Origin of the sequence: Streptomyces sp. NPDC048255, assembly GCF_040652415.1 — a bacterium.
In the GTDB taxonomy this organism is placed as follows: Bacteria; Actinomycetota; Actinomycetes; order Streptomycetales; family Streptomycetaceae; genus Streptomyces.
The window spans coordinates 1-54074 of record NZ_JBEZMA010000031.1; the positions used below are offsets into that span (position 1 = coordinate 1).

67 protein-coding genes (1 of these 67 running past the window's edge) are annotated in these 54074 nt (G+C 69.7%); 9 read left to right on the plus strand and 58 right to left on the minus strand.

What is annotated here, in order from left to right; genetic code table 11:
- Nucleotides 1–314 precede the first annotated feature (314 nt).
- From AB0D94_RS23165 to AB0D94_RS23180, 4 genes are read left to right on the plus strand one after another with little or no spacing between them, the layout of a single operon-like run.
- On the plus strand, nt 315–995 hold the full coding sequence (locus tag AB0D94_RS23165) for a response regulator transcription factor (RefSeq protein WP_362055055.1): 681 nt from the start codon (nt 315–317) through the stop codon (nt 993–995).
- Nucleotides 988–2367: a HAMP domain-containing sensor histidine kinase gene (locus AB0D94_RS23170; protein WP_362055057.1), complete on the plus strand. Its 1380-nt coding sequence runs from the start codon at nt 988–990 to the stop codon at nt 2365–2367. The genes AB0D94_RS23165 and AB0D94_RS23170 overlap by 8 nt, the downstream gene beginning before the upstream one ends.
- A gap of 57 nt (nt 2368–2424) precedes the next feature.
- Nucleotides 2425–3669, plus strand: a complete 1245-nt coding sequence (locus AB0D94_RS23175; protein ID WP_362055059.1) for an LCP family protein — start codon at nt 2425–2427, stop codon at nt 3667–3669.
- Nucleotides 3657–5072, plus strand: coding sequence for an FtsW/RodA/SpoVE family cell cycle protein (locus AB0D94_RS23180; protein ID WP_362055061.1), 1416 nt, complete (start codon nt 3657–3659; stop codon nt 5070–5072). The genes AB0D94_RS23175 and AB0D94_RS23180 overlap by 13 nt, the downstream gene beginning before the upstream one ends.
- Before the next feature lie 185 nt (nt 5073–5257).
- Here the strand turns inward: AB0D94_RS23180 and AB0D94_RS23185 are convergent, their stop codons facing one another.
- The gene (locus tag AB0D94_RS23185; protein ID WP_362055063.1) at nt 5258–5497 is read right to left on the minus strand and encodes a hypothetical protein; all 240 of its coding nucleotides are present in this window, start codon (nt 5495–5497) and stop codon (nt 5258–5260) included.
- A complete protein-coding gene (locus AB0D94_RS23190; protein ID WP_362055065.1) occupies nt 5490–5645 on the minus strand; it encodes a hypothetical protein in 156 nt (51 codons plus the stop codon). The genes AB0D94_RS23185 and AB0D94_RS23190 overlap by 8 nt, the downstream gene beginning before the upstream one ends.
- A gap of 190 nt (nt 5646–5835) precedes the next feature.
- Here AB0D94_RS23190 and AB0D94_RS23195 point away from each other — a divergent pair, with 190 nt between their 5' ends.
- Complete coding sequence (locus tag AB0D94_RS23195; protein ID WP_362055067.1) at nt 5836–6594, plus strand: GntR family transcriptional regulator; 759 nt, start codon at nt 5836–5838, stop codon at nt 6592–6594.
- Nucleotides 6595–6871: 277 nt separating this feature from the next.
- Here AB0D94_RS23195 and AB0D94_RS23200 read toward each other — a convergent pair whose 3' ends face one another.
- Together AB0D94_RS23200 and AB0D94_RS23205 are read right to left on the minus strand one after the other, a co-directional pair.
- Nucleotides 6872–7759 (minus strand): polysaccharide deacetylase family protein, encoded by an 888-nt coding sequence (locus AB0D94_RS23200; protein ID WP_362055069.1) that lies wholly within the window; start codon nt 7757–7759, stop codon nt 6872–6874.
- The gene (locus AB0D94_RS23205) at nt 7759–8643 is read right to left on the minus strand and encodes a polysaccharide deacetylase family protein (RefSeq protein ID WP_362055071.1); all 885 of its coding nucleotides are present in this window, start codon (nt 8641–8643) and stop codon (nt 7759–7761) included. The genes AB0D94_RS23200 and AB0D94_RS23205 overlap by 1 nt, the downstream gene beginning before the upstream one ends.
- 249 nt (nt 8644–8892) lie before the next feature.
- Here AB0D94_RS23205 and AB0D94_RS23210 point away from each other — a divergent pair, with 249 nt between their 5' ends.
- Entirely contained in the window at nt 8893–10089 is a 1197-nt protein-coding gene (locus AB0D94_RS23210) for a methyltransferase domain-containing protein (RefSeq protein ID WP_362055073.1), read from the plus strand.
- 64 nt (nt 10090–10153) lie between these two features.
- Here the strand turns inward: AB0D94_RS23210 and AB0D94_RS23215 are convergent, their stop codons facing one another.
- The 5 genes from AB0D94_RS23215 to tsaB all read right to left on the minus strand — a co-directional run bounded on the left by AB0D94_RS23215 (nt 10154) and on the right by tsaB (nt 13486).
- Nucleotides 10154–10789, minus strand: coding sequence for a hypothetical protein (locus AB0D94_RS23215; RefSeq protein ID WP_362055075.1), 636 nt, complete (start codon nt 10787–10789; stop codon nt 10154–10156).
- A 73-nt stretch (nt 10790–10862) separates the two neighbouring features.
- Nucleotides 10863–11135, minus strand: coding sequence for a hypothetical protein (locus AB0D94_RS23220; protein WP_362055077.1), 273 nt, complete (start codon nt 11133–11135; stop codon nt 10863–10865).
- A complete protein-coding gene (gene tsaD, locus AB0D94_RS23225; protein WP_362055079.1) occupies nt 11132–12301 on the minus strand; it encodes a tRNA (adenosine(37)-N6)-threonylcarbamoyltransferase complex transferase subunit TsaD in 1170 nt (389 codons plus the stop codon). Before tsaD ends, AB0D94_RS23220 begins: the two co-directional genes overlap by 4 nt.
- Entirely contained in the window at nt 12294–12797 is a 504-nt protein-coding gene (gene rimI / locus AB0D94_RS23230) for a ribosomal protein S18-alanine N-acetyltransferase (RefSeq protein ID WP_362055179.1), read from the minus strand. Before rimI ends, tsaD begins: the two co-directional genes overlap by 8 nt.
- A 26-nt stretch (nt 12798–12823) precedes the next feature.
- Complete coding sequence (gene tsaB / locus AB0D94_RS23235; protein WP_362055081.1) at nt 12824–13486, minus strand: tRNA (adenosine(37)-N6)-threonylcarbamoyltransferase complex dimerization subunit type 1 TsaB; 663 nt, start codon at nt 13484–13486, stop codon at nt 12824–12826.
- Nucleotides 13487–13603: 117 nt separating this feature from the next.
- Here tsaB and AB0D94_RS23240 point away from each other — a divergent pair, with 117 nt between their 5' ends.
- Nucleotides 13604–14161, plus strand: a complete 558-nt coding sequence (locus AB0D94_RS23240) for a hypothetical protein (RefSeq protein ID WP_362055083.1) — start codon at nt 13604–13606, stop codon at nt 14159–14161.
- A gap of 87 nt (nt 14162–14248) precedes the next feature.
- Here the strand turns inward: AB0D94_RS23240 and AB0D94_RS23245 are convergent, their stop codons facing one another.
- From AB0D94_RS23245 to AB0D94_RS23280, 8 genes are all read right to left on the minus strand, one after another.
- A complete protein-coding gene (locus AB0D94_RS23245; protein WP_362055085.1) occupies nt 14249–14464 on the minus strand; it encodes a hypothetical protein in 216 nt (71 codons plus the stop codon).
- 115 nt (nt 14465–14579) lie between these two features.
- A complete protein-coding gene (gene tsaE, locus AB0D94_RS23250; protein WP_362055087.1) occupies nt 14580–15146 on the minus strand; it encodes a tRNA (adenosine(37)-N6)-threonylcarbamoyltransferase complex ATPase subunit type 1 TsaE in 567 nt (188 codons plus the stop codon).
- The gene (locus AB0D94_RS23255; RefSeq protein ID WP_362055089.1) at nt 15097–16278 is read right to left on the minus strand and encodes an alpha/beta hydrolase; all 1182 of its coding nucleotides are present in this window, start codon (nt 16276–16278) and stop codon (nt 15097–15099) included. Before AB0D94_RS23255 ends, tsaE begins: the two co-directional genes overlap by 50 nt.
- A gap of 20 nt (nt 16279–16298) precedes the next feature.
- A complete protein-coding gene (gene alr, locus AB0D94_RS23260; protein ID WP_362055091.1) occupies nt 16299–17435 on the minus strand; it encodes an alanine racemase in 1137 nt (378 codons plus the stop codon).
- A 268-nt stretch (nt 17436–17703) separates the two neighbouring features.
- Nucleotides 17704–19146 carry an NAD(P)H-hydrate dehydratase gene (locus tag AB0D94_RS23265; protein ID WP_362055093.1) on the minus strand — a complete coding sequence of 481 codons (1443 nt, stop codon included), beginning with the start codon at nt 19144–19146 and terminating at the stop codon, nt 17704–17706.
- Nucleotides 19147–19172: 26 nt separating this feature from the next.
- Nucleotides 19173–19544 carry a holo-ACP synthase gene (locus AB0D94_RS23270; RefSeq protein WP_362055181.1) on the minus strand — a complete coding sequence of 124 codons (372 nt, stop codon included), beginning with the start codon at nt 19542–19544 and terminating at the stop codon, nt 19173–19175.
- Nucleotides 19545–19561: 17 nt separating this feature from the next.
- Complete coding sequence (gene glmS, locus AB0D94_RS23275; RefSeq protein ID WP_362055095.1) at nt 19562–21409, minus strand: glutamine--fructose-6-phosphate transaminase (isomerizing); 1848 nt, start codon at nt 21407–21409, stop codon at nt 19562–19564.
- A 107-nt stretch (nt 21410–21516) separates the two neighbouring features.
- Nucleotides 21517–22281 carry a hypothetical protein gene (locus AB0D94_RS23280; RefSeq protein WP_362055097.1) on the minus strand — a complete coding sequence of 255 codons (765 nt, stop codon included), beginning with the start codon at nt 22279–22281 and terminating at the stop codon, nt 21517–21519.
- Between the two features lie 312 nt (nt 22282–22593).
- Here AB0D94_RS23280 and coaA point away from each other — a divergent pair, with 312 nt between their 5' ends.
- Nucleotides 22594–23643: a type I pantothenate kinase gene (gene coaA, locus AB0D94_RS23285; RefSeq protein ID WP_362055099.1), complete on the plus strand. Its 1050-nt coding sequence runs from the start codon at nt 22594–22596 to the stop codon at nt 23641–23643.
- A gap of 15 nt (nt 23644–23658) precedes the next feature.
- Complete coding sequence (locus AB0D94_RS23290) at nt 23659–24621, plus strand: TIGR00341 family protein (RefSeq protein WP_362055101.1); 963 nt, start codon at nt 23659–23661, stop codon at nt 24619–24621.
- 12 nt (nt 24622–24633) lie between these two features.
- Here AB0D94_RS23290 and glmM read toward each other — a convergent pair whose 3' ends face one another.
- The 41 genes from glmM to fusA all read right to left on the minus strand — a co-directional run.
- Nucleotides 24634–25992 (minus strand): phosphoglucosamine mutase, encoded by a 1359-nt coding sequence (gene glmM / locus AB0D94_RS23295; RefSeq protein WP_362055103.1) that lies wholly within the window; start codon nt 25990–25992, stop codon nt 24634–24636.
- Nucleotides 25993–26137: 145 nt separating this feature from the next.
- Nucleotides 26138–26659: a 30S ribosomal protein S9 gene (gene rpsI / locus AB0D94_RS23300; RefSeq protein ID WP_362055105.1), complete on the minus strand. Its 522-nt coding sequence runs from the start codon at nt 26657–26659 to the stop codon at nt 26138–26140.
- A 42-nt stretch (nt 26660–26701) separates the two neighbouring features.
- Nucleotides 26702–27145 (minus strand): 50S ribosomal protein L13, encoded by a 444-nt coding sequence (gene rplM, locus AB0D94_RS23305; RefSeq protein WP_008739660.1) that lies wholly within the window; start codon nt 27143–27145, stop codon nt 26702–26704.
- Between the two features lie 235 nt (nt 27146–27380).
- Nucleotides 27381–28640 (minus strand): glycosyltransferase family 87 protein, encoded by a 1260-nt coding sequence (locus tag AB0D94_RS23310; RefSeq protein WP_362055108.1) that lies wholly within the window; start codon nt 28638–28640, stop codon nt 27381–27383.
- Nucleotides 28641–28707: 67 nt separating this feature from the next.
- Nucleotides 28708–30336 carry an ATP-binding cassette domain-containing protein gene (locus tag AB0D94_RS23315; RefSeq protein WP_362055110.1) on the minus strand — a complete coding sequence of 543 codons (1629 nt, stop codon included), beginning with the start codon at nt 30334–30336 and terminating at the stop codon, nt 28708–28710.
- A gap of 33 nt (nt 30337–30369) precedes the next feature.
- Complete coding sequence (truA, locus tag AB0D94_RS23320) at nt 30370–31221, minus strand: tRNA pseudouridine(38-40) synthase TruA (RefSeq protein WP_362055112.1); 852 nt, start codon at nt 31219–31221, stop codon at nt 30370–30372.
- 103 nt (nt 31222–31324) lie between these two features.
- Entirely contained in the window at nt 31325–31789 is a 465-nt protein-coding gene (gene rplQ, locus AB0D94_RS23325; protein WP_250751467.1) for a 50S ribosomal protein L17, read from the minus strand.
- A gap of 163 nt (nt 31790–31952) precedes the next feature.
- A complete protein-coding gene (locus AB0D94_RS23330; protein ID WP_007265920.1) occupies nt 31953–32975 on the minus strand; it encodes a DNA-directed RNA polymerase subunit alpha in 1023 nt (340 codons plus the stop codon).
- A 139-nt stretch (nt 32976–33114) separates the two neighbouring features.
- Nucleotides 33115–33519: a 30S ribosomal protein S11 gene (gene rpsK, locus AB0D94_RS23335; RefSeq protein ID WP_003956432.1), complete on the minus strand. Its 405-nt coding sequence runs from the start codon at nt 33517–33519 to the stop codon at nt 33115–33117.
- Nucleotides 33520–33573: 54 nt separating this feature from the next.
- Nucleotides 33574–33954, minus strand: a complete 381-nt coding sequence (rpsM, locus tag AB0D94_RS23340) for a 30S ribosomal protein S13 (protein WP_030710357.1) — start codon at nt 33952–33954, stop codon at nt 33574–33576.
- A gap of 200 nt (nt 33955–34154) precedes the next feature.
- A complete protein-coding gene (gene rpmJ / locus AB0D94_RS23345) occupies nt 34155–34268 on the minus strand; it encodes a 50S ribosomal protein L36 (RefSeq protein WP_003956441.1) in 114 nt (37 codons plus the stop codon).
- A gap of 74 nt (nt 34269–34342) precedes the next feature.
- Complete coding sequence (gene infA / locus AB0D94_RS23350; protein ID WP_003956442.1) at nt 34343–34564, minus strand: translation initiation factor IF-1; 222 nt, start codon at nt 34562–34564, stop codon at nt 34343–34345.
- A 138-nt stretch (nt 34565–34702) separates the two neighbouring features.
- Nucleotides 34703–35539, minus strand: a complete 837-nt coding sequence (gene map / locus AB0D94_RS23355) for a type I methionyl aminopeptidase (protein WP_362055116.1) — start codon at nt 35537–35539, stop codon at nt 34703–34705.
- 91 nt (nt 35540–35630) lie between these two features.
- Nucleotides 35631–36278, minus strand: a complete 648-nt coding sequence (locus AB0D94_RS23360; RefSeq protein WP_362055118.1) for an adenylate kinase — start codon at nt 36276–36278, stop codon at nt 35631–35633.
- Entirely contained in the window at nt 36278–37594 is a 1317-nt protein-coding gene (gene secY / locus AB0D94_RS23365) for a preprotein translocase subunit SecY (RefSeq protein WP_362055120.1), read from the minus strand. Before secY ends, AB0D94_RS23360 begins: the two co-directional genes overlap by 1 nt.
- A gap of 187 nt (nt 37595–37781) precedes the next feature.
- Entirely contained in the window at nt 37782–38237 is a 456-nt protein-coding gene (gene rplO / locus AB0D94_RS23370) for a 50S ribosomal protein L15 (RefSeq protein WP_030008473.1), read from the minus strand.
- 1 nt (nt 38238) lies between these two features.
- Complete coding sequence (gene rpmD / locus AB0D94_RS23375; protein ID WP_053682614.1) at nt 38239–38421, minus strand: 50S ribosomal protein L30; 183 nt, start codon at nt 38419–38421, stop codon at nt 38239–38241.
- Entirely contained in the window at nt 38421–39026 is a 606-nt protein-coding gene (gene rpsE / locus AB0D94_RS23380) for a 30S ribosomal protein S5 (RefSeq protein WP_362055123.1), read from the minus strand. The genes rpmD and rpsE overlap by 1 nt, the downstream gene beginning before the upstream one ends.
- Nucleotides 39027–39071: 45 nt before the next feature.
- Nucleotides 39072–39455, minus strand: a complete 384-nt coding sequence (gene rplR, locus AB0D94_RS23385) for a 50S ribosomal protein L18 (protein WP_030026334.1) — start codon at nt 39453–39455, stop codon at nt 39072–39074.
- A gap of 2 nt (nt 39456–39457) precedes the next feature.
- Nucleotides 39458–39997 (minus strand): 50S ribosomal protein L6, encoded by a 540-nt coding sequence (gene rplF, locus AB0D94_RS23390; RefSeq protein ID WP_362055125.1) that lies wholly within the window; start codon nt 39995–39997, stop codon nt 39458–39460.
- A 20-nt stretch (nt 39998–40017) separates the two neighbouring features.
- Entirely contained in the window at nt 40018–40416 is a 399-nt protein-coding gene (rpsH, locus tag AB0D94_RS23395; protein ID WP_007265911.1) for a 30S ribosomal protein S8, read from the minus strand.
- Between the two features lie 223 nt (nt 40417–40639).
- Nucleotides 40640–40825: a type Z 30S ribosomal protein S14 gene (locus tag AB0D94_RS23400; protein WP_003956452.1), complete on the minus strand. Its 186-nt coding sequence runs from the start codon at nt 40823–40825 to the stop codon at nt 40640–40642.
- 5 nt (nt 40826–40830) lie between these two features.
- Nucleotides 40831–41382: a 50S ribosomal protein L5 gene (gene rplE / locus AB0D94_RS23405; RefSeq protein ID WP_266934872.1), complete on the minus strand. Its 552-nt coding sequence runs from the start codon at nt 41380–41382 to the stop codon at nt 40831–40833.
- Complete coding sequence (gene rplX / locus AB0D94_RS23410; RefSeq protein WP_031146581.1) at nt 41382–41705, minus strand: 50S ribosomal protein L24; 324 nt, start codon at nt 41703–41705, stop codon at nt 41382–41384. The genes rplE and rplX overlap by 1 nt, the downstream gene beginning before the upstream one ends.
- Nucleotides 41706–41707: 2 nt before the next feature.
- Nucleotides 41708–42076: a 50S ribosomal protein L14 gene (gene rplN / locus AB0D94_RS23415; RefSeq protein ID WP_008739701.1), complete on the minus strand. Its 369-nt coding sequence runs from the start codon at nt 42074–42076 to the stop codon at nt 41708–41710.
- Nucleotides 42077–42182: 106 nt separating this feature from the next.
- Complete coding sequence (gene rpsQ / locus AB0D94_RS23420; protein ID WP_030008467.1) at nt 42183–42464, minus strand: 30S ribosomal protein S17; 282 nt, start codon at nt 42462–42464, stop codon at nt 42183–42185.
- Nucleotides 42464–42688, minus strand: a complete 225-nt coding sequence (gene rpmC, locus AB0D94_RS23425; RefSeq protein ID WP_008739703.1) for a 50S ribosomal protein L29 — start codon at nt 42686–42688, stop codon at nt 42464–42466. Before rpmC ends, rpsQ begins: the two co-directional genes overlap by 1 nt.
- Complete coding sequence (gene rplP, locus AB0D94_RS23430; RefSeq protein WP_112447745.1) at nt 42688–43107, minus strand: 50S ribosomal protein L16; 420 nt, start codon at nt 43105–43107, stop codon at nt 42688–42690. Before rplP ends, rpmC begins: the two co-directional genes overlap by 1 nt.
- Nucleotides 43108–43112: 5 nt before the next feature.
- The gene (rpsC, locus tag AB0D94_RS23435; protein WP_008739710.1) at nt 43113–43955 is read right to left on the minus strand and encodes a 30S ribosomal protein S3; all 843 of its coding nucleotides are present in this window, start codon (nt 43953–43955) and stop codon (nt 43113–43115) included.
- On the minus strand, nt 43955–44302 hold the full coding sequence (rplV, locus tag AB0D94_RS23440) for a 50S ribosomal protein L22 (RefSeq protein WP_007265904.1): 348 nt from the start codon (nt 44300–44302) through the stop codon (nt 43955–43957). Before rplV ends, rpsC begins: the two co-directional genes overlap by 1 nt.
- A 43-nt stretch (nt 44303–44345) precedes the next feature.
- Nucleotides 44346–44627 (minus strand): 30S ribosomal protein S19, encoded by a 282-nt coding sequence (gene rpsS / locus AB0D94_RS23445; protein WP_008739713.1) that lies wholly within the window; start codon nt 44625–44627, stop codon nt 44346–44348.
- A gap of 12 nt (nt 44628–44639) precedes the next feature.
- A complete protein-coding gene (gene rplB, locus AB0D94_RS23450) occupies nt 44640–45476 on the minus strand; it encodes a 50S ribosomal protein L2 (RefSeq protein ID WP_069921522.1) in 837 nt (278 codons plus the stop codon).
- Between the two features lie 39 nt (nt 45477–45515).
- Nucleotides 45516–45839, minus strand: a complete 324-nt coding sequence (gene rplW, locus AB0D94_RS23455) for a 50S ribosomal protein L23 (protein ID WP_037792012.1) — start codon at nt 45837–45839, stop codon at nt 45516–45518.
- Nucleotides 45839–46489 carry a 50S ribosomal protein L4 gene (rplD, locus tag AB0D94_RS23460; RefSeq protein ID WP_327254486.1) on the minus strand — a complete coding sequence of 217 codons (651 nt, stop codon included), beginning with the start codon at nt 46487–46489 and terminating at the stop codon, nt 45839–45841. Before rplD ends, rplW begins: the two co-directional genes overlap by 1 nt.
- Nucleotides 46490–46493: 4 nt before the next feature.
- Complete coding sequence (rplC, locus tag AB0D94_RS23465) at nt 46494–47138, minus strand: 50S ribosomal protein L3 (protein ID WP_007265899.1); 645 nt, start codon at nt 47136–47138, stop codon at nt 46494–46496.
- A gap of 14 nt (nt 47139–47152) precedes the next feature.
- On the minus strand, nt 47153–47461 hold the full coding sequence (gene rpsJ, locus AB0D94_RS23470; RefSeq protein WP_003948644.1) for a 30S ribosomal protein S10: 309 nt from the start codon (nt 47459–47461) through the stop codon (nt 47153–47155).
- 479 nt (nt 47462–47940) lie between these two features.
- The gene (locus tag AB0D94_RS23475) at nt 47941–49761 is read right to left on the minus strand and encodes a hypothetical protein (RefSeq protein ID WP_362055133.1); all 1821 of its coding nucleotides are present in this window, start codon (nt 49759–49761) and stop codon (nt 47941–47943) included.
- A 24-nt stretch (nt 49762–49785) separates the two neighbouring features.
- A complete protein-coding gene (locus AB0D94_RS23480; protein ID WP_362055135.1) occupies nt 49786–50592 on the minus strand; it encodes a glycosyltransferase family 2 protein in 807 nt (268 codons plus the stop codon).
- Entirely contained in the window at nt 50589–50990 is a 402-nt protein-coding gene (locus AB0D94_RS23485; protein ID WP_362055137.1) for a DUF2304 domain-containing protein, read from the minus strand. The genes AB0D94_RS23480 and AB0D94_RS23485 overlap by 4 nt, the downstream gene beginning before the upstream one ends.
- A 418-nt stretch (nt 50991–51408) precedes the next feature.
- Nucleotides 51409–52602, minus strand: a complete 1194-nt coding sequence (tuf, locus tag AB0D94_RS23490) for an elongation factor Tu (RefSeq protein ID WP_030653602.1) — start codon at nt 52600–52602, stop codon at nt 51409–51411.
- Nucleotides 52603–52749: 147 nt separating this feature from the next.
- Nucleotides 52750–54074: the 3' portion of an elongation factor G gene (gene fusA / locus AB0D94_RS23495; RefSeq protein WP_362055140.1), read on the minus strand. It continues 808 nt past the right edge of the window; the window shows 1325 of its 2133 coding nt (coding positions 809–2133); the start codon falls outside the window, past its right edge; its stop codon occupies nt 52750–52752.

Sequence of the window (54074 nt, forward strand, 5' to 3'; positions counted from 1 at the left end):
GTGCGCGAGCCGAGGAGACGCTCCGGAGCGGCCCCGGCCCACACCCGGTAAGCACGGCGCAGCCGAGGCCGCACCCGCCGAGCCCCCCGCAGGGGAAGCGGCGGCCCCGGCCCACACCCGACGCCCAACCCAGCCCCGCCGGCGATTGAGGCGCGGGGCCTGGGGCAGAGCCCCAGCAACGCCGCCGCACCCGGCCAGGCCCCCGCAGGGGAAGCGGCCGAGGAGACGCTCCGGAGCGGCCCCGCCCCACACCCCGGCAAGCACGGCGCAGCCGAGCCCGCCGAGGATACGGCCCAGTATGTGACGCTTGGGGCGTGCGCATCCTGGTGGTCGAAGACGAGCAAGGCCTGGCCGAATCCCTGCGGCGCGGCCTGGCCGCCGACGGGCATCTCGTCGAGGTCGCGCACGACGGCCACCGCGGCCTGGACCTCGCTCTGGCCGGCGGGCCGTACGACGTCGTCCTGCTCGACCTGATGCTCCCCGGCATCGGCGGCCACGAGATCTGCACCCGCATGCGCACCCACGGCGACACCACCCCGGTGCTGATGCTCACCGCCAAGGACGGTGAGTACGACGAGGCCGAGGGCCTGGACTCCGGCGCGGACGACTACCTCACCAAGCCGTTCTCCTTCGTGGTCCTGGCCGCCCGCATCCGGGCACTCGCCCGCCGCGCCGGCGCCCCCGACCGCGGCACGCTCCAGGCCGGCGACCTCGTCCTCGACCCACCGGCCCGCCGCTGCCGGCGCGGCCCCCACGACATCGAGCTGACGGCCCGCGAGCTCGGCGTCCTGGCCTGCCTGATGGAGCAGCCCGGCCGGGCCGTCGCCAAGCAGGACATCCTCGACGAGGTCTGGGACGCCCCGCACGACATCGACCCCAACATCGTCGAGGTGTACGTGTCCTCGCTGCGCAAGAAGATCGACGCACCCTTCGGCCGCCGCTCGATCCTCACCGTGCACGGCACCGGCTACCGCATGTCCCCCGACGGTGGCTAGCGCGAGCCCGCGCCTGAGCCTCCGCGCCCGCACCGCCGCGGCCGCCGCCCTCGCGATGGCCGCCGTCCTGGCCGCCGGCGGGCTCTGGCTGCACAGCCTGCTGCGGGCCAATCTGCTCGACAACACCACCGGCCGCACCGAACTCGCCGCCCGCAAGGTCGCCGCCCAGCTCGACGGCCGGACCCTCCCGCCCGGCGGCCGGCTGCCCGCGCCCGAGGGCGGCGTGGACCTGGTCCTCGTACGGGACGCGGCCGGGCGGACCGTCGCCAGCAGCGGCGACCCGAAGGACGCCCCCGACCTCGGCGAGCTGCGTCCGGGGCCCGGCGAGGACTCCCGCTCGGCGGTACTGCCGCCCGCCCGCCCCGGCCTGGAGCGCCGCGCGGTGGTGGCCGTCGAGGTGCCCGGCGTGCCGGGGGCCCACGACGCGGGCACGGTGTACGCGATGACCGTGCTCGGCGACGTGGACGACGCGACCCGGGCCGTCGCGGCCGGCCTGCTCGCCGGGGCGCCCCCGCTGATCGGCTTCGCCGCGGCCCTGGCCTGGTGGGTGACGGGCCATGCGCTGCGCCCGGTGACGGCGATCCGCACCGAACTGGCGGCGGTCACCGCGAGCGAGCTGGACCGCAGGGTCCCGGATCCGGGCGGGGCCGACGAGATCGCGCGGCTGGCCCGGACCGTCAACGACACGCTGGACCGGCTGGAGCGCTCCGACGCGCGGCAGCGGCAGTTCACCGCGGACGCCTCGCACGAGCTGCGCAACCCGCTGGCCGCCGTCCGGTCCCGGCTGGAGGTGGCGCTGGCCCTGGACCGCCCCGACCGGGAGTCGGTGGAGGCCGCGCTGGCCGATACCGAGCGGCTCCAGGGGATCGCGGCGGACCTGTTGCTGCTGGCCCGGCTGGACGGCGGGCCGCCGCCACGGACCGAGCCGGTGGACCTGGCGCTGCTGGCCGCGGAGGACCTGGCCCGCCGGCGAGAGCCCCCGGTCGGGCTACGGCTGGACGCGCGGGCCCCCGTACCGGCGGCCGGGGACCCGGCGCGGCTGGAGCGGGCACTGGCCAACCTCGTGGACAACGCCCTGCGGCACGCCCGCGCGCAGGTCGTGGTCCGGGCGGAGGGGTCCGGGGACGGCTGGGCGGTGCTGGAGGTGACGGACGACGGCCCGGGCATCCCGGAGGCGGACCGCGACCGGGTCTTCGAGCGGTTCGTACGGCTGGACGCGGACCGCGGCCGGGCCGGCGGCGGGACCGGGCTGGGCCTGGCCATCGCCCGGGAGATCGCACGGGCGCACGGGGGCGACGTACGGGCCCTGCCGGCGCCCGCCGGGGGTGCGCGGCTGGTCCTGCGCCTGCCCGCGCGCAGGCAGCGGACCTGAAGCCGCTTTCAGGATCTTCAGGTTTTCCTCAGCGCCGGGGCCGCAGCATCGGCAGGCATGAGCGCGCACCGGAGGAAGACGACCGCCCGAGGCCGCCGGACGTCCCGGCCGACGTCCCACCGGCCGTCCCGTCGCAGGCGCCTGGGCCGCACCCTGCTGATCACCGGCTGCGCGCTGGCGGTCATGGCGGGCGGCGGGGCCTGGTACCTGTACAAGGACCTGGCCTCCAGCATCGGCAGCTCCAAGGCCCTGGAGGGCGCCGAGAAGTCGAAGTCCGGCGACACGAACATCCTGCTGATGGGCCTGGACAGCCGTAAGGACCAGAACGGCCAGGACCTGCCGCAGGACGTCCTCGACAAGCTGCACGCCGGCAGCTCGGACATCGGCGGCTACAACGCGAACACCCTGATCCTGCTGCACGTGCCCGGGGACGGCAGCCAGGCGAAGGCCTTCTCGATCCCGCGCGACGACTTCGTCGACATACCCGGCCACGGGAAGGACAAGATCAAGAAGGCGTACGGGCTGGCGAAGGAGAAGCGGCAGGAGCAGCTCGCCGGGCAGGGGGTCAAGGACTCCCGGCAGCTGGAGCGGGACGGCCGGGAGGCGGGGCGGAAGGCGCAGATCGAGACGGTGCGCGCGTTCCTGGGGGTCCCGGTCGATCATTTCGCCGAGCTGAATCTGGCCGGTTTCTACCACCTGGCGGACGCGCTGGGCGGCGTACCGGTGTGTCTGAACAAGGCGGTGAAGGACAGGTACTCGGGCGCCGACTTCCCGGCCGGCCGGCAGACCCTCGACGGCGGGCAGTCGCTCGCCTTCGTGCGCCAGCGGCACGGCCTGGACGGGGGCGACCTGGACCGGACGAAGCGGCAGCAGGCCTTCCTCGCCGGCGCGACGCAGAAGCTGAACTCGGCCGGGACCTTCACCGACCCGGGGAAGCTGATCAAGCTGATCGATGCGGCGAAACAGGACGTGGTGACGGACGAGGGATGGGATCTGCTGTCGTTCGTGAAGCAGGCGAAGAACCTGTCCGGCGGCCGGGTGCACTTCACGACGCTTCCCGTCGAGCGCTTCGGAAGGAACCATGGGGAGGACGTCAACGTCGTAGATGATATGAAGATAGAGCGCCTCATTGCCGAGCAGATCGGACCCAAGCCGACTGCGAGCCCGAGCGCACCGGGGACCCCGGGCGCACCGGCACCGGTGTCACCTGAGGCGTCACCCCCCTCCTCGTCCCCGCCACCGCCGGCTTCGCCGCCCACCCCCTCCACCCCGGACGGCGGCGGCATCCCGTGCGTGGACTGAGGCCCCTGACGACGGCGGGTGCCCGCCGCCGGACCGAAGCGCTGCTCCTCCTCCTGGTCGTCGCCATCGCCGTGTTCGGGCACGTGTGCGCGGGCCTGGCGATGAACGGGGAGCTGCCCGCCAACCTCACGGGCTTCACGATCAGCCTGAGCCTGCTGTCGCTCGTGGGTCACCTGGGCGTGCGCCGGTTCGCGGCCTACGCGGATCCGCTGATCCTGCCCCTCGCCATGCTGCTGACCGGGCTCGGGCTGGTCCTGCTGCACCGCCTCGACCAGGGCTACATCGAGCGGTACAACTCGGACGCCAACGCACCCGGCCAGCTGATGTGGACGGTGGTCGGGGTCGCCGCCTGCCTCCTGGTGCTGGCCCTGCTGCGCGACCACCGCCTGCTGCAACGCTTCATCTACATCACCATGGCCGTCGCGCTGGTGCTGCTGATCGCACCGGCGTTCTTCGGCGCGGACACGTACGGCGCGAAGCGCTGGATCAAGCTCTTCGGCTTCTCGCTCCAGCCGGGCGAGTTCGTGAAGATCATGATCGCGATCTTCTTCGCCGGCTACCTGGTCATCCACCGGGACTCGCTGGCCCTGACGGGCCGCAAGTTCCTCGGCATGCGACTGCCGCCGATGCGCCAGCTCGGACCGATCATCACGGTGTGGATCGTGTCCATGCTCGTCCTGGTCTTCGAGCGCGACCTCGGCACCTCGCTGATCTTCTTCGGCGTCTTCGTGGTGATGCTCTACGTGGCCACCGAGCGCACCAGCTGGATCGTGTGCGGCCTGGTCATGGCCTCGGTGGGCGCCTTCGTGGTCGGCTCCACCGAACCGCACGTCAAGGCACGGGTGGCGGCCTGGCTCAACCCGCTGTCGTACTACTGGGAGACCCGGCCCCCGGGGGTCACCTCGGACCAGTCCGCGCAGGCGCTGTTCAGCTTCGGCACGGGCGGGATCTCCGGCACCGGGCTGGGCATGGGCCACCCCGAGCTGATCGCGTTCGCGGGGCGCAGCGACTTCATCCTGACGACGGTGGGCGAGGAACTCGGCCTGGCGGGGGTGATGGCCGTACTGATCCTGTACGCGCTCCTCGTGCAGCGGGGCCTACGGATGGCACTGGGCGCCCGCGACCCCTTCGGCAAGCTCCTGGCGGTGGGCCTGGCCTCGGCGCTGGCCCTCCAGGTCTTCGTGGTCGCGGGCGGCGTGACGGGCCTGATCCCCCTGACGGGCAAGGCCCTGCCCTTCCTGGCGAAGGGCGGCTCGTCCCTGCTGGCCAACTGGATCATGATCGCGCTGCTCCTCCGCATCAGCGACAGCGCGGAACGCCAACGCGAAGCCGACGCCCGCGGCCCGGCCGAAACCACGATCACACCGGTGGTGACGGGGGCGGACACCGGGGCGCGGGCCTGAGGGCGGCTTCGGGGGGGGCGGGGCAGCTTCGGGGGCGTGTGGCGGCGGGGCGGGATCTCGGAGGTGGGGCGGCCTGGTTGCAGCCGCCTGGGGCCGGGCATAGGCCGCCACCGGTCTGATGGGCCGCTGAGGTGAGTGGGCGTCGACCAGCCGAGCGTGAGTTGCGCTCAAGCCGCCATCGATCGCTACGCGCTCCCCCGAGAGGGCGTCCGGCGCCAGCCCGTGGCCTCGACATTGGTGACCGAGTTGGTGAACTCACGGCCGGACGCGCCACGGATGCAGGCCAGCTCCATCCAGTACTCGATGTCGCCGTCCGAGACGTTCTCGTTGATCACGGCCATCAGCTCACCCTCGACTCCGGAAGCGATGTCGCGGACACGTCGGCGCAGGAGTCGGTGCGGAACGTATTCGTATTGCTCACTCATCGGACACCCCCTGCAGGGTGCTGAGGAAGCGCTCCCAGCCGACCAGCGCCCGGTCCAGGAGATCCGCGCTGGGCTCGCCTATGGCAGCAACCCTCACCGAGGAGACGTCTTCCGTGTCGACACCGGACACATCACGGCGCTGCGGCATGCAGATCACTCCTCACTCGTGAGACCGCTCCACAAGCAGCCTCTCTAGAGATGCCTTCACTACAGCGGACGCCACCTCATTCGTCAACACATCTCTAGAGATCTAGGCGGAAGTAGGCCACACCCCTGGTACGTGCGGCGGCCTACCCGTGGCCCTAGGGTGTCTAGAGAGGAGAAGGAGTGATCGGTTCATGACCAGCCAGGGCAGCACCCGCCAGCCGAAGTACCAGCGGATCGCTGATGCGCTGAGAACGGCCATTCAGTCGGGCGAGTACGGCCCGGGCGACCGCCTGCCAGGCGAGAACGACCTCATGGCCACGTACGAGGTCGCCCGGATGACCGCGCGCCAGGCCCTCGGCGTCCTGCAGAACGAAGGCCTCGCGGAGGCACGGAAGGGTGCCGGCGTCTTCGTCCGAGCGTTCAAGCCCTTGCGGCGGCGCGGTATCCAGCGGCTGGCGCACGACCAGTGGGGCTCAGGCCGCTCCATCTGGTCCGCCGATTCCAAGGATCGAGAGCTGGTTGTCGATCAGATCGAGGTGCGTGAGGAAGAGGCGGACAACCGCATCTCGGACGCCCTTGGCATTCCCGCGGGGACACAGGTGTGGGCACGCAGCCGCCGCTTCGTGCTTGATGGCAAGCCCGTGCTCTTCGCGACGTCATACCTGCCGTCGGACGTCGTCGCGGACTCTGCCATCACTCAGGCCGACACCGGGCCCGGCGGGACGTACGCGCGACTGGCCGAGCTGGGGCATGAGCCCGTTCACTTCCGAGAGGAAATCCGGTCCCGCATGCCTTCAGTCGGCGAGGCCGAGCGGCTGTCGCTCTCCATGGGTACACCTGTCATCCAGATCGTCCGTACCGCATTCGCCGAGGGCGGGCGGGCCGTTGAGGTCAACGAGATGACTCTGGACTCTGCTTCCTACGTGCTGGAGTACGACTTCGACGCCTAGCCCCTCCTGACGGCAGCTGCCGCCGAAGAACCCGACCCACCGCGCAGATATCAGCCCCAGACGGGCGCCGGACGCCATCCCGGGGAGCGGGTAGCGATCTGTGGCGGCTTATGACCAGCCCCAGACGGGTGGCGGACACCATTCGGGGAGGAGCGCGTAGCGATTTGATGCGCTACCGGCTCCGGGCGGCTTCTGCCGGGGGCTGGTCGGGGTCTTGCTCCGACAAGGCGGCTGCATCCAGGCCGCCCCTCCCCGACCGAAGCTCCGCCCCGCCCCCCTACAAGTAGTCCTCCAGCCGCCCGATCCGGTACCCCTGTTCCTGGATGCGCTGCAGCATGCGCGTCGTCATCTGGACCTCCGTCGAGCCCTTGAGCTCGGACGGGCCCCTGAAGTGGGCCAGGACGATGTCGCCCGGCTTGAGGGCGGAGCCCTCGGCGTACTGGAAGTTGGTGATCTGCATCGACACGCGCCACAGGACCACGGACGAGACTCCGCACTCCGAGGCGGCCCGGAGGGTGTCGTCGTTGTAGTTGCCGAAGGGCGGGCGGAAGAGCGGCGGCCGCTGGCCGAAGCGCTTCTCCAGGCGCTCCTGCTGGCCGCATATCTCGTGCTTCTGCGCCGCGAACGGCAGGGTGCGCAGGTTCGGGTGGGTCAGCGTGTGGTTGTTTATCGTGCTGGCCGAGCCGTTGTCGCGGAGCTTCTCGAAGTGTCCGTAGTCCGACGCCGCCACACTGTCCGTCAGGAACATGCTGATCGGCAGCTTGAGGTCGGCGGCCATCTTCAGGAACTCGGGGTCCTTCTCCGCACCGTCGTCGAAGGTGAGGAAGACTATTTTCTCCCCGGCCGGCACGGGTATTCGGTCCACGACCCGGGCCTTGCCCGCCTCGGGCTGGGGCAGGGCCGGCTTCTGGGCGGGCTTCGGCGCGTACTGGACCGGGGCCGTCAGGCCCCACTTCTTGTACGCCTCGTCCGACGCGCCGCCCGGCGCCGGGCTCCCCGCCGCCGACGGCGGGGCCGGCGACGGGGTGGGAGTGGCCGCGTCCGGCGCGTGCGTCGTCTTGCGGCCCAGCCGTTCGATGGGTTCCACGCTGTCCCCGCACCCCGTCAGGGACAGCGCGAGCGCGCCGGCGGCCAGCGTTCCGGCTACCAACCGGCGCGCGTGCATCACAGATAGTCCTCCAAGCGAGCCACGGCGTACCCCTTGTCCGTGACGGTCTTCATGACATGACGGATCATGTCAGGCATGGTGCCCTTCCAGTCCTCCCGTCCCCGGAAGTGCGTGAGGATGATGTCTCCGGGGTGCAGGTCGCGGTCCCACTCCCGGTAGTCCATCCGGTTCGTGAACGCCTCGGCGTTCCACAGCGGCACCGCCTTGATCCCGCAGGACTTGGCCGCGAGCAGCGTGTCCTGGTTGTAGTTGCCGTACGGCGGGCGGAAGAGCGTGGGCCGCTTGCCGAACTGCTTCTGGATCATGTCCTGCTGGCCGCAGATCTCCTGGCGCTGCTGCTCGTACGACAGCGCCGGCATGTAACGGTGGTTGAGGGTGTGGTTGTTCAGGACGACGCCCGCGGCCTGCATGCCCTTGAAGTACGGGTAGTTGTCGCGCACGAGGTAGTCGCTGAGGAACGCCGTGTACGGGATCTTCAGCTCCTGCATCATCTTCACGAACTCGGGGTCCTTCTCGGCCCCGTCGTCGATCGTGAGGAAGACGACCTTGTCCTCCGTCGGGATGGTGGTGAAGACCGGCGGCAGTTCCTCCTCTTCGTGGTCATACACCTCGAAGCCATCGCGCGTTTCGATCTCGGGCTTCTCCTTCGGCGCCGCCGGGGCGAGCAGTGGCGGCTTGGCCAGGCGCCACTTCTTCACCGCGGCGAGGCGCGCCTGCTGGGCCGCCTTCTGCCGCTCCGCGGCGGTGCCGAGTGCGCCGGCCGCGCCCGCGGCTTCCGCGCCCTTGCCCGTCTTGGCCTTCTCGGCCTTGTCCGGGGCTCCGGACTCCGCGGAGCTGCACGCCGTGCCGAGGGCGGCGACGAGCACCGCGGTCAGCGCCACCCCGAACCGGCCGCGCGGACGTGCCGCGCGCCGGTGACCCAGTTGCGTCTTATGTTCCTTTTGTCGGACTAGCTGCATAGCTGCGCATCCTGGCACCGCGCGGGCCGACTCCCCGGAAGACACCGCGACGGGGCGCCCCACCTTCCTCCGGCTGGCCCACACCGGCCCGCCCCACCGGCCCGCCCACCGGCCCGCCCCACCGATCCGCCCGCCGGCCCGCCCCACCGGCCCGTCGCCGACAATGGAAGCGTGACCCCCGAAGACTTCGCCGCCCTCCTCACCCCGGAGGGGCGCTCCCTCCTCGACTCGCTCCGCGACTACGACCCCGCCCAGGAGCTGGCCGTCGCCACCCGGCTGCGCCGCGAGCACCCCGCCGGGCTGGTCTCCGCCGCGCTCGGGCAGGCCCGGCTGCGGCAGCGGGCGGTGGCGAAGTTCGGGGCGCAGGACGCCTTCCGGATGTACTTCACCTCCGGCGGCGGCGAGATGGCCACCCGCGCGTCCGTGGCCTCGTACCGCGCCGAGCGGCTCGCGGCCCTCGGCGTACGCAGCCTCGCGGACCTGTGCTGCGGCATCGGCGGGGACGCCCTGGCCCTGGCCCGGCTCGGCATCCGGGTGCTGGCCGTGGACCACGACCCGCTGACGGTGGCCGTCGCGCGGGCCAACGCCGAGGCGCTGGGGCTGGCGGACCTGATCGAGGTCCGGGAGGCGGACGTGACGGACGTGGACGTGTCCTCGTACGACGCCGTCTTCATCGACCCGGCCCGGCGCGGCGGGCGCGGCCGGATCTTCGATCCGGAGTCCTACTCGCCGCCGCTGTCGTGGGCCGTCGCGACCGCCCGCGCGGCGAAGTACGCCGCCATCAAGATCGCCCCGGGGATCCCGCACGAGGCGGTCCCCGCGGAGGCCGAGGCGGAGTGGATCTCCGACCAGGGGGACGTCAAGGAGGCGGTGCTCTGGTTCGGCACCGCGCCCGGGACCGTGCGCGCCACGCTGCTGCCCGGCCCGCGCGCCCTGCACACGGCCGCGCCCCTGCCCGACCCCGAGGCCGGACCGGTCGGGCGCTACCTCTACGAGCCCGACGGCGCGGTCATCCGCGCGCACCTCGTGGCCGAGGTGGCCGAGCAGCTGGGCGGCCGGCTGATCGACCCGACCATCGCCTACGTCACCGCCGACGAGCTGCGCGCGACGCCGTACGCGACCTCGTACGAGATCACCGACGTGCTGCCCTTCGGCCTGAAGAAGCTGAAGGCGCTGCTGCGCGAGCGCGGGGTCGGCATCCTGACCGTGAAGAAGCGCGGCTCCGCGATCGAGCCGGAGGAGCTGCGCAGGAAAGTGAAGCCGCAGGGCCCGAACTCGGCGACGGTCTTCCTGACCCGGGTGGCGGGGGCCCCGTCGATGCTGATCGGAGCACCGGCCGGGGCGCCTGCGGCGAAGCCCGTACGGTGATCCGCTGCTGGGCCGACGCGGGGGCGACCCCGGGCTGTCGGGGCTCCGCCCCGGACCCCGCGCCTCAAACGCCGGCGGGGCTTGATTCTGCCCGGAGGAAGGCTCGTAGGGCCCAGCGGTAGTGGGCGGCGGCCTTCGCCACGCCCAGCAGCCCGGTGATCCAAAGGATCATGCCGAGGCCCATGTAGTACGCGACTTCGCCGTACGTCTCCTTGCCCGGCCGGGCCGACACCGCGACCCCGAAGGTCAGCCACAGTCCGGCCGCGGCCGGCAGGAAGGAGGCCAGCAGCCAGGTCAGGCTCCGCCCGGGCGCCCGCACCTGGCGGTCGGTCGCCGGGTCCCGGTCGGCCTCGGCCCAGGCGCACAGCAGCCGGCGCACCTGGCGGTCCTGCCGGGCGCCCCAGGCGAACCAGAACGCGGCGGGGATCAGCACGCCCGCGCCGAGCACGACGAAGACGGTCCCGAGGAGGTAGGAGACGAAGTCGCCCTCCTCGAAGGCCATGAGGGCCATGCCGACGAAGGACCAGCCGAACGCGAAGACGGCGGACACGGACCAGAGCAGCAGCAACCGCCCCAGGCCCAGGCTGCGTTGTCCCAGGTCCAGCAGGAACCGCGCGCGGTCGGCCCGTACGGCCGTCTCGTCCAGCCAGGCCCGCAGGTGCGCGGGAGGCGGCGGGGGCGGCAGGTCACGACGAGGCATGCACATGACCATAGCGGCACCGCGTCCAGGCACGGTCGAGTCCCCCACCAGGAGCATGTGCCCGGCGGGCGGGTCAGCCCTCGTCGACCCCCACCGACTCGAACCGCCAGCGGTGGACCGCCCGCGTGATCAAGTCGGGCGCGGGTTCCGGCAGTTCGGGCAGATCCGCGCTCACGCCCTCGGCCGCCTCCCACCAGGTGATCACGAGCACCCGGTCCTGCGGGGCCCGGAACACCTCGCGGCGCACCGGCTCCCGGGCGAGGACCTGCGCCCGGGCCCACTCCAGCAGTTCGGTGCCCCGGCCGTCGGCGGCCCGGGCCTCCCACATCAGCGCGACGGTGCTCACGAGTACAGGTTGTCCTTGCTCAGCTCGTGGACGTGGTCATGATCGTGTCCGTGTCCGTGTCCGTGTCCGTGTGAGTGGTCGTGGCTGTGCGCATGGCCCCGTCCCTCGCCCTCGCCGGCCCCGGCGCCCGGCACGTGCGGGTCCGTCACCGGCAGCGAGGAGTCCGCGGACAGGTCCCAGTCCGAAGCCGGCCGGTTCCGCTTGACCATCTCCGCGCCCAGTGCCGCCACCATCGCGCCGTTGTCCGTGCACAGCTTCGGCCGCGGCACCCGCAGGATGATCCCCGCGTCGTCGCACCGCTCCTGCGCGAGCGAGCGCAGCCGGGAGTTGGCCGCCACACCGCCGCCGATCATCAGGTGGTCGACGCCCTCGTCCTTGCACGCCCGGATCGCCTTGCGCGTCAGCACGTCCACCACGGCCTCCTGGAAGGACGCCGCCACATCGCGCACCGGCACCTCCTCGCCCGCGTTCCGCTTCGCCTCGATCCAGCGGGCGACGGAGGTCTTCAGCCCGGAGAAGGAGAAGTCGTACGCCGCGTCGCGCGGGCCCGTCAGCCCGCGCGGGAAGTTGATCGCCTTCGGGTCGCCCTCGCGCGCGAGCCGGTCGATGACCGGTCCGCCGGGGAAGCCCAGCTGGAGCACGCGCGCGATCTTGTCGAAGGCCTCGCCCGCCGCGTCGTCGATGGTCGCGCCCAGCGGCCGTACGTCGGAGGTGATGTCGGGGGCCAGCAGCAGGGAGGAGTGCCCGCCGGACACCAGCAGCGCCATGGTCGGCTCCGGCAGCGGCCCGTGCTCCAGCTGGTCCACGCAGATGTGCGAGGCGAGGTGGTTCACCCCGTACAGGGGCTTGCCCAGCGCGTACGCGTACGCCTTGGCCGCCGAGACGCCCACCAGCAGCGCCCCCGCGAGTCCCGGTCCGGCCGTGACCGCGATGCCGTCGAGGTCGCGGGCGCTGACCCCGGCCTCCTTCAGGGCGCGGTTGATCGTGGGGACCATCGCCTCCAGGTGGGCGCGCGAGGCCACCTCGGGCACGACTCCGCCGAAGCGGGCGTGTTCGTCGACGCTGGAGGCGATCGCGTCCGCGAGCAGGGTGGTGCCCCGGACGACGCCGACGCCGGTCTCGTCGCAGGACGTCTCGATGCCGAGGACGAGCGGTTCGTCAGCCATTGCTCTCACTGCTCTCAGTTCGTGCTTGTGCGGGGTCGGTCAGTCGCATGACGAGCGCGTCGACGTTGCCGGGCTGGTAGTAGCCGCGCCGGAAGCCGATGGGCTCGAAGCCGAAGCGCTCGTAGAGCTTCTGGGCCCGGGTGTTGTCCACCCGCACCTCCAGCAGCACCTCGGCGCACTCGAAGGCGGTGGCGGCGCGCAGCAGGTCGGTCAGGAGCCGGGCGCCGAGCCCGGTCCCCCACTGGTCCCGGGCGGCCGCGATGGTCTGTACGTCGGCCAGGTCGCCGGCGGCCGCGAGCCCGGCGTAGCCGACGAGCCGGCCCGAGCCCGCGGCACGGCCGCTGTCGGGAAACTGCTCGGCGACGACGTACCTGCGCGTGGCGTGCGGCCCGCGGGCGTGGGCCAGCTCGGACCAGAACATCCCCGCGGACCAGGCGTCCTCGGGGAACAGCTCGTGCTCCAGTTCCAGCACCGGCTCGATGTCCCACCAGCGCATCTCGCGCAGCACCGTGTTCACCGCGGTCACTGTGGGGTGACCACCTTGTAGTTCTTGGGCACCTGCGCGTCGGGCCGGCGCAGGTAGAGCGGGACGGGGGGCAAGAACTCCGCCCCGGCGGCGAGCCGCTCCGCGGCCAGCGCGGCCAGGGCGGCGGCCGACTGGTGCTCGGGGCCCCGCGCGTCCCGGAACACCTCCGGGTACAGGAGCGCTCCCTGGCCCACCGCGGGCAGCCCCGCGACCTGCTCGGCGATGTCGGCCGGGCGGTCCACGGCGGGCTCTCCGACGCGGGTGCGCGGGTCCTCGTACCGGGCCCAGTACACCTCCTTGCGCCGGGCGTCGGTGGCCACGGTGAAGGGGCCCTCGATCCCGGCGGTCCCCGCCGCGTAGGCGAGGCCGTCCAGGGTGCACAGGCCGTGCACGGGCACGCCGAGCACGGCGGCGAAGGTGGAGGCGGTGACGAGGCCGACGCGCAGCCCGGTGTAGGGGCCGGGGCCGACTCCTACGACGATGCCGGTGAGGGCGTCGAGCTTGAGCCCGGCCTCGGCGAGCACCTTGTCTACGGAGGGCAGCAGCAGCTCCCCGTGGCGGCGGGCGTCGACCTGGTTCGACTCGGCGAGGACGGACTCGCCGTCGTGCAGGGCGACGGTGACGGCGGGCGTGGCGGTATCTACAGCGAGCAGGAGCACGCGAACAGCCTACGACTCCCGGCAGCGGGGGCCTTGCGGCCGGGCACCGGGCACCCCGGCTGCTACCTTTCGATCGAGGTGGACAAGTCAAGCGGTCGGCGCGGAGGGTGGAGCAAGGTGGCACGCAGCAGCTCGGGAATCGTGGCCGGGCTCACCGCCGCGGCAATCGCCGTCGTGGGCTTCCTCGGCTACCAGGCCTCGGCGACGGCTCCCACGCCTCCCCCGAAGGCGGCCGAGCAGGCCCCGGCCCCCGCCGGCAGCCAGGCGCCCGTCAAGCAGGACCCGGCCAAGCCGGTGCCCGTGCCGGCCGATTCGGGCACCGGGGAGCGCGTCGTGTACTCCGTGGGCCAGAAGCGCGTGTGGCTGGTGGGAGCGGCCGGGCAGGAGCCGAAGTCCTTCACGGTGGTGCCGAGCACGGTGCACCCGAAGCCGGGCAGCTACTCGGTCACCTCGCGCTCGGGCGCGGTCACCGGATCGGACGGGGTGCCGATCGAGCACGTCGTACGGTTCGCCAGTCCGGACGGCGTGGTGGTGGGCTTCAGCGCCCGGGTGGACGGTGCGACGCCGGAGCCGGACCCGAACAGGAAGACCGGCGGCATCCGCATGTCGCGCGCGGACGGTGACGCGATGTGGGCGTTCGCGACGATCAGCGCGAAGGTCGTCGTCGTCCCCTGACGGCTCCCGCAGGCCGCCCTCGCCCTCTGACGGCTCGGGGGTGGCGCCGTCCCTGACGGCTCCCGCTTCACCCGTACGCGGTACGGCTCAGGCCGCTTCGGACTCCGGAGCGGCCTGTTCCACGCCCCCGCCGGCCCCGGCCGACCCGATGACCCCGGCAGCCCGAGGAGCCCCGTCGGCCTCTGCGTCGTGGCGCGCGGGCGGCGTGGAGACGGCGGTGGCGGCCAGGCCCGCGGCGAGCAGCGCCCGCATCGACACGGCGGACGGCCGGGGGTCGCGCTGTGCTCCTGCTGGTGCCGACATGGTGCCTCCTGGACCCGGGGACGCCGAACTTAGGCATACCTAAGAAACGCTCGGTACCATGTCACCACGTGCGCTGCCAATAGCGCAATATCTTGCCGACCTGTTGTCGGTACGTTTACTCCGTGAGGGCCCCGGCCAGGGCTTCGAGCCCCGCTCCCGCCGACCAGCGGGCCCCGACACCGCGCAGCGAGACCTGCCGTACGTCGTCCAGCACCTCCTCGTGGCCGACCGCCCGCGCGATCACCACGTGCAGCCGGTCGTCGGAGAGCTCCTCCACCTTGCCGTCGCCCCATTCCACGACGACCACGGACTCGGGCAGCGAGACGTCGAGGTCCAGGTCCTCCATCTCGTCGAGCCCGCCGCCCAGGCGGTACGCGTCCACGTGCACCAGGGGCGGCCCGTCACCCAGCGAAGGGTGCACGCGGGCGATCACGAAGGTCGGCGAGGTCACGGCCCCGCGCACGCCCAGGCCCTCGCCCAGGCCGCGGGTCAGCGTGGTCTTGCCCGCGCCCAGCTCCCCGGTCAGCAGCACGAGGTCGCCGGGGCGCAGCAGGCCTGCGATCCTGCGGCCCAGCTCCCGCATCGCGTCGGGGGAGCTGATGGTGACGACGGTCTCGGCGGGGAACCCGGTCTCAGGCGCCGGTGCCGGGCTGCGCTGCGCTTCCAGCGGTACTTCTTCCATGTCCGCCAACGTTAGTCGCTGCGGGCACCGCCCCGGTGCGCGCCAGCAAGTCGGTCAGCAGCCCGGTCACGGTCTCGGGCTGTTCCAGCATCATCAGGTGCCCGGCGGTCTCCAGGACGGCCAGTTCGGCGCTCGGCAGCGCCTCCTTGATGGCCTCGCTGTGCGCGAGCGGAGTGATCATGTCGCGGGCCCCGGCGATGACGGTGACGGGGATGTCCGCGAACCGCTGGAGCGCCACGGTCTTGTCGTGGGCCTGGAAGGCCGGGTAGAACTCGGCGACCACGTCGATCGGGGTGGCCTCGATGAGCCGTTCCGCGAAGCGGGCGATGGCCGGGTCCACGTCCCGGGAGCCGAACGAGTACATCTTGATCATGCCGGCGAAGAGGTCGGCAGTGGCCCTGCGCCCCCTCTCGACCAGTTCGACCTGCGAGCCGAGGGCCTTGAGCACGCCCGGCAGGATCCTGCGTACGGCGCCCACGCCGACGGACGGGAGCCCGTACGTCACCTCGCCGAGGCTGCCGCTGGACGTGCCGACCAGAGCCACGCCGACGACGCGCTCGCGCACGAGGTCGGGGAACTGCTCGGCGAGTCCCATGATGGTCATACCGCCCATCGAGTGACCCACAAGGATCAGCGGGCCCTCGGGCGCGGCGGCGTCGATGACGGCCTTCAGATCGCGGCCGAGCTGCTCGATGGTGACCGGTTGCCCGTCCGCCTGGGCGATGCCGCGCGCGCTGCGGCCGTGGCTGCGCTGGTCCCAGTACACGGAACGGACCACTGTGCGCAGGGCGGCCCGCTGGAAGTGCCAGGAGTCCTGGCCGAGGCAGTAGCCGTGGCAGAAGACGACGGTGGCGGGGGGCGCGGACTTGCGCCTCAGGCGCCGCTTGGCCACGCCGTCGCCGGGCAGCTCGTCGACCTCGTAGTAGATCTCGGTGGCGTCCTCGGCCCGGCAGATCCCCTCGGTGCCGCGCAGGGAGCCGTAGTCCCCGGCCGCGTCGAGCGCCAGGCGCGCCTCCCTGCGCATGCCGCGCCCCACGGTGATCCGCTCGACCGCGACACCGGCCGCGGCGCCCGCCGCCAGCACGCCGATGGCGGCGCCGGCCCAGCCGGCCTTGCGCCAGTTCTCGCTCACGCCGCCGCCCTCACTCCGCCTCAGCGGCCCAGGTACACCCGGGGCACGCGCCCTCCGATACGGGTGACGATCTCATACCCGATCGTGCCCGACGCCTCGGCCCAGTCCTCGGCGGTGGGTTCGCCGCGCTCGGCGTCCCCGAAGATCACGGCTTCGTCCCCGACCTGGGCGAGGTCTTCTCCCAAGTCGACCACGAACTGGTCCATGGCGACGCGTCCCGCGACGTGGCGGATCTTGCCGGCGACGAGGACGGGCCCGCGGCCCGAGGCGTGCCGCGGGATGCCGTCGGCGTACCCGGCGGGGACGAGCGCGAGGTTCGTCCCGGTCTCGGTGACGTAGTGGTGTCCGTAGCTCACGCCGTGCCCGGCGGGGACGTTCTTGACCAGCGCGAGGGAGGCCTTGAGGGTCATCGCGGGGCGCAGGCCCAGCTGGGCCGGGGTGCCGAGTTCGGGGGCGGGCGACACCCCGTAGACCGCCAGGCCGCAGCGGACCAGGTCGAAGTGGGACTCGGGGAGGGTGAGCGTCGCGGGCGAGTTGGCGATGTGCCGGACCTCGGGGTCGACTCCCTCCTTCTCGGCGTACGCGAGCATGTCGCGGAAGGCGGCGAGCTGGAGCTGGATCGACGGGTGGCCGGGCTCGTCGGCGCAGGCGAAGTGCGACCAGACGCCGGTGACGTGGACGGTGCCCTCGGCCTGGGCGGCGACGGCCGCCCCTACGAGGTCCGCCCAGTCGGCGGGCTGACAGCCGTTGCGGCCCAGTCCGGTGTCGGCCTTGAGCTGGATGCGCGCGGTACGGCCCGCGGTGCGCGCTGCTTCCCGTACCTCGTCCAGGGCCCACATCCCGCTGACCGAGACATCGATATCGGCCTCGACGGCTTCCCGCCAGGGCCCGCCGGGGTTCCACAGCCAGCACATGATCCGGCCCTCGACCCCGGCGGCGCGCAGCGCGAGCGCCTCTTCGGGCGTGGCGGTCCCGAGCCAGGCGGCCCCGGCCTCCTGGGCTGCCTTGGCGCAGGCCACGGCCCCGTGCCCGTAGGCGTTCGCCTTGACCACGGCCATCAGTGCGGCCCGGGGCGCCCGCTCGCGCAGTGCGCGCACGTTCTCCCGTACGGCGTCAAGATCGATCTCGGCGTACACGCGCGTGGGTGTCTCGTTCATCGCCCACAGTCTCTCAGACGGTCTCCCCTGCGGCGGGCTCGGCCGCTTCCCCTGCGGGGCGGCTTGGCGGGTGCGGTAGCCCCTGCGGGGGCTCGGCGGGTACGGCCTCGGCTGCGCCGTGCCTACCGGGGTGCGGGGTGTGGGGCGAGGCCGCCGCTTCCCCTGCGGGGGGCTCGGCGGGCGCGGCCTCGGCTGGGCCGTGCTTACCGGGGTGCGGGGTGTGGGGCCCGGGGCGGAGCCCCAGGGGCACGGGCCCAGCCCGAGCCCGTCAGGGGGTACGGACGTCGCGCCAGGCCGCAGGAAGGGCTTCGGCGACCTCATGCGCCAGCACCGGCGCGCCAGCACCGGCGACGAGCCGACCCGCCAGCCCGTGCAGGTACGCCGCCACCGCCCCCGCATCCGCCCCGGACAGCCCCGCCGCCAGCAGGGACCCGGCCAGCCCGGACAGCACGTCCCCACTCCCGGCGGTGGCCAGCCAGGACGTCCCGGTCGGGTTCACCCTCACCGGCCGACCCCCGCCGGAGGCGGCCCGGCCGGAGGCGGCCCGGCCGGAGGCGACCAGCGTCGTCGAGCCCTTCAGCAGCACCGCCGCCCCGTACCGCTCGGCCAGCGCACGCGCCGCGGCCAGCCGGCCCGCCTCCACCGACTCCCGCGGCACCCCCAGCAGCGCCGCCGCCTCCCCCGCGTGCGGGGTCAGCAGGGTCGGGGCCGTACGGGCCCGCAGCAGCCCGGCGTCCAGCCCGCGCAGCCCGTCCGCGTCGACCAGCACCGGCACGTCCTGGGCCAGCAGCTCCGCGACCTCCCCGGCGCGCCCCTCCCCCAGCCCCGGTCCGGCCACCCAGGCCTGTACCCGGCCCCGCCCGATCAGCGTCTCGGGGTACCGGGCGAGCACGGCCTCGGCCGCCGGGCCCGCGTACCGCACCGCGCCCGCGCCGCCCCGCAGGGCCCCGGCCACGGCCAGTACCGCCGCGCCCGGGTACTGCGCGGAACCGGCGAGGATGCCGACCACGCCCCGCCGGTACTTGTCGCTCGACGCGGTCGGCGCCGGCAGCAGCCGCGCCACGTCGGCGTGCTGGAGGGCCTCCGCCTCCGGCGCCGGAAGCTCCAGCCCGATGTCCACCAGGTGCACCGCGCCCGCCGCCGAGGCGCCGGGGTCGATGAGGAGCCCGGGCTTGTAAGCCCCGAAGGTCACCGTCACGTCGGCGGTCACGGCGGGCCCCGCCACTTCCCCGGTGTCGGCGTCGATGCCGCTCGGCAGGTCCACGGCGACGACGGGCACCCCCCGCGGGATCTGCCCCGCCAGGGCCGCGGCGGCCGGCCGCAGTCCGCCCCGGCCGCCGATCCCGAGCAGCCCGTCCACCACCAGGTCCGGCCGGTCCGGGACCGCCTGCGCCAGCCGCCCGCCGGCGGCCCTGAGCGCGGCCAGCCCGCCCGCGTGCAAGCGCTCCGGATCCATCGGCACCGCCGTGACCCCGGCTCCGCGCCGGGCGAGGCGCGCTCCGGCGTACAGCGCGTCCCCGCCGTTGTCCCCGGGCCCGACCAGCAGGGCGACCCGCGCCCCGTACACCCGGCCCCGGCGCCGGGTCAGCAGCCCGGCGCAGACGGCGGCCAGCCCGGCCGCCGCCCGCTGCATCAGGGCGCCTTCGGGCAGCCGGGCCATCAGCTCCCGCTCGGCGGCCCGTACGGTCTCCACGCTGTAAGCAGTACGCATGGGAACAGCCTGCCCCACGGCGGGAGTCATCCCTCGGCGATCACCACGGCGGAGGCGACACCGGCGTCGTGGCTGAGCGAGATGTGCCAGGACTTCACGCCCAGGGCCAGCGCCCGGGCCTCGATCGTGCCGGACACCCGCAGCCGCGGCTGTCCGGAGGGTTCGACGTAGACCTCGGCGTCGGTCCACAGCAACCCGGCGGGCGCGCCGAGCGCCTTGGCGAGCGCCTCCTTGGCGGCGAACCGCGCGGCGAGCGAGGCGGTTCCGCGCCGCTCGCCGCTCGGAAGCATCAACTCCGCCTCGACGAAGAGCCGTTGTGCCAGGTTCGGCGTGCGCTCCAGCGCCGCGCCGAACCGCTCGATCTCCGCGACGTCGATCCCCACGCCGATGATCACAATGAACCAGCCCTACTCACTCACTCCACCGTCACGGACTTGGCGAGGTTACGCGGCTGGTCCACCTCGTTGCCCCGCGCCGTCGCCAGCTCGCACGCGAACACCTGCAACGGCACCGTCGCCACCAGCGGCTGGAGCAGCGTCGGCGTCGCCGGGATGCGGATCAGGTGGTCGGCGTACGGGACGACCGCCTCGTCGCCCTCCTCCGCGATCACGATGGTGCGCGCCCCGCGCGCCCGGATCTCCTGGATGTTCGACACGATCTTGTCGTGGAGCACCGACCGGCCGCGCGGCGACGGTACGACCACCACGACCGGCAGGTCCTCCTCGATCAGCGCGATCGGGCCGTGCTTGAGCTCGCCCGCCGCGAAGCCCTCGGCGTGCATGTACGCCAGTTCCTTGAGCTTGAGCGCGCCCTCCAGGGCCACCGGGTAGCCGACGTGCCGGCCCAGGAACAGCACGGTGTCCTTGTCGGCCAGGGACCGCGCGAGCGCCCGTACCGGCTCCATGGTCTCCAGGACGGTGTCCACGGCCGCCGCGATGTCCGACAGCTCCCGGATCACCGCCTCGATCTCGTCGCCCCACTTGGTGCCCCGGACCTGTCCGAGGTAGAGGGCGACCAGGTAGCAGGCCACCAGCTGCGTCAGGAACGCCTTGGTCGAGGCGACGGCCACCTCGGGTCCGGCGTGCGTGTAGAGCACGGCGTCGGATTCCCGGGGGATCGTGGAACCGTTCGTATTGCAGATGGCCAGCACCTTGGCCCCCTGCTCGCGCGCGTGCCGGAGCGCCATCAGGGTGTCCATGGTCTCGCCGGACTGGGAGATCGCGACCACCAGCGTCCGCTGGTCCAGGATCGGGTCGCGGTAGCGGAACTCGCTCGCCAGCTCCGTCTCGCACGGGATGCGGGTCCAGTGCTCGATGGCCAGCTTCGCGATCATGCCCGCGTGGTAGGCCGTACCGCAGGCCACGATGACGACCTTGTCGACCTCCCTGAGCACCGAGTCGGGGATGCGCACCTCGTCCAGGGTCAGCGAGCCGTTCGCGTCGATCCTGCCCAGGAGGGTGTCGGCGACAGCCTTCGGCTGCTCCGCGATCTCCTTGAGCATGAAGTAGTCGTACCCCCCCTTCTCGGCCGCCGAGGCGTCCCAGTCCACGTGGTACGCCCGCACGGTCGCGGCCGAACCGTCGAAGTTGGTCACCGAGACCCCTTCGCGGCGGAGCTCGACGACCTGGTCCTGCCCCAGCTCGATCGCGGACCGGGTGTGGGCGATGAAGGCGGCCACGTCCGAGGCGAGGAAGTTCTCACCCTCTCCGACGCCCACCACCAGGGGCGAGTTCCGGCGGGCGCCGACCACCACGTCCGGCTCGTCGGCGTGCACCGCGACCAGCGTGAAGGCGCCCTGCAGCAGCCGGCACACCTGCCGCATGGCCTCCGCGAGGTCACCGGCGACGGTGAAGTGCTCGGCCAGCAGATGGGCCACGACCTCGGTGTCGGTCTCGGACTCCAGCCGGTGGCCGCGCTCGGCGAGTTCGGCGCGCAGCGCGGCGAAGTTCTCGATGATGCCGTTGTGGACGACGGCCACCCGGCCGGAGTTGTCCAGGTGGGGGTGGGCGTTGACGTCGGTGGGCCCGCCGTGGGTCGCCCACCGGGTGTGCCCGAGGCCCGTGGAGCCGGCCGGCAGCGGCCGTCCGACGAGTTCCTTCTCCAGGTTGACCAGCTTGCCGGCCTTCTTCACGGCGACGAGGTCCCCGTCGGCGAGGACGGCGACGCCCGCCGAGTCGTAGCCGCGGTACTCCAACCGCTTGAGTCCGGCGATGACCACATCGAGCGCCGACTGCGCTCCCACGTAACCCACAATTCCGCACATAGGCGGCAGGGTACGCCGTAGTCGGCCGTCCTCCGGGTACCTGAACAAGACGAAACCCCGCCCCGGCGAATGCGCCGGAGCGGGGTTGACAGTCAGTCCGACCGGACTCAGCCGAGCTTCTTCACCTGCGCGTCCACGATGGCCTGCGGCTTGTCCGCGGCGCCCGAGAAGCTCGACGCGGTGTGCGTCGCGACGGTGTTGCCCTTGCGCACGACGACGGTCTCGGTCGTCACCTGGACGCCCTCGACATCAGCCGTCAGCGCGACGGTGAGGGCCTCGTCGCCACCCGTAGCGGTACCGGACGTCACCTTGCCGATCTTGGTGCTCTCACCCTCCATGGTGATGGTGAAGCCGGCCGCGCAGGCCGTGGCAGCGGTCTTGACGGCCGCGAAGGCCTCCTCGGCACCCTTGCCCTCGTACGAGGCCAGGGTGACGGCGGTGCGGGTGCCGGCCAGCATCTTCAGACCGGCCGCGGCCTTCTCGTCGGGGGTGGCGTTCTCGTCCGTCTTGGGGACGGCGATGGCCTTGGTGCGCGCGACACCGGCCGCGGTGCCGACCGGGGCGGAGCCCTGCGTCTTGACCACGGGCAGGCACTCGGCCTTGTCGCTGGAGGCGGCGGCGCCGGCCTTCACCTCGGCCTCCGGGACCGCGGAGAACTCGTAGGAGGCCAGGTCGGCCTTGGTGACGATCAGACCGCCGAGCTCGGCGTCCGTCTTCGCCTTGGCGGCGGGCGCCGCCGAGGTCGCGGGGGCGGACGGCTTGGCGTCCGCCTTCTTGTCCTCGGCCTTGTCGGCGCCGCAGGCGGTGGCCAGCAGGGTCAGGGACACCGCGGAGGCGGTCAGGACGGAACGGCGGACAAGAGCGGAACGCACGAAGGATCTCCCCCAGGAAGTGCACAGGAAGCGCACAGAAAACGGTCAGGGCAGCCCGAAAGAAGTGCTCCAGAGCTGCGGTGATCCACAATGTACGGGTCGGATCGATCGCCTGATCGACATTTTTCGCGGTCGGCGACGATCGTGACCGGGGCGAGATCCGCGCTGCCCCCAATCGAGACCGGCGCCCCTACAACCCCGGCGCCCCACGCCCCCCGGCGGCCCGCCGGCCCCTCGTCCCCGCGCGCCACCCCCTGCACACGTGACCGACCACACCACCCACAACCGCCGCCGAGCCCCGACAATGGCGGTGTGATCACTTCGCCGCCACGAAGCAGCACGCCGGACAGCGCAACGGAGCGCCCCGGTCCGGACGGGCCCTCCGGGCGCCCGGCCCACCGCCGGGCCCCCGACGCCTCCCCGTACGTCGACCTCACCCGCGCCGAGTGGAGCGCCCTGCGCGAGCGCACGCCGCTGCCGCTCACCGCCGACGAGGTGGAGCGGCTGCGCGGCCTCGGGGACGTCATCGACCTCGACGAGGTCCGCGACGTCTACCTCCCGCTCTCCCGCCTGCTCAACCTGTACGTCGGTGCCACCAGCAACCTCCGCGGCACCCTGAACACCTTCCTCGGCGACGCGGGCAACGGCCACGGCGCGCAGCAGGGCACCCCCTTCGTCATAGGGGTCGCCGGTTCCGTGGCCGTCGGCAAGTCCACCGTGGCCCGGCTGCTCCAGGCGCTGCTCGCCCGCTGGCCCGAGCACCCGCGCGTGGAGCTGGTCACCACCGACGGTTTCCTCTACCCGATGAAGGAGCTCCAGCGGCGCGGGCTCACCTCGCGCAAGGGTTTCCCGGAGTCCTACGACCGCCGCGCGCTCACCCGCTTCGTCGCCGACATCAAGGCGGGCAAGGACGAGGTGCGGGCCCCGGTCTACTCGCACCTGATCTACGACATCGTCCCGGGCGAGGAGCTCGTCGTACGCCGCCCGGACATCCTCATCGTGGAGGGCCTCAACGTCCTCCAGCCGGCCCTCCCCGGCAAGGACGGCCGCACCCGGGTGGGTCTGGCCGACTACTTCGACTTCAGCGTGTACGTGGACGCGCGCCCCGAGGACATCGAGCGCTGGTACCTCAACCGGTTCCGGAAGCTGCGCGAGACGGCGTTCCAGAATCCTTTCTCCTACTTCCGCAAGTACACGCAGGTCTCCGAGGAGGAGGCCCTGGAGTACGCGCAGACCATGTGGCGGACCATCAACAAGCCCAACCTGCTGGAGAACGTGGCGCCCACCCGCGGCCGGGCCACCCTCGTCGTCCGCAAGGGCCCGGACCACAAGGTGCAGAAGCTGAGCCTCCGCAAGCTCTAGGGCTAGGGTGCGGGCATGCTGCACCTGCGGATGATCACCCCGCCCGACCGGACGGAGGCGGTGGTGGCGATCGTCGAGAAGACGGTCGGCACCACCCATCTGGTCGTACTGAAGGACGCCGCCCGCGTGCCTCCCGGCGACCTCGTCCTGTGCGACGTGGCCCGGGAGGCTGGTGACGAGCTGCTCCAGGAGCTCCAGGAGCTGGGCATCGACAAGGACGGCTCGATCGCCGTCGAGAACATCGACCTGTCCCTGTCCAGGCGGGCCGAGGAAGCCGAGGAGGAGGCTCCGGGCGAGGCGGCCGACGCCGTGCTGTGGGAGCAGCTGACCGAGGCCACCCACGAGGAGTCCACGCTCACCATCACCTACAGCGCGTTCATGATCCTCGCGACCATGATCGCGGCCTGTGGCGTGGTGCTCGACAACGCGATCCTGATCGTGGGCGCGATGGCGGTCGGCCCGGAGTTCGGACCGCTCGCGGGGGTGTGCGTAGGGGTCGTGCAGCGGGAGCGCAGGCTCGCCCTGCGGTCCCTGGGCGCGCTGCTGATCGGCTTCGCCGCGGCGATGGTCGCCACGACCGTCTTCAGCCTCGGCATGGACGCGATCGGCCAGTTCACACCGGACATGCTCGACCGGCCCCGTCCGAACACCGGCTTCATCTGGCAGCCGGACCCGTTCTCCTTCGTGGTCTCGCTGCTGGCGGGCATGGCCGGGGTGCTCTCGCTGACCTCCGCGAAGTCCGGGGCGCTGGTCGGCGTGGCGATCTCGGTGACCACCGTCCCGGCCGCCGCGAACGCCGCGGTGGCCCTCAGCTACGGGGAGTTCGCCCAGATGTGGGGTTCGGCGGAGCAGCTGCTGCTGAACCTCGGCGGGATCATGCTGGCGGGCATCGTGACCCTGTACGGGCAGAAAGCACTGTGGCGGACCCAGCAGGATCGCTGGGTCCGCCGGGCCAAGGGCGAAGCCCCCGGCCACTGATCAGTGCCGGTCTCAGCCGAGAGCCGACTTCACCACGTCCGCGAGCCGCCCGGCGACCGCGCGGGCCTGCTCGATGTCGGCGGCCTCGACCATCACCCGTACGAGGGGCTCGGTACCGGACGGACGGAGCAGCACCCGTCCGGTGGTGCCCAGCTCGCGCTCGGCGTCGGCGACGGCCGCCGCCAGCTCGGCGGAGGTCGTGACCCGGGACTTGTCCACGTCGGGGACGTTGATCAGCACCTGCGGCAGCCGCCGCATGACGCCGGCGAGCTCCGCGAGGGAGGTGCCGGTGGCCGCGACCCTCGCCGCGAGCAGCAGGCCGGTCAGCGTGCCGTCACCGGTCGTCGCGTGGTCGAGGATGATCACGTGGCCGGACTGCTCGCCGCCCAGCGCGTAGCCGTGCTCCTTCATCGACTCCAGCACGTAGCGGTCGCCGACCCCGGTCTGCACGACCTGGATGCCCTCGCCCTCCATGGCCAGCTTGAAGCCCAGGTTGGACATCACGGTGCCGACCACGGTGTTCTCGCGCAGCTGCCCGGCCTCGCGCATGGCGAGCGCCAGGACGGCGAGGATCTGGTCGCCGTCGACCTCGGCGCCGGTGCCGTCCACGGCCAGGCAGCGGTCGGCGTCCCCGTCGTGCGCGATGCCGAAGTCGGCGCCGTGCTCGATCACGGCCGCCTTGAGGAGACCGAGGTGGGTGGAGCCGCAGCCGTCGTTGATGTTGAGGCCGTCCGGCTCGGCGCCGATCGTGATGATCTCCGCGCCGGCCCGGGTGAAGGCCTCCGGCGAGACGTACGCGGCCGCGCCGTGCGCCTCGTCCAGGACGATCTTCAGGCCGTCGAGGCGGTTGGGCAGGACACCGATGAGGTGGGAGACGTACTTCTCGAAGCCCTCGGTGTAGTCGGAGACCCGGCCGACGCCCGATCCGGTGGGCCGGTCCCAGGGAGCGCCGGTGCGGTGCTCCTCGTAGACCGACTCGATCCGGTCCTCCAGCTCGTCGGCGAGCTTGTGGCCGCCGCGCGCGAAGAACTTGATGCCGTTGTCGGGCATGGCGTTGTGGCTGGCGGAGAGCATCACGCCGAGGTCGGCGCCCAGCGCACCGGTGAGATACGCCACCGCCGGGGTGGGCAGCACACCGACGCGCAGGACGTCCACGCCCGCGCTGGCGAGGCCCGCGACGACCGCGGCCTCGAGGAACTCGCCGGAGGCCCGGGGATCACGGCCCACCACGGCGGTTGCCCGGTGTCCCGCGAAGGTGCCCGCCTCGGCCAGTACATGGGCTGCCGCGACGGAGAGACCGAGCGCGAGCTCAGCCGTCAGATCCGCGTTGGCGACGCCGCGTACACCGTCCGTCCCGAAGAGTCGTCCCACTGTTGTCCTCCCGAGTTTCCGCTTGGCTTGTAACAGCTTGTAACCGCTTGTGACAGGTGTTTGCCGCTTGTGGCGGTAAACGAACCGCCCCGGCAGCACAGAGAGTGCTGCCGGGGCGGTTTCGTTGCAGAACAGCAGGCGCAGATTAACGCTTGCTGTACTGCGGAGCCTTACGGGCCTTCTTGAGACCGGCCTTCTTGCGCTCGACCGCACGGTCGTCGCGGGAAAGGAAGCCGGCCTTCTTCAGCGCCGGGCGGTTGTTCTCGACGTCCGCCTCGTTCAGCGCACGGGCCACGCCGAGGCGCAGGGCGCCGGCCTGGCCGGAGACGCCGCCACCCGCGATGCGGGCGATGATGTCGTAGCGGTTGTCCAGCTCAAGGAGCTTGAACGGCTCGTTGACTTCCTGCTGGTGCACCTTGTTGGGGAAGTAGTCCTCAAGGGTGCGACCGTTGATCTTCCACTTGCCGGTGCCCGGAACGATCCGGACGCGGGCGATGGCGTTCTTGCGACGGCCCAGGCCGGCGGCCGGCTGGGGGTCGCCGAAGCGGCCGGCAAGGGACTCGGAGGTGTAGTCGCCCTCGACTACGGCCTCGGACTCGCTGGTGTACTCCTCGACGTTGCCCTCGAACTCGTCGACGGGGGTCGTCTCGGCGGTGGTCTCGGCCACGATGCTCCTCAGAATTTTCTACGTCTTAGGGGGTGGCCGGAACTACTGCGCGACCTGGGTGATCTCGAACGGCACCGGCTGCTGGGCAGCGTGGGGGTGCTGGTCGCCCGAGTAGACCTTCAGCTTCGAGAGCATCTGACGGCCCAGGGTGTTCTTGGGGAGCATGCCCTTGATGGCCTTCTCGACGGCCTTCTCCGGGTTGTTCGCCAGGAGGTCGTCGTAGCGCACGGAGCGGAGACCGCCCGGGTAGCCGGAGTGGCGGTAGGCCATCTTCTGCGACGCCTTGTTGCCGGACAGGTGAACCTTGTCGGCGTTGACGATGATGACGAAGTCGCCCATGTCCATGTGGGGGGCGTAAGTCGGCTTGTGCTTGCCGCGCAGGAGGGCAGCGGCCTGGGTCGCCAGACGGCCGAGGACAACGTCCTGGGCGTCGATGACGAGCCACTGGCGCGAGATGTCGCCGGGCTTGGGGCTGAACGTACGCACGCGTATGCCTTCGCTTCTTCAGTGGTGGGTCATCCCCAGGGCGTGAGCCCAAAGGGACGGGGTCCTGACAGGGTCACCACGGACGATCACGACAGCCCTCGATCGCAACGGGGACGCAACCCGTGCGAACTGCTGGTCATCGGTCCGGTGGACCGGCGCAAGGCCCTTTCACGTGAGAATGAGAAAGCCAATACGCATAACAAACCAGCAGGATACCCAAGCAGACCCGTACGGGTCAAAACGCGGTCCGCGATGCCGATTCTGCTGGCGTCGCGGCGCACTCCGGTTCGGTCCTGGGTGGGGACCCCGCAGTTGTTACGGGCTCAAGAGTAACCCGACCGGAGCGCAGCGCACGACGCGCCAGCAGAATCGCGAGCCCGCACAGCGTGAAGCAGTCCTTGAACGCCCGCCGCTTGGCCTCCAGCTCCGAAGGCCACGGGATGCCCGCCACCTGGGGCCCCAGGGCCGCCCAGAACCAGGGGGAACGCGGCATCGAGCCCGGCCGCACCGCGGAGACCAGCAGCATCGGAAGGACCACCAGCAGGTAGTGGTCGAAGGACGGCCGCGACACCAGGAATGCGGCGAGCATCACCATCGAGGCCGTCTCCACCAGCCTCATCTGCCCGCCGTCGAAGTCGTCGCGGTCGGCGCGCCGCCACCGCGTCCAGGCCGCCCACAGACCGGTCGCGGCCCCCGCGAAGGCCACCGCCACCGCCACCCCCGCCGGCACCCCCAGCCGCGGCAGCACCGCGATCGGCGACGCGTCCCACGGCAGCGCGTACGCGTCCTGCCCCTGGAGCAGGAAGGGCAGCGTCTTGGTGAAGAACAGCGACGGGCTCGGCATCATCAGCGCGCCCGCCAGCGACACGCCCAGCGGCACCAGCACGGCCACCGCCAGCCCCCGCCACTGCCGGGCGAACAGGAAGAGCAGCCCGATCGGCACCAGCATCGGCTTGCAGGCGATCGCCAGCCCGATCACCAGCCCGGCCGCCCCCCACGACCTGCGGTGGGCCAGCAGCAGCGCCACCGGCAGGGCCGCCGCCGAGATCGCCGTCCAGTTGCCGATCAGCACGAGGTTCACGTACGGCTTGTAGGCGATCGCGAACAGCGCGAAACCGCCGACCGCGAAGCGCGAGCGCAGCGGCACCGAGAACAGCCTCAGCGCCGCCCACCAGCCCGTCGCCAGCAGCCCGGTCATCCCGAGCGGCAGCACCCAGCGCAGCACCGTCTGCGGCAGCAGCGCCTCCGGCACCGCCATGATCACGGCGCTGGGGAGGTAGAGGAACCGCTTGTCCTCGTACGGGGACCCGCCCGCCAGCAGGGTCTCGGCCGCCTTCACCACGAAGGCGTTGTCCGAGCCCCAGTTCGCCCGCAGGCTCGTGGAGACGGCGATGCCGAGGAGGACCGCGAGGGACAGCACCCGCCATGACCGTGAGGCGGGCCGCAGCAGCCAGTCGGTCAGTCGGTTGCCCGTGTCCGGGCTGTCCCACTTCATGAGCCAGATGCTAGGCCGCAGGCCCACAACGCCTCTCCCTCGCCTCTGCCGAGGGGGTTGTCTCCCCCTAGCGCTTCCGGTCGACCCTACGTTCGTCCCACACGGGCTCCTGAGTCTCCCGCACAACACCGTCCGAACCGAAGACCAGGTAACGGTCAAATGTGCGCGCGAACCAGCGGTCGTGCGTGACGCACAGCACCGTGCCGTCGTAGGACTCCAGGCCGTCCTGGAGCGCCTCCGCCGACTCCAGGTCCAGGTTGTCCGTCGGCTCGTCCAGCAGCAGCGCCGTCGTGCCCGCCAGCTCCAGCAGCAGGATCTGGAAACGTGCCTGCTGGCCGCCCGAGAGCTTCTCGAAGGGCTGCTCGCCCTGGCGCTCCAGCTCGTAGCGGCGCAGGGCCCCCATCGCCTGGCCCAGAGGCTTGGCCGCCTCCGTCCACAGGATGTCGACGAGGGTGCGGCCGAACAGCTCCGGGTGCGCGTGCGTCTGTGCGAAGTGGCCGGGAACCACCCGTGCGCCCAGCTTCCAGGCGCCCGTGTGCTTGACGTCCTCGCCCGCCAGCAGCCGCAGGAAGTGCGACTTGCCCGAGCCGTTCGAGCCGAGCACCGCGACCCGCTCCCCGTAGAAGACCTCCAGGGAGAACGGCTTCATCAGCCCGGTGAGCTCCAGGTTCTCCACCGTCAGCGCCCGCACGCCGGTCCGGCCGCCCTTGAGCCGCATCTTGATGTCCTGCTCGCGCGGCGGCTCCGGCGGCGGGCCGGCCTCCTCGAACTTCTGGAAGCGGGTCTGCATCGCCCGGTAGCGCGAGGCCATGTCGGGGCTGGAGGCGGCCTGGTTGCGCAGCCGCAGCACCAGGGCCCTCAGACGGGCGTGCTCCTCGTCCCAGCGCCGCTTGAGCTCCTCGAAGCGCGCGAAGCGCTCCTTGCGGGCCTCGTGGTAGGTCGCGAAGCCCGAGCCGTGCACCCACACGTCGCTGCCCGTCGGGCTCGCCTCCAGGCTGATGATCTTCTCCGCGGCCTGGGTGAGCAGTTCCCGGTCGTGGCTGACGAAGAGCACCGTCTTGCGGGTGGCCTTCAGCTGCTCCTCCAGCCAGCGCTTGCCCGGGACGTCGAGGTAGTTGTCCGGCTCGTCGAGCAGCAGCACCTCGTCGGGCCCGCGCAGCAGCGCCTCCAGCACGAGCCGCTTCTGCTCACCGCCCGACAGCGTGCGCACCTCGCGGAACTGCGCGGAGTCGTACGGGATGGCCAGCGCGGCCATGGTGCAGACGTCCCACAGGGTCTCCGCCTCGTAGCCCTGCACGTCGGCCCAGTCGCTGAGCGCCTGCGCGTACGCCATCTGCGCGGCCTCGTCGTCGACGGTGAGGATCAGCTCCTCGGCCCGGTCCACGGCCTTGGCCGCCTCCCGGATCCGCGGCTGCGACACGGACACCAGCAGGTCCCGGACGGTCGTCTCGTCCCGTACGGATCCCACGAACTGCGACATCACGCCGAGCCCGCCGCTGATGGTGACTCCGCCGCCGTGCGGCTGGTGCTCCCCTGAGATCAGCTTGAGCAGGGTGGTCTTGCCGGCGCCGTTGGCCCCCACCAGAGCCGCCACCGACCCCTCCCCGACCCGGAAGGAGACGTCGGGGAGCAGGACCCGCCCGTCGGGAAGGTAGTACTCCAGGTGGCTGGCTTCGAGATGTCCCATGCCGCGCATTGTCCAGGCCGGGCCCCGATCCGCCCAAACCGATTAACAGCAGCCCGTGCCCGGCAGGGTCCGCAGGTTGCGCGCTTCCTTGCTGCGCGCGGCCAGCAGCTCGTCGGCCGGGTAGCCGACCTCCTCCAGCGTCAGCCCGTGCGGCTTGACCACGTGCACGGAGGAGTCCCGTACGGCCGCGGCCAGTACCTTGCCCGGCCAGTCGGTGGGCCGGTGGCCGTCCCCGACGTGCAGCAGCGCGCCCACCAGCGAGCGGACCATGTTGTGGCAGAAGGCGTCGGCCCGGACGGTCGCGGTGACGATCCCGTCCTCGGCGCGCTCCCAGCTGAGCTGCTGGAGCGTACGGATGGTCGTGGCGCCCTCGCGCTTCTTGCAGTACGCGGCGAAGTCGTGCTCGCCGAGCAGCGGGGCGGAGGCCTCGTTCATGGCGTCCACGTCGAGCGGCCACTGGTGCCACAGCACGTGCCCGCGGCGCAGCGGGTCGACCCCGCCCTGGTGGTCGCCCACGCGGTACGCGTAGCGCCGCCAGATGGCCGAGAAGCGCGCGTTGAAGCCCTGGGGGGCCTCCGCGACCTTCCAGACCCGTACGTCGTGCGGCAGCCGTCCGGCGAGGCGGCGCAGCAGCTTGTCGTGGTGCTCGGCCCACACCTCTTCGGCCAGGTCGAACTGCGCGACCTGCCCGCGGGCGTGCACACCGGCGTCGGTCCGCCCGGCGACGGTCAGCTCGACCGGCTCGGACAGCCGCATCACGGTCTGCAGGGCGGACTCCAGCTCGCCCTGCACGGTCCGCAGCACGCGCTGCTTCGCCCAGCCGGAGAAGTCCTTGCCGTCGTAGCTCAGGTCCAGCCGCACCCGGACGTGCCCGGGCTCCACCTCGTCACTCACGTGACCGATCCTCTCAGCTGCGTCTTTCGTACGAATGCGAAACGGGCCCGCCCCGGAAGGGGGCGGGCCCGTTCAGAGCCGTTCGGCGTGATCCCGGAGGGGATCAGGCCTCCTTGGTCTCCTCGGCGGCGGGAGCCTCGGCGGCCTCCGCCTCCTTGACCGCACGCTTGGTGGCGGCCTCGGCCTCACCGGTGGCCTGCTGGGCGACCGTCAGGGCCTCGACCAGCTCGATGACCGCCATCGGGGCGTTGTCGCCACGACGGTTGCCGATCTTGGTGATGCGCGTGTAACCACCGGGGCGGTTCTCGTAGCGCGGGGCGATCTCGGTGAACAGCGTGTGCACGATGCTCTTGTCCGTGATCGTCTGCAGCACCAGGCGACGGTTGTGGATGTCGCCCTTCTTGGCCTTGGTGACCAGACGCTCGGCGTAGGGACGCAGGCGGCGGGCCTTGGCCTCGGTGGTGGTGATGCGGCCGTGCTCGAAGAGCGACTTCGCGAGGTTCGCGAGGAGGTGCTTCTCGTGCGCAGCGCTGCCGCCCAGACGGGCACCCTTTGCGGGACGCGGCATGGTGATACTCCTTCACATCTGCACCGGCCGTGTCAGGTACCGGTGTCAGTTCCCCCGAGGCGGATGCCGCGGGAAAGTCTCATCAGGGCCCTGCCGGGCCCGGGTCGATCGAACCCGGCCGGCGGTCGAGGCCTAAGGCCTCAGCCGCCGGCGACGGGAAGGATCAGTACTGCTCGGTCTCGACGAAACCGGCGTCCGCGTCGTCGTCGGCGCCGAAGGCGTCGGCGGCGGCGGTCGGGTCGAATCCGGGCGGGCTGTCCTTGAGGGCCAGGCCCATGCCGGCCAGCTTCGCCTTGACCTCGTCGATCGACTTCGCACCGAAGTTGCGGATGTCGAGCAGGTCGGCCTCGGAGCGGGCCACGAGCTCACCCACGGAGTGGATGCCCTCGCGCTTGAGGCAGTTGTACGAGCGGACCGTGAGCTCGAGCTCCTCGATCGGCAGCGCCAGGTCGGCGGCCAGGGCGGCGTCCGTCGGGGACGGGCCCATGTCGATGCCCTCGGCGTCGATGTTGAGCTCGCGGGCCAGACCGAACAGCTCGACCAGGGTCTTGCCGGCGGACGCCATGGCGTCACGCGGGCGCATGGCCTGCTTGGTCTCGACGTCGACGATCAGCTTGTCGAAGTCGGTGCGCTGCTCGACTCGGGTCGCCTCGACCTTGTAGGTGACCTTGAGGACCGGGCTGTAGATGGAGTCGACCGGGATGCGGCCGATCTCCTGGCCCAGCTGCTTGTTCTGGACGGCGGAGACGTAGCCGCGACCGCGCTCGACGGTCAGCTCCATCTCCAGCTTGCCCTTGCCGTTGAGCGTGGCGAGGACGAGGTCCGGGTTGTGCACCTCGACACCGGCCGGGGGCGCGATGTCAGCAGCGGTGACCAGGCCGGGACCCTGCTTGCGCAGGTACATCACGACCGGCTCGTCGTGCTCCGAGGAGACGACCAGCTGCTTGATGTTGAGGATGATGTCGGTGACGTCTTCCTTGACGCCCGGCACGGTGGTGAACTCGTGCAGGACGCCGTCCACGCGGATGCTGGTGACAGCGGCACCCGGGATGGAGGACAGGAGCGTGCGGCGCAGGGAGTTGCCGAGGGTGTAACCGAAGCCCGGCTCCAGCGGCTCGATCACGAACCGCGAGCGGTACTCGTCGACGACCTCTTCGGTCAGCGAAGGACGCTGAGCGATAAGCATGTCTGTGTTCCTTCTTTCGTGGACGCCCACTATTTGACGTCCGACGGTCACTGCATACAGCAAGGGTACGGGCGGCACGTCCCCCCGAAGGGGTTCGTACCGCCCGGACACTCAAAGACGCACAAGTGCGTCCGCTGCGTCAGACGCGGCGGCGCTTCGGCGGGCGGCAGCCGTTGTGCGGGGTGGGGGTGACGTCCTGGATCGAGCCGACCTCGAGGCCAGTGGCCTGGAGGGAGCGGATCGCGGTCTCGCGGCCGGAGCCCGGACCCTTGACGAAGACGTCAACCTTGCGCATGCCGTGCTCCTGCGCGCGGCGGGCGGCCGACTCGGCGGCCATCTGCGCGGCGAAGGGGGTGGACTTGCGCGAGCCCTTGAAGCCGACGTGGCCGGCGGAGGCCCAGGAGATCACGTTGCCCGAGGGGTCGGTGATCGAAACGATGGTGTTGTTGAACGTGCTCTTGATGTGGGCGTGCCCGTGAGCGACGTTCTTCTTTTCCTTGCGGCGCACCTTCTTGGCAGCGCCCTGACGACCCTTGGGGGGCATCTAAATCTCCTACGGGAGGTGGTCGGTCCTACAGCGCAAGACCGCTGAACAGGACTACTTCTTGCCCGGCTTCTTCTTACCGGCGATCGCGCGACGCGGGCCCTTGCGGGTACGCGCGTTCGTGCTGGTGCGCTGACCGTGCACCGGCAGGCCACGACGGTGGCGGATGCCCTGGTAGCACTGGATCTCGACCTTGCGACGGATGTCGGCCTGGATCTCGCGGCGGAGGTCACCCTCGGTACGGAGGTTGGCGTCCACGTACTCGCGGATCTTGACGAGGTCCTCTTCGGCCAGGTCACGAACGCGGGTGTTCGGGTTCACGCCGGTGGAGGCGAGGATCTCCTTGGACCGGGTGCGCCCGATACCGAAGACGTAGGTGAGTGCGATCTCCACACGCTTTTCGCGCGGGATGTCAACACCGGAAACGCGTGCCATTCAATGGCTCCTGTGTGTTCGGGGGTCTTCCGCAGAACCGACCCCGACCGCCGACCACTCCGAAATGGGTGATGGTACGCCCGGGTCCCCGGCCCCCGCCGGAGGTACCGCCGGCCCCGTACAGGGCTGGGCGGGTTCTGCGTATGTACGTTTTCTTACGTCGCGCGAAGAACTGCGGAAGGCAGGTCGGTCGGCGTGCGTCAGCCCTGGCGCTGCTTGTGGCGCAGGTTGTCGCAGATGACCATGACCCGACCGTGACGGCGGATCACCTTGCACTTGTCGCAGATCTTCTTGACGCTCGGCTTGACCTTCATGTTGGTGAGGTTCTCCGGGTCAGTGCCACCACCCGCGCAGGGACAAGACGCCCAAGCGGGAGTGAGGACAAGATCTACTTGTATCGGTAGACGATCCGGCCACGCGTCAGGTCGTACGGAGACAGCTCCACGACAACCCGGTCATCAGGGAGGATGCGGATGTAGTGCATGCGCATCTTGCCGCTGATGTGCGCGAGGACCTTGTGACCGTTCTGGAGTTCCACCTTGAACATCGCGTTCGGGAGGGACTCGATCACGGTGCCCTCGATTTCGATGGCACCTTGCTTCTTGGCCACGCTTCGCCTTTCGAATCGGCTACCTTGATCGGCCCCGTGCGCCATGCAGGCATGGAAGTGCACGAGAGCCGACGAGTCAGTCTACGTCAGGGCACCCAGAAAGACGAATCCGGAAAGTTTGCCCCAGAGTCTAGATCATTAACCGAGCGGGTCCGGAGCCGTGGTGACTCCGTACTCCGCCAGCTTCGCCTTGCCGCAGTCCGGGCTGGTCAGGACGATGGGGCCGGCCTCCGTCAGCGCGATGGAGTGCTCCCAGTGCGAGGACCAGGTGCCGTCGGTCGTGATGACCGTCCAGTCGTCCGCCAGTACCTCCGTCTGGGCGGTGCCCAGGGAGACCATGGGCTCGATCGCCAGGCAGACGCCCGGGACCAGCTTGATCCCCTTGCCCCGCTTGCGCGAGACGTAGTTCAGCAGGTGGGGGTCCATGTGCATCTCGGACCCGATGCCGTGGCCGCCGTAGTCCTCGATGATCCCGTACTTGCCGGTGGCGGGCCGCGGCTGGCGGCGGATGTACTGCTCGATCGCCTTGGAGATGTCCACGAGGCGGCTGCCGAGCTTCATGGCGGCGATACCGGCCCACATGGACTCCTCGGTCACCCGGGAGAGCTCCAGGAGCTCAGGGGCGTGCCCAGAGCCCACGAAGGCGGTGTACGCGGCGTCGCCGTGCCAGCCGTCCACGATCGCGCCGGCGTCGATGGAGATGACGTCGCCGTCCTTGAGGACCGTCTTGTCGTCCGGGATGCCGTGGACGACGACCTCGTTCACCGAGGTGCAGATGGTCGCGGGGAAGCCGCCGTAGCCGAGGAAGTTCGACTTGGCCCCGGCGTCCGCGATCACCTTGCGGGCCACCATGTCCAGATCCCGCGTCGTGGCGCCCGGTACGGCCGCCTCACGGGTGGCCGCGTGGATCGCGGCGACGACCAGCCCTGCCTCGCGCATCTTCGCGATCTGCTCGGGGGTCTTGATCTGGACCATGAAAAACGCCTTCCAGCTTCGGTACGGGTCTTCTCAACAGTACGGCCGCGATGCCCTGGGGACACCGCGGCCGTACTCGCACTACGGGGTACTACTTCTTGAGGGCTTCCATCGCGCGCCTCGTGATCTCCGCGACCTCTCCGAGGGCGGGGATCGTCGACACGAGGCCCTGGGCCTTGTAGTAGTCGATGATCGGCTCGGTCTCCGCGTGGTAGACCGACAGCCGGTTACGGACCGTGTCCTCGGAGTCGTCGCCCCGCTGGTACAGCTCGCCGCCGCAGTGGTCGCAGACGCCCTCGGCCTTCGGCGGGGCGTACGTGACGTGGAAGACGTGCGCGGAGTCCTTGCGGCAGGTCCGGCGGCCCGCGATGCGCTTGACGACCTCGTCCTCCTCGACCTCCAGGTCGAGGACGGCGTCCAGGCTCAGGTCGGCCGCCTGGAGGATCTCGTCGAGCGCCTCGGCCTGCGAGAGGTTGCGGGGGAAGCCGTCGAGCAGGAAGCCGTTCGCGGCGTCGGGCTGCTCCATCCGGTCCTTGGCCATCCCGATGGTGACCGAGTCCGGCACGAGCTCACCGGCGTCCATGTACGACTTCGCGCTCTTGCCGAGCTCGGTGCCCTGGCTGATGTTGGCCCGGAACAGGTCGCCCGTGGAGATGTGCGGGATCGACAGGTTCTTGGCAAGGAACGCGGCCTGCGTTCCCTTGCCCGCACCGGGCGGTCCGACGAGGACGATACGCATCAGCGGAGGAACCCTTCGTAATTACGCTGCTGGAGCTGGCTCTCGATCTGCTTCACGGTTTCCAGACCCACACCCACGATGATCAGGATGCTCGTCCCGCCGAACGGGAAGTTCTGGTTCGCTCCGAAGCCTGCCAACGCCATCGTCGGCACAAGAGCGATGAGACCCAGGTACAGCGACCCCGGCCAGGTGATCCGGTTGAGTACGTAGCTCAGGTACTCGGCGGTGGGTCGACCGGCGCGGATACCCGGGATGAACCCACCATACTTCTTCATGTTGTCTGCAACTTCCTCGGGGTTGAAGGAAATCGCCACGTAGAAGAACGCGAAGAAGACGATCAGGAGGAAGTACACCGCGATGTAGTACGGGTGGTCGCCCTTGACGAAGTGCTTGTTGATCCAGGTGGCCCAGCCCGCGGTGGAACCGCTGAACTGTACGACCAGTGCCGGGATGTAGAGCAGCGACGAGGCGAAGATGACGGGGATGATGCCCGCCTGGTTCACCTTGAGCGGGATGTAGGTCGAGGTACCACCGTAGGCACGACGGCCGATCATGCGCTTCGCGTACTGGACCGGGATCCGGCGCTGCGCCTGCTCGACGAAGACCACCAGGCCGACCATCGCGAGGCCGACGAGCATCACGACGCCGAACTCGACCCAGCCGTCGGCGATCTTGCCCTGGACCTTGATGGCCCACAGGGCGCTGATGAAGCCGGCGGCGATCGAGATGAACATCAGGATCGACATGCCGTTGCCGATGCCGCGGTCGGTGATGAGCTCACCGAGCCACATGACGACACAGGTACCGGCGGTCATGGTGACGACCATGACGACGGTGGTGAAGATCGACCGGTTCGGGACGATCTGGCTGGCGACCTGGCAGCCCTGGAACAGGGCGCCAGTGCGGGCGGTGGCCACGAGGCCGGTGCCCTGCAGGATCGCGAGTGCGACCGTCAGATAGCGCGTGTACTGGGTGATCTTCGCCGTGCCGGACTGACCCTCTTTCTTGAGGGTCTCCAGCTTCGGGATGACCACGGTCAGCAGCTGCAGGATGATGCTCGCCGTGATGTACGGCATGATGCCGAGCGCGAAGATCGTGATCTGCAGCAGCGCACCGCCGCTGAACATGTTGACGAGACCGAAGAGGCTGTTGCTGCCGCTCCCCATCTGGTCAACACAGATCTGAACGTTCTTGTAGCTCACGCCGGGTACCGGGATGTGGGACCCGAGCCGGAACAGCACGATGATGCCGAGCGTGAAGAGCAGCTTCTTGCGCAGGTCGGGCGTCTTGAACGCCCGGGCGAACGCGGTGAGCACGGTGCCTCCTGCGACCCCCGCGCTACTGCGTCAGAGGTGACGGTCTGAGGGATCGACGTATACGACAAAGCAAAGGTGCACGCCACCTTACCGGCGAGTGTGCCTTCCGTGGAACGACCAACCGGGGATGCCCCATATGTGAGGCATCCCCGGTCGGGTTTCGAGCTATTTAGCCACTGAATTCGTCTTAGACGAGCTCGGTGACAGTGCCGCCGGCAGCGGCAATCTTCTCCTTGGCGGAGGCGGAGACGGCGTCAACCGAAACCTGCAGCGCCACGGAGATCTCGCCCTGGCCCAGGACCTTGACGAGGCTGTTCTTGCGAACCGCGCCCTTGGCGACCAGGTCGGCCACCGTGACCTCTCCACCCTCGGGGTAGAGAGCGCCGAGCTTGTCCAGGTTCACGACCTGGAACTCGGTGCGGAACGGGTTCTTGAAGCCCTTGAGCTTCGGCAGGCGCATGTGGAGGGGCATCTGCCCACCCTCGAAGCGCTGCGGGATCTGGTAACGGGCCTTCTGGCCCTTCGTACCACGACCGGCCGTCTTACCCTTCGACGCCTCACCACGACCGACACGGGTCTTCGCGGTCTTGGCACCGGGGGCGGGACGGAGGTTGTGGGCCTTCAGCGGGCTGTTCTCAGCCATGTTAGTCAACCTCCTCAACCGTCACGAGGTGGCGGACGGTCTGCACCATTCCGCGGAACTCGGGGCGGTCCTCCTTGACGACCACGTCGTTCAGGCGCTTGAGCCCGAGCGAACGCAGAGTGTCGCGGTGGTTCTGCTTGCTGCCGATGTACGACTTCGTCTGCGTGATCTTGAGGCGAGCCATTACGCAGCCCCCGCCCCGGCACGCGCACGAAGCAGAGCCGCGGGAGCGACGTCCTCGAGGGGCAGACCACGGCGAGCCGCGATCTCCTCGGGACGCTGCAGGCCCTTGAGCGCAGCAACGGTCGCGTGCACGATGTTGATCGCGTTGGACGAGCCGAGCGACTTCGACAGGATGTCGTGAACGCCGGCGCACTCCAGAACGGCGCGCACCGGGCCACCGGCGATAACACCGGTACCGGGGGCAGCCGGCTTCAGGAGCACGACGCCCGCGGCACGCTCGCCCGTGATCGGGTGAGGGATGGTGCCCTGGATGCGCGGAACCTTGAAGAAGTTCTTCTTGGCTTCCTCGACACCCTTGGCGATGGCCGCGGGAACTTCCTTGGCCTTGCCGTAACCGACACCTACCGTGCCGTCACCGTCGCCCACCACGACCAGCGCGGTGAAGCTGAAGCGGCGACCACCCTTGACAACCTTGGCGACGCGGTTGATCGCGACAACGCGCTCAACGTAAGCGGTCTTCTCGGCGGCAGGGCCACCGTCGCGACCCTTCCGGTCCCGCCGCTCGCCGCCACCGGCACCGCTTCCGCGGCGCTGGGGTCCAGCCATTGGATTACCTCTCTCTGTTACGTCCGTGAGTCCCGGAACCGGGGCTTAGAACTTCAGCCCGGCTTCGCGGGCGGCGTCAGCCAGAGCGGCAATGCGCCCGGCGTATCGGTTGCCACCGCGGTCGAACACGACGGTCTCGACACCCGCAGCCTTGGCACGCTCGGCGACGAGCGCGCCGACAGCCTGGGCCTGGGCGCTCTTGTCGCCTTCGCCACCGCGGATCGAAGCGTCCAGGGTCGACGCGGACGCCAGGGTGTGACCCTGGAGGTCGTCGATGACCTGAGCAACGATGTTGCGGTTGGAACGCGTCACGACGAGGCGCGGACGCTCCGCCGTACCCGAGACGTTCTTGCGGATGCGGATGTGGCGGCGAGCCTTGGCAGCGCGCTTGTACGCGTCGCCCTTGGCGATCTTCACACCGTATGCCATGGCTACTTACCAGCCTTTCCGACCTTGCGGCGGATGACTTCGCCGGCGTACTTGACACCCTTGGCCTTGTACGGGTCGGGCTTCCGCAGCTTGCGGATGTTGGCGGCGACCTCGCCGACCTTCTGCTTGTCGATGCCCTCGACCGTGAACTTGGTCGGCGACTCGACCTTGAAGGAGATGCCCTCGGGCGCCTCCACCAGGATCGGGTGGCTGTAGCCGAGCTGGAACTCCAGGTTGGAGCCCTTCGCGGCCACGCGGTAACCGACACCGCTGATCTCGAGAGCCTTGACGTATCCCGTGGTCACACCGGTGATCATGTTCGCCACCAGCGTGCGGGACAGGCCGTGCAGGGCCTTGTTCTGACGCTCGTCGTTGGGGCGGGTGACGTTCAGAACGCCGTCCTCACCCTTGACGATCTCGATCGGCGCCTTGACGGTCAGCGCGAGGGAACCCTTGGGGCCCTTCACAGCGACCGCCTGGCCGTCGATGGTGACGTCCACACCGGCGGGAACCTGGATGGGGAGCTTGCCGATTCGCGACATTGCTTTTCCTCCGTTCCCGACTACCAGACGTAGGCGAGGACTTCCCCACCTACGCCCTTCTTGCCTGCCTGCTGGCCGGTGAGGAGGCCGTGGGACGTGGAGATGATCGCCACGCCCAGGCCGCCGAGCACCTTCGGCAGGTTGGTGGACTTCGCGTACACGCGCAGACCGGGCTTCGAGATCCGCTTGATGCCCGCAATGGAGCGCTCGCGGTTCGGCCCGAACTTCAGCTCGAGGACGAGGTTCTTGCCGACCTCGGCGTCCTCGACCTTCCAGCCGGTGATGAAACCCTCCTGCTTGAGGATCTCTGCGATGTGCGACTTGATCTTGCTGTGCGGCATCACGACGGTGTCGTGGTACGCCGAGTTAGCGTTACGCAGACGCGTGAGCATGTCTGCGATCGGGTCAGTCATGGTCATGAAGTGGCCTTCGGCCTCTCTCGCCGGGGTTTCCTGTATGCGCCATCCCTCTCCCCACTCAGTGGCGGGACGGGTGCGGTGCGGGGACCTACGGCGTAGTAAGTCGTTATGGGCGGCAGACGCCCAACCACACAAGCCTAAGGCATGCGGGGCTGGGCACCCACCGTCCAGATGCTTACCGAGAGTGCCTGGTACCGCCCAAGTCCTTACGGACGAGGGGGAATTACCAGGAGCTCTTGGTCACGCCCGGCAGCTCGCCACGGTGAGCCATCTCACGAAGGCACACGCGGCACAGGCCGAACTTGCGGTACACGGAGTGGGGACGACCGCAGCGCTGGCAGCGGGTGTACGCACGCACACCGAACTTGGGCTTGCGGGCAGCCTTCGCGATGAGAGCCTTCTTCGCCATCTCGCTTACGCCTCCTTGAAGGGGAAGCCGAGGTGACGAAGGAGGGCACGGCCCTCGTCGTCGTTGGTCGCCGTGGTGACCACGGTGATGTCCATACCCCGGGTACGGTCGATCTTGTCCTGGTCGATCTCGTGGAACATGACCTGCTCCGTGAGACCGAAGGTGTAGTTGCCACGGCCGTCGAACTGCTTCGGCGACAGACCACGGAAGTCACGGATACGCGGCAGCGCGAGCGACAGCGTACGGTCCAGGAACTCCCACATGCGGTCACCACGGAGGGTGACGTGGCAGCCGATCGGCTGACCCTCACGCAGCTTGAACTGCGCGATGGACTTCCGGGCCTTCGTGACGGCCGGCTTCTGACCGGTGATCGTCGTCAGGTCCTTGATGGCGCCGTCGATCAGCTTGGAGTCGCGGGCGGCGTCGCCCACACCCATGTTGACCACGATCTTCACGAGACCGGGGATCTGCATGACGTTCTCGTAGGAGAACTCCTCACGCAGCTTGCCCGAGATGTCCTCGCGGTACTTCGTCTTGAGACGCGGAGTGGTAGCCATCAGATGTCCTCACCCGTCCGCTTGGCAACGCGGATCTTGTTGCCCTCGTCGTCGAAGCGGAAACCGACGCGGGTAACGACCTTCTGGCCGTCCTTCTCCACAACCAGCTGAACGTTGCTGACGTGGATCGGCGCCTCGGTGATCACGATGCCACCGGTCTGCGAGCCACCAGCGGTCTGGCCGGCCTTGGTGTGCTTCTTGACCCGGTTGACACCCTCGACGAGGACGCGGTTGTCAGCGGGGAAGGCGACGATGACCTTGCCCTGCTTGCCCTTGTCCTTACCGGTGATGACCTGAACCAGGTCGCCCTTCTTGATCTTCATGCTTACAGCACCTCCGGCGCGAGCGAGATGATCTTCATGAACTTCTTCTCGCGCAGCTCACGGCCCACCGGGCCGAAGATACGGGTGCCGCGAGGGTCGCCGTCGTTCTTCAGAATGACAGCGGCGTTCTCGTCGAAGCGGATGTACGAGCCGTCCTGGCGGCGACGCTCCTTGACGGTGCGAACGATGACCGCCTTGACGACGTCACCCTTCTTCACGTTGCCACCGGGGATCGCGTCCTTGACGGTGGCGACGATGACGTCACCGATGCCCGCGTAGCGGCGACCGGAACCACCGAGAACACGGATGCAAAGGATTTCCTTCGCACCAGTGTTGTCGGCGATACGCAGTCGCGACTCCTGCTGGATCACGTGTATCTCCTGTTTGTCTGCCGGTTCCCGGCGGGGGCCTCACTCCGAAGAGCTACCGCCCCCACCGAGCCTGGCGGAACGAACCTAAGGGAAACCCCTCAGGTGCTTACTTGGCCTTCTCGAGGATCTCGACGATGCGCCAGCGCTTGCTCGCCGACAGCGGACGCGTCTCCATGATGAGGACGCGGTCGCCGACGCCGGCAGCGTTCTGCTCGTCGTGCGCCTTGAGCTTGTTCGTACGGCGGATGACCTTGCCGTACAGGGCGTGCTTCACGCGGTCCTCGACGGCGACGACGACGGTCTTGTCCATCTTGTCGCTGACGACCAGACCCTCACGGGTCTTGCGGAAACCGCGCTCGGTCTTCTCAGTCACGTTGTTCTCGCTCATCAGGCGCTCTCCACCGTCTCGATACCGAGCTCACGCTCGTGCATCAGGGTGTAGATGCGAGCGATGTCCTTACGGACGGACTTGAGCCGGCCGTTGTTCTCCAGCTGACCCGTGGCCGCCTGGAAGCGCAGCTTGAACAGCTCTTCCTTGGCCTCGCGCAGCTTGCCAACGAGCTCCTCGTTGCCGAGCTCACGCAGCTCGGACGCCTTGGTTCCCGTCGCCATCACGACTCACCTGCCTCGCGCCGAACAATCCGGCACTTCATCGGAAGCTTGTGAGCAGCGCGGGTGAGCGCCTCACGAGCAATCTTCTCGTTCGGGTAGGACAGCTCGAACATGACCCGGCCCGGGTGCACGTTGGCGATCCACCACTCGGGAGAACCCTTACCGGAACCCATGCGGGTCTCGGCAGGCTTCTTCGTGAGCGGACGGTCCGGGTAGATGTTGATCCAGACCTTGCCGCCACGCTTGATGTGGCGGGTCATCGCGATACGAGCCGCCTCGATCTGGCGGTTCGTCACGTACGCCGGGGTCAGCGCCTGGATGCCGTACTCGCCGAACGAGACCTCAGTACCGCCCTTGGCCATACCGCTGCGCTTCGGGTGGTGCTGCTTGCGGTGCTTGACCCTACGAGGGATCAGCATGTCGGTCAGGCCTCCGTTCCGGTGCTCTCGGCCGGAGCGGCGGCGGGAGCGTCGGCCTTGGGGGCCTCGGCACCAGCAGCCTGCTGCGGCTTGCGGCCACCACGGCCGCCGCGCTCGCCACCACGGCCACCACGGCCGGCGGGACGGTCGCCAGCGCCCTGCGCGCCACGGGCCGGGCGGTTACCCGCACGGGCCGCAGCGTTCTCGGCGCGAACCTCGGCGATGTTCTTGACGTCGCCCTTGTAGATCCAGACCTTCACACCGATACGGCCGAAGGTGGTCTTGGCCTCGAAGAAGCCGTAGTCCACGTTCGCGCGCAGCGTGTGCAGCGGCACACGACCCTCGCGGTAGAACTCGGAGCGGGACATCTCGGCGCCGCCGAGGCGACCGCCGCACTGGATCTTGATGCCCTTGGCGCCGGCCTTCATCGTGCCCTGCATGCTCTTACGCATGGCGCGACGGAAGGAGACGCGGGAGGAGAGCTGCTCGGCAACGGCCTGGGCAACCAGCTGGGCATCGAGCTCGGGGTTCTTGACCTCGAGGATGTTCAGCTGGACCTGCTTGCCCGTGAGCTTCTCGAGGTCGCCGCGGATGCGGTCGGCCTCGGCGCCACGGCGGCCGATGACGATGCCCGGACGAGCGGTGTGGATGTCCACACGCACGCGGTCACGGGTGCGCTCGATCTCAACCTTCGAGATGCCGGCGCGCTCCATGCCGGACGTCATCATCCGACGGATGGCGACGTCTTCCTTGACGTAGTCCTTGTACAGCTTGTCGGCGTACCAACGCGACTTGAAGTCGGTGGTGATGCCGAGCCGGAACCCGTGCGGGTTTACCTTCTGGCCCATTACCGGGAACCTTCCTTGCTGCTGACGACCACGGTGATGTGGCTGGTCCGCTTGCGGATCCGGTAGGCACGGCCCTGCGCACGCGGACGGAACCGCTTCAGGGTCGGGCCCTCGTCCACGTACGCCTCGCTGATGACCAGCGTGGAGGCGTCCGGGTGGTTGTAGTTGTGTGCGGCGTTGGCAATGGCGCTGTCAAGCACCTTGCCGACCGGCACGCTCGCGGCCTGCGGGGCGAAACGCAGGACCGCCTGAGCCTCCGTGGCATCCATGCCACGGATAAGGTCCACCACTCGGCGGGCCTTCATGGGCGTGACGCGGATGTACCGCGCCTGGGCCCTGGCTTCCATGGTTGTCCCTTCGGTGTAAGTCATAGTCGTAACCACCCCGCCTTTAGCGGCGCTTCGACTTCCGGTCGTCCTTGACGTGGCCGCGGAAGGTGCGAGTCGGCGAGAACTCGCCGAGCTTGTGGCCGACCATCGACTCGGTGACGAACACCGGGACGTGGGTCTTGCCGTTGTGCACCGCGATGGTGTGACCCAGCATGCTGGGGATGATCATCGAGCGACGGGACCAGGTCTTGATGACGTTCTTGGTGCCGGCTTCGTTCTGGACGTCCACCTTCTTTACGAGGTGGTCGTCGACGAAGGGCCCCTTCTTGAGACTGCGCGGCATCTAAACCCGCTCCTAGCGCTTCTTGTTCGTCTTGCGGCGGCGGACGATGTACTTGCTCGAAGCCTTCTTCGGCGAGCGAGTACGACCCTCCTTCTGACCCCACGGGGAGACCGGGTGGCGACCACCACTGGTCTTGCCCTCACCACCACCGTGCGGGTGGTCAACCGGGTTCATCGCGACACCGCGGACGGACGGGCGAACGCCCTTCCAGCGCATGCGGCCGGCCTTGCCCCAGTTGATGTTCGACTGCTCGGCGTTGCCGACCTCGCCGACCGTGGCGCGGCAGCGCGCGTCGACGAGACGGATCTCACCGGACGGCATACGAAGGTGGGCCATGGTGCCCTCCTTCGCCAGCAGCTGCACGGAGGCACCGGCCGAACGGGCGAACTTCGCGCCGCCACCGGGACGGAGCTCGATCGCGTGGATCGTGGTACCGACCGGGATGTTGCGGAGCGCGAGGTTGTTACCGGGCTTGATGTCGGCCGTGGGGCCGTTCTCGATCCGGTCACCCTGCTTCAGGCTCTTCGGCGCGATGATGTAGCGCTTCTCGCCGTCGGCGTAGTGCAGGAGCGCGATGCGCGCAGTGCGGTTGGGGTCGTACTCGATGTGCGCGACCTTGGCCGGCACGCCGTCCTTGTCGTGACGACGGAAGTCGATCACGCGGTAGGCGCGCTTGTGTCCACCACCCTGGTGGCGAACGGTGATCCGACCGGTGTTGTTACGGCCGCCCTTGCTGTGCAGCGGGCGAACCAGCGACTTCTCCGGCGTGGACCGCGTGATCTCGACAAAGTCGGCGACGCTGGAGCCACGACGGCCCGGGGTCGTCGGCTTGTACTTGCGGATACCCATTTCTCAGTCCTCGTCCGATTCCGGACGACTAGACCTCCGTTAGGAGGCCTGGCCGCCGAAGATGTCGATTCGGTCGCCCTCAGCGAGGGTCACGATGGCGCGCTTGGTGTTGGCGCGCTTGCCGAAACCGGTCTTGGTGCGCTTGCGCTTACCCTGACGGTTGATCGTGTTGACCCCGGTGACCTTGACCGAGAAGACCGCTTCGACGGCCTGCTTGATCTGGGTCTTGTTGGCGCCGGGCGCGACGATGAACGTGTACTTGTTCTCGTCCAGCAGCGCGTAGCTCTTCTCCGAGACAACCGGCTTGATCAGCAGGTCGCGCGGGTCAGTGAAGGTCTTGCTGGTAACGGTCGCCTCAGACATCAGGCGTCGCTCCCTTCGGTCTCATCGGCCTTGGGGCCAGACACGAAGGACTCGAAAGCGGCCTGAGTGAAGACCACGTCGTCAGAGACGATCACGTCGTACGTGTTCAGCTGGCCCGGCTCCAGGATGTGAACCTGGGGCAGGTTGCGGGCGGACAGCCACGCGGCCTCGTCGGCGCGCTCGACGACCAGGAGCACGTTCTTGCGCTCCGAGATCTTGCCGAACAGCGTCTTGGCGGCCTTCGTGGAGGCAGCACCCTCGACCACGCCGGTGACGACGTGGATGCGGGAGTGACGCGCGCGGTCCGAGAGGGCACCGCGGAGGGCGGCAGCCTTCATCTTCTTGGGGGTCCGCTGCGAGTAGTCACGCGGCTGCGGGCCGTGGACGACGCCACCGCCGACGAACTGCGGAGCGCGGGTCGAACCCTGACGGGCGCGGCCGGTGCCCTTCTGGCGGTACGGCTTGCGGCCACCACCACGGACTTCGCCGCGACGCTTGGTCTTGTGCGTGCCCTGACGGGCAGCTGCCAGCTGGGCGACAACGACCTGGTGGATCAGCGGAACGCTGGTCTTCGCGTCGAAGATCTCCGCGGGGAGCTCGACGGTACCGGCCTTGTCGCCTGCCGGCGAAAGGATGTCAATGGTGCTCATTACCTCAAGCCCCCTTGGCCGCGGTACGGACCAGGACGAGGCCGCCGTTCGGACCGGGGACCGCGCCCTTGATGAGGAGCAGACCCTTCTCCGCGTCAACCGCGTGGATGGTCAGGTTCTGGGTGGTGACGCGCTCGTTGCCCATACGACCGGCCATGCGCATGCCCTTGAAGACACGCCCAGGGGTGGCGCAGCCACCGATCGAACCGGGGGAGCGGTGCTTGCGCTGCACACCGTGACCGGCGCCGAGGCCCCGGAAGTTGTGCCGCTTCATGACACCGGCGAAGCCCTTGCCCTTGCTGTTGCCCGTGACGTCAACCTTGACGCCGGACTCGAACACCTCAGCAGTGATCTCCTGGCCGAGCGTGTACTCGCTGGCGTCGGAGGTGCGGAGCTCCACCAGGTGGCGGCGGGGGGTCACGTCGGCCTTGGCGAAGTGGCCCTTGAGGGGCTTGTTCACCTTGCGCGGGTCGATCTCGCCGAAGGCGATCTGGACCGACTCGTAGCCGTCGATGTCGTTCGTACGGACCTGGGTAACGACGCAGGGCCCGGCCTTGACAACGGTCACCGGGACGACACGGTTGTTCTCGTCCCAGACCTGGGTCATGCCGAGCTTCTCGCCCAGGACGCCCTTGATCTGCTTTGCCATCTTCTCGACGCCTCTCAGAGCTTGATCTCGATGTCAACGCCGGCCGGAAGGTCCAGGCGCATCAGCGAGTCAACGGTCTTGGGCGTCGGGTCGAGGATGTCGATCAGGCGCTTGTGCGTGCGCATCTCGAAGTGCTCGCGCGAGTCCTTGTACTTGTGCGGCGACTTGATGACGCAGTACACGTTCTTCTCAGTGGGCAGCGGCACCGGGCCTGCGACCGACGCACCAGTGCGGGTCACCGTCTCGACGATCTTCTTCGCCGAGGAGTCGATGACCTCGTGGTCGTAGGCCTTGAGCCGGATGCGGATCTTCTGTCCCGCCATGGCTACTTCGTAGTCCTTTGTCTCGTGTGAAAACGCTCTGACTCTCGGCCGGCTGCGGGGTGACCCGCGGCTCCTCCTCCGACCCACGCGGTCGGGCGTGTCGCACTCCCTCCAAAGAAATTTCCATACAGAAATTCCCTGCCAAGGGGGTGCGGTCCCAAGACCGCGGTTCGGGGGAGAAACACCCACCGAGCGCCTGGTCGGCACCTCGCTGACACTTCCCGGAAGATTCCCGTACGTCCGCCCCATTGCTGCCCCGAGGGGCAGATAAAGGCGACGAGTACTGTGGGACTCGCTTCCGGTCCTCCCGGCGGGAGGCGCGCAGCATCGGCACTCAACCGAGCAACTTGAGTAGTCTGCCATACAAGACACGTACTGCGCCAATCGGGCCGAAGAGAATACCCCTCGGAGCGATCACGTCAAACCGCGCCACGCTCGGTGACGGGGCCCCGGCAGGGCCTCCGCCACCGGGCCGGGGGTCAGTCCCGTCGCCAGATCACGTACTGGCGCTCGCGGATGTCCCGGTCGACGTGCCAGCCGGCCGGGGCGTTGCGCCAGCTCTCGGTGGGCGCGGCCTGGGGGTCGGTGAGGGCCAGGAGGGCTACGTCGGCCCCGGCCGGCGGGGTCTGGCCCTCGATCAGGGAGCGGGTCCAGACCCGGCCGTCGAGCACCTCGTAGGCCATCGTCGCCCGGATCTTCCAGTGGACGTCCGCGTCCATCACCAGCCGTTCGCCGGGGCGGATGCCCGCGTCCTCGATGAAGCCGGTGGCATCGGCGTAGCGCGCCTGCGCGAAGGGCTTCGTGATGTTGTCGGTGATGGCCACGGTTCCCCAGACGGCGAACAGCGCCATCGCCACCCCGGCGGCACCGGCGGCGAGAGCGGTCCGGCGGACTCCGCCGAGCAGCCGCACCAGGAGTACGGCGGCGAGCGCGATCAGGGCCACGGCGGTGGTGCGCGCCGGGTGGAAGCTGCCCCAGTCCTCCGCCCAGAGGCTGGAGAGGAAGGTCGCGTCGGGCAGGCCCCAGACGATGAACCAGGACCTGCCGAACTCCTCGCCGGCCATGTGGAGCAGTACCGCCGTGAGCGCCAGCGTGAGGCCGGCGGCGGCCCCGCCGAGGGCGAGGAGCTTCCTCCGGCTGCGGAGGCGGTACAGGGTCGCCGCAGCGACCAGGAGGTACACGGGGACCAGCAGGGACAGGTAGCGGGCGTAGACGATGGTGTCGATGCGGCGGTCGGCGGGCAGGCCTGCGGCCGCGGCGAGGGCGATGCCGCCCAGCAGCGCGACCGCCACGAAGGCCACGACGCGGTCGGCCCGGGTGAAGCGCGAGCTGAGGACCGCGTACGCGCAGACCACCAGGGCGAGGGCGCCTAGGCCCCAGGTGCTGGTCATGAAGTACCAGAGGTGACCGACGGTCCGCATCAGGGTGCGGCGCATCAGGCCGGTGTCCACGAGGGTCTGCAGGACGATGTTGCCGACCTCGCTCGGCTTGGCACCGTCGATCCGGGAGATCAGCCAGGCGGTCATCAGCTGCTTGACGGCGAACATCACGGCCAGCAGGCCCAGCGCGAGCAGGGCGGCGATCCGGGGCGCCCACCTGAGGGCCAGCGTCACGAGCAGCACCAGCCCGGTCAGCATGACGATCACGCCGCCGCGGTCGTGCGTGAGCAGGCAGTACCCGGCGGCGAAGGCCGCCAGCAGGCCGAACCGGACGCGGCGCTTGCGGGTGCCCTCGGAGAGCAGGCCGTGCAGGCCGATCAGCCAGGACAGCACCAGGACCGGCAGCGGGGTGTCCGCCATCGCGAACTGGGAGTAGAAGACCACCGGTGGCACCAGCACCACGGCGCAGGCGACGACGTACGAGACCGGCCGGGAGACCTTCAGCCGGCGCATCCCCCAGTACGCCACCAGCAGCACCAGGCAGCTGATCAGGGCGTTGATGCCCATGATCAGGTGGTAGGCGTGCACCGGGTCCTGCGTGATGCGCAGGGCGGGCGAGATCAGCAGCGAGTAGCCGCCGGGGATGACCTGGTTGCGGGGGATCTCGGTGGTCGGCAGGCCGGCCAGGACCCTGGCCATCACCAGGTACATCTGCTCGTCCGGGCTGACCGTCGGATAGTCCTGCTTCGTGACCAGCGAGATCCGGAACAGCACGTTGAGCACGTAGCCCACGGCCAGCGCCGACGGCACGACCCACTTGGCGTGCCACCACCCCGCCGGGGTGCGGCTGTCCGCCGGGGGATCCCCGGCGGTACCGGCGGCCTCCGGGTCCGCGGGGGACGTGGGCGCCAGTCTCGTCACTACAGGTCACACTTCCGTGAGGTGTCAGGCCTTGGTCAGCTCGTGGGCGACCAGTTTGGCGGTGCGCTCCTGGGCCGCGACGTACGCCGGGGAGCCCGGCGTGAACGCCTTGAGCTCCTCGGGCATGCGGCGGATCATCGCGAGCAGCAGCACCAGGCCGGCGCGGGTGAGGTAGACCATCGCCCGGAACGGCGAGGCGCTCGGGCGGCCGGTGGTCCGTTCCCGCATGGCGACGGGGATCTGGCGCACGGTGTAGCCGGAGCGGGCCGCGCCCACCATGGACTCGATGGTGTCGCCGAGGTACTCCACGGGGTACCAGCGGGCGAAGAACTCTATGAGCGGGCGGTTGCAGGCCCGGAAGCCCGAGGTGGTGTCGGTGAGCTTGGTGCGGGTGATCCGCGAGAGCACCACGGACAGCAGCTTCATGGCCCACTTGCGCGGGCCGCCCACCTGGTAGTCGCCGTCGCCGGCGAACCGGGCGCCTATGACGAGGTCGGCGTCGCCGACGGCGAGCCGCTCCAGCAGCGCCGGGACGTACGCGGGGTCGTGCTGGCCGTCGGCGTCCACCTGGATCGCCACGTCGTAGCCGTGCTGCTGCGCGTAGCGGTAGCCGAGCCGCATCGCGCCGCCGACGCCGAGGTTGAACGGCAGCTGGGCGACGGCCGAGCCGGCCGCCCGGGCCACCTCGGCCGTGTTGTCCGCCGAGCCGTCGTCGACCACGAGGGTGTCGACGTAGGGCAGCTGCTCCTGGATCTCGCGCAGGACGGAGGGCAGGCCCTCCTCCTCGTTCCAGGCGGGAAGAATGATCAGAACGCGACGACCGTCGTTCACGAATTCACCTGTGCCTCGGTGGCGCCGGAGTCCTCCGTGCGCGGCGACGTGCTGGGGTAACCGCCCTGCTGGACGAGATGGGCGCGGATCAGCGCGACGTCCTCCGCGAGGGTGCGGGTCTCCGCCTCCAGGCGGCTGGTCTCCCAGCTCAGGTGCAGGCTGACCAGCAGGACCAGCACGAAGCCGCTGAACAGGACCAGGCTCGCTCCGGAGGCCACGCCGAGGGTCTTGGCGATCGGGTCCAGGAGGTCGGGCACGAACCCGATCGGCGCGACCAGCAGCCCGATGCCGAGCCATATCGCAGCGTACTTCTCCCGCAATTGCTGACGGCGCAGCAGTTCGAGGATGTACCCCAGCACCAGAAGACCGGAGATGGAGGTCAGGACGGAGAGTCGCACAGCGGGCGGCGCCTTTCGCGCGAAGGGGCCAACATCTTTGTGGGACAAGCATATGGCACCGGATGACGCCAGCCGGGCCGGAAAGGAGTCGTCCCAGGCACGGCCGGATGACGTTCGAGTCAAGGCGGCCACGCCCGCACCACCGGCCACTCGGCGGACGTCTCAGCAGGTCGGCGAAGTCCGGCCGCGCATCGCCCCCTTGGTACGGACCGGCCGCGCGGACGGTGCCGCCGGCCCGGCCGCCGGCCGCCGGTCGTGACCAAGGACACGGGGCACCCGGCGTACGGCCGCGCGCACTTGGGAGCAGCGTTGCGGCGGGAACGCCGAAGGCCCCGTCCCTCCGCCGGAGCGGTGGGACGGGGCCCTCAGTGGAACTTGGTGCTCGCTTCAGCGAGCTACCAGGTCAGAGCACGAATACTTACTTCGTGATCTTGGTGACCTGGCCGGCGCCCACGGTACGACCACCCTCACGGATGGCGAACTTCAGGCCCTCCTCCATGGCGACCGGCTGGATCAGCGCGACCGACATCTCGGTGTTGTCGCCCGGCATGACCATCTCCGTGCCGGCCGGCAGGGTGACGACACCCGTGACGTCCGTGGTACGGAAGTAGAACTGCGGACGGTAGTTGTTGAAGAACGGGGTGTGACGGCCACCCTCGTCCTTCGACAGGATGTAGGCCTGGGCCTCGAACTCGGTGTGCGGGGTGACCGAACCGGGCTTGATGATGACCTGGCCGCGCTCGACGTCCTCGCGCTTGATGCCACGGAGGAGCAGACCGACGTTCTCGCCGGCCTGGCCCTCGTCGAGCAGCTTGCGGAACATCTCGATACCGGTGACCGTGGTGGTGGTCTTCTCTTCCTTGATACCGATGATGTCGACGGTCTCGTTGACCTTCAGGACACCACGCTCGATACGGCCGGTGACGACCGTACCGCGACCGGTGATCGTGAAGACGTCCTCGACGGGCATGAGGAACGGCTTCTCGGTGTCACGCGGCGGGGTCGGGATGGCCTCGTCGACGGCGGACATGAGGCCGAGAAGCTTCTCGCCCCACTCCTTGTCGCCCTCGAGGGCCTTCAGCGCGGAGACGCGGACGACCGGCAGGTCGTCGCCCGGGAACTCGTACTCGGAGAGCAGCTCACGGACCTCGAGCTCGACGAGCTCCAGGATCTCCTCGTCGTCCACCATGTCGGCCTTGTTCAGGGCGACAACGATGTAGGGGACGCCGACCTGGCGGGCCAGGAGCACGTGCTCCTTGGTCTGCGGCATCGGGCCGTCGGTGGCGGCGACCACGAGGATCGCGCCGTCCATCTGCGCGGCACCGGTGATCATGTTCTTGATGTAGTCAGCGTGACCCGGGCAGTCGACGTGGGCGTAGTGACGCGCCTCGGTCTGGTACTCGACGTGCGCGATGGAGATGGTGATACCGCGCTGGCGCTCCTCAGGAGCCTTGTCGATCTGGTCGAAGGCCGAGGCCTCGTTCAGGTCCGGGTACGCGTCGTGCAGCACCTTGGTAATGGCGGCCGTGAGGGTCGTCTTACCGTGGTCAATGTGACCGATGGTGCCGATGTTGACGTGCGGCTTAGTCCGCTCGAACTTCGCCTTCGCCACGGGGTCCTCCTGGAGAGTGGTTCTGTACGCCTTACTCATCGGCGCCAGGTGATCTTTGCTGGAAAGCCGGTCCCCCGGGGCAACGGGAGGTTATTCCTGTTGCCCCAGAGACTCCGGTGACAAGCCTAAAGCGTGTACTCGGAAGAGTTACTCGCCCTTGGCCTTCGCGATGATCTCCTCAGCGACGTTCCGGGGAACCTCGGCGTAGGAGTCGAACTGCATCGAGTAGCTGGCGCGACCCGAGGTCTTGCTGCGGAGGTCTCCGACGTAGCCGAACATCTCCGAAAGGGGCACGAGGCCCTTCACGACGCGAGCACCGTGACGCTCCTCCATGGCCTGGATCTGGCCACGGCGGGAGTTGATGTCACCGATGACGTCACCCATGTAGTCCTCGGGCGTGGTGACCTCGACGGCCATCATCGGCTCAAGGAGCACGGGAGAAGCCTTGCGCGCGGCCTCCTTGAAGGCCTGCGAACCGGCGATCTTGAACGCGAGCTCGGAGGAGTCGACCTCGTGGTAGCCACCGTCGAGAAGCGTGACGCGGACGCCCGTCATCTCGTAGCCCGCCAGGATGCCGAACTGCATGGCCTCCTGCGCACCGGCGTCGACCGAAGGGATGTACTCCTTCGGCACGCGGCCACCGGTGACCTTGTTCACGAACTCGTACGCCGGACCGTCGGTCTCGGTGATGGGCTCGATCGCGATCTGCACCTTGGCGAACTGACCGGTACCACCGGTCTGCTTCTTGTGGGTGTAGTCGTGACGCTCGACGGCCTTGCGGATCGTCTCGCGGTACGCGACCTGCGGCTTACCGACGTTGGCCTCGACCTTGAACTCGCGCTTCATACGGTCGACCAGCACCTCGAGGTGCAGCTCGCCCATACCGCCGAGGATGGTCTGACCGGTCTCCTCGTCCGAGTGAACGTGGAAGGAGGGGTCCTCCTCCGCGAGACGCTGGATGGCGACACCCAGCTTCTCCTGGTCACCCTTGGACTTGGGCTCGATGGCGACCTGGATGACCGGAGCCGGGAAGTCCATGGACTCCAGGATCACGGGCTGCTTGTCGTCGCACAGCGTCTCACCAGTGGTGGTCTGCTTCAGGCCCATCACGGCGACGATGTCGCCGGCGCCCACCGAGTCGATCTCCTCACGCTTGTTCGCGTGCATGCGGTAGATCTTGCCGATGCGCTCCTTCTTGCCCTTGACGGAGTTCAGCACCGCAGTGCCGGCCTCCAGGCGGCCCGAGTAAACCCGGACGAAGGTGAGCTTGCCGAGGTGCGGGTCGCTCATGATCTTGAACGCCAGAGCCGCGAGCGGCTCCTCGTCGGAAGGCTTGCGCTTCACGACGACCTCGGCGTCGCGGACGTCGTGGCCCTCGATGGCCTCGATGTCCAGCGGCGACGGCAGGTAGCGGACGACAGCGTCGAGCAGGGGCTGAACGCCCTTGTTCTTGAACGCCGTGCCACAGAACA

What these genes read in the sequence shown, in the direction of transcription:
- AB0D94_RS23175 (WP_362055059.1), top strand. Translation starts at nt 2,425, where the DNA reads ATGAGCGCGCACCGGAGGAAGACGACCGCCCGAGGCCGCCGGACGTCC.
- AB0D94_RS23185 (WP_362055063.1), bottom strand. Translation starts at nt 5,497, where the DNA reads ATGAGTGAGCAATACGAATACGTTCCGCACCGACTCCTGCGCCGACGT.
- AB0D94_RS23190 (WP_362055065.1), bottom strand. Translation starts at nt 5,645, where the DNA reads ATGCCGCAGCGCCGTGATGTGTCCGGTGTCGACACGGAAGACGTCTCC.
- AB0D94_RS23195 (WP_362055067.1), top strand. Translation starts at nt 5,836, where the DNA reads ATGACCAGCCAGGGCAGCACCCGCCAGCCGAAGTACCAGCGGATCGCT.
- AB0D94_RS23200 (WP_362055069.1), bottom strand. Translation starts at nt 7,759, where the DNA reads ATGCACGCGCGCCGGTTGGTAGCCGGAACGCTGGCCGCCGGCGCGCTC.
- AB0D94_RS23215 (WP_362055075.1), bottom strand. Translation starts at nt 10,789, where the DNA reads ATGCCTCGTCGTGACCTGCCGCCCCCGCCGCCTCCCGCGCACCTGCGG.
- tsaD (WP_362055079.1), bottom strand. Translation starts at nt 12,301, where the DNA reads ATGGCTGACGAACCGCTCGTCCTCGGCATCGAGACGTCCTGCGACGAG.
- rimI (WP_362055179.1), bottom strand. Translation starts at nt 12,797, where the DNA reads ATGCGCTGGTGGGACATCGAGCCGGTGCTGGAACTGGAGCACGAGCTG.
- AB0D94_RS23245 (WP_362055085.1), bottom strand. Translation starts at nt 14,464, where the DNA reads ATGTCGGCACCAGCAGGAGCACAGCGCGACCCCCGGCCGTCCGCCGTG.
- tsaE (WP_362055087.1), bottom strand. Translation starts at nt 15,146, where the DNA reads ATGGAAGAAGTACCGCTGGAAGCGCAGCGCAGCCCGGCACCGGCGCCT.
- alr (WP_362055091.1), bottom strand. Translation starts at nt 17,435, where the DNA reads ATGAACGAGACACCCACGCGCGTGTACGCCGAGATCGATCTTGACGCC.
- AB0D94_RS23265 (WP_362055093.1), bottom strand. Translation starts at nt 19,146, where the DNA reads ATGCGTACTGCTTACAGCGTGGAGACCGTACGGGCCGCCGAGCGGGAG.
- glmS (WP_362055095.1), bottom strand. Translation starts at nt 21,409, where the DNA reads ATGTGCGGAATTGTGGGTTACGTGGGAGCGCAGTCGGCGCTCGATGTG.
- AB0D94_RS23290 (WP_362055101.1), top strand. Translation starts at nt 23,659, where the DNA reads ATGCTGCACCTGCGGATGATCACCCCGCCCGACCGGACGGAGGCGGTG.
- AB0D94_RS23310 (WP_362055108.1), bottom strand. Translation starts at nt 28,640, where the DNA reads ATGAAGTGGGACAGCCCGGACACGGGCAACCGACTGACCGACTGGCTG.
- AB0D94_RS23315 (WP_362055110.1), bottom strand. Translation starts at nt 30,336, where the DNA reads ATGCGCGGCATGGGACATCTCGAAGCCAGCCACCTGGAGTACTACCTT.
- rplQ (WP_250751467.1), bottom strand. Translation starts at nt 31,789, where the DNA reads ATGCCGCGTCCCGCAAAGGGTGCCCGTCTGGGCGGCAGCGCTGCGCAC.
- AB0D94_RS23330 (WP_007265920.1), bottom strand. Translation starts at nt 32,975, where the DNA reads ATGCTTATCGCTCAGCGTCCTTCGCTGACCGAAGAGGTCGTCGACGAG.
- rpsK (WP_003956432.1), bottom strand. Translation starts at nt 33,519, where the DNA reads ATGCCCCCCAAGGGTCGTCAGGGCGCTGCCAAGAAGGTGCGCCGCAAG.
- rpsM (WP_030710357.1), bottom strand. Translation starts at nt 33,954, where the DNA reads ATGGCACGCGTTTCCGGTGTTGACATCCCGCGCGAAAAGCGTGTGGAG.
- rpmJ (WP_003956441.1), bottom strand. Translation starts at nt 34,268, where the DNA reads ATGAAGGTCAAGCCGAGCGTCAAGAAGATCTGCGACAAGTGCAAGGTG.
- map (WP_362055116.1), bottom strand. Translation starts at nt 35,539, where the DNA reads ATGGTCCAGATCAAGACCCCCGAGCAGATCGCGAAGATGCGCGAGGCA.
- AB0D94_RS23360 (WP_362055118.1), bottom strand. Translation starts at nt 36,278, where the DNA reads ATGCGTATCGTCCTCGTCGGACCGCCCGGTGCGGGCAAGGGAACGCAG.
- rplO (WP_030008473.1), bottom strand. Translation starts at nt 38,237, where the DNA reads ATGGCTGAGAACAGCCCGCTGAAGGCCCACAACCTCCGTCCCGCCCCC.
- rpmD (WP_053682614.1), bottom strand. Translation starts at nt 38,421, where the DNA reads ATGGCTCGCCTCAAGATCACGCAGACGAAGTCGTACATCGGCAGCAAG.
- rpsE (WP_362055123.1), bottom strand. Translation starts at nt 39,026, where the DNA reads ATGGCTGGACCCCAGCGCCGCGGAAGCGGTGCCGGTGGCGGCGAGCGG.
- rplR (WP_030026334.1), bottom strand. Translation starts at nt 39,455, where the DNA reads ATGGCATACGGTGTGAAGATCGCCAAGGGCGACGCGTACAAGCGCGCT.
- rplF (WP_362055125.1), bottom strand. Translation starts at nt 39,997, where the DNA reads ATGTCGCGAATCGGCAAGCTCCCCATCCAGGTTCCCGCCGGTGTGGAC.
- rpsH (WP_007265911.1), bottom strand. Translation starts at nt 40,416, where the DNA reads ATGACCATGACTGACCCGATCGCAGACATGCTCACGCGTCTGCGTAAC.
- AB0D94_RS23400 (WP_003956452.1), bottom strand. Translation starts at nt 40,825, where the DNA reads ATGGCGAAGAAGGCTCTCATCGCGAAGGCTGCCCGCAAGCCCAAGTTC.
- rplE (WP_266934872.1), bottom strand. Translation starts at nt 41,382, where the DNA reads ATGGCTACCACTCCGCGTCTCAAGACGAAGTACCGCGAGGACATCTCG.
- rplX (WP_031146581.1), bottom strand. Translation starts at nt 41,705, where the DNA reads ATGAAGATCAAGAAGGGCGACCTGGTTCAGGTCATCACCGGTAAGGAC.
- rpsQ (WP_030008467.1), bottom strand. Translation starts at nt 42,464, where the DNA reads ATGAGCGAGAACAACGTGACTGAGAAGACCGAGCGCGGTTTCCGCAAG.
- rpmC (WP_008739703.1), bottom strand. Translation starts at nt 42,688, where the DNA reads ATGGCGACGGGAACCAAGGCGTCCGAGCTGCGTGAGCTCGGCAACGAG.
- rplP (WP_112447745.1), bottom strand. Translation starts at nt 43,107, where the DNA reads ATGCTGATCCCTCGTAGGGTCAAGCACCGCAAGCAGCACCACCCGAAG.
- rpsC (WP_008739710.1), bottom strand. Translation starts at nt 43,955, where the DNA reads ATGGGCCAGAAGGTAAACCCGCACGGGTTCCGGCTCGGCATCACCACC.
- rplV (WP_007265904.1), bottom strand. Translation starts at nt 44,302, where the DNA reads ATGGAAGCCAGGGCCCAGGCGCGGTACATCCGCGTCACGCCCATGAAG.
- rpsS (WP_008739713.1), bottom strand. Translation starts at nt 44,627, where the DNA reads ATGCCGCGCAGTCTCAAGAAGGGGCCCTTCGTCGACGACCACCTCGTA.
- rplB (WP_069921522.1), bottom strand. Translation starts at nt 45,476, where the DNA reads ATGGGTATCCGCAAGTACAAGCCGACGACCCCGGGCCGTCGTGGCTCC.
- rplW (WP_037792012.1), bottom strand. Translation starts at nt 45,839, where the DNA reads ATGTCTGAGGCGACCGTTACCAGCAAGACCTTCACTGACCCGCGCGAC.
- rplD (WP_327254486.1), bottom strand. Translation starts at nt 46,489, where the DNA reads ATGAGCACCATTGACATCCTTTCGCCGGCAGGCGACAAGGCCGGTACC.
- rplC (WP_007265899.1), bottom strand. Translation starts at nt 47,138, where the DNA reads ATGGCAAAGCAGATCAAGGGCGTCCTGGGCGAGAAGCTCGGCATGACC.
- rpsJ (WP_003948644.1), bottom strand. Translation starts at nt 47,461, where the DNA reads ATGGCGGGACAGAAGATCCGCATCCGGCTCAAGGCCTACGACCACGAG.